The organism is Acinetobacter sp. MF4640 (assembly GCF_002018895.1).
In the GTDB taxonomy this organism is placed as follows: domain Bacteria; phylum Pseudomonadota; class Gammaproteobacteria; order Pseudomonadales; family Moraxellaceae; genus Acinetobacter; species Acinetobacter johnsonii.
The window spans coordinates 1-57,671 of the sequence record NZ_MVOM01000019.1 but is presented as its reverse complement, the minus strand read 5'-3'; the positions used below and the strand labels follow the sequence as shown (position 1 = coordinate 57,671).

General features: G+C 42.8%; 52 protein-coding genes (1 of these 52 running past the window's edge). 20 read left to right on the top strand and 32 right to left on the bottom strand.

What is annotated here, in order from left to right:
• Positions 1-1,805, top strand: the 3' portion of a protein-coding gene (uca, locus tag MF4640_RS08405; RefSeq protein WP_078389269.1) for an urea carboxylase. 1,798 nt of this gene lie to the left of the window's left edge; the window shows 1,805 of its 3,603 coding nt (coding positions 1,799-3,603); the start codon falls outside the window, past its left edge; its stop codon occupies positions 1,803-1,805.
• Between the two features lie 3 nt (positions 1,806-1,808).
• Entirely contained in the window at positions 1,809-2,513 is a 705-nt protein-coding gene (locus tag MF4640_RS08400) for a GntR family transcriptional regulator (protein ID WP_078389268.1), read from the top strand.
• A 66-nt stretch (positions 2,514-2,579) separates the two neighbouring features.
• On the opposite strand, the gene lysM is transcribed toward MF4640_RS08400, so the two are convergent.
• The 6 genes from lysM to MF4640_RS08370 form a co-directional block, all read right to left on the bottom strand.
• Positions 2,580-3,059: a peptidoglycan-binding protein LysM gene (lysM, locus tag MF4640_RS08395; protein WP_078389267.1), complete on the bottom strand. Its 480-nt coding sequence runs from the start codon at positions 3,057-3,059 to the stop codon at positions 2,580-2,582.
• Positions 3,060-3,305: 246 nt separating this feature from the next.
• Positions 3,306-3,542: an acyl carrier protein gene (acpP, locus tag MF4640_RS08390; RefSeq protein WP_004695351.1), complete on the bottom strand. Its 237-nt coding sequence runs from the start codon at positions 3,540-3,542 to the stop codon at positions 3,306-3,308.
• A gap of 86 nt (positions 3,543-3,628) precedes the next feature.
• Positions 3,629-4,363: a 3-oxoacyl-ACP reductase FabG gene (fabG, locus tag MF4640_RS08385; protein WP_004695350.1), complete on the bottom strand. Its 735-nt coding sequence runs from the start codon at positions 4,361-4,363 to the stop codon at positions 3,629-3,631.
• Positions 4,360-5,346, bottom strand: a complete 987-nt coding sequence (fabD, locus tag MF4640_RS08380) for an ACP S-malonyltransferase (protein WP_062034056.1) — start codon at positions 5,344-5,346, stop codon at positions 4,360-4,362. The genes fabG and fabD overlap by 4 nt, the downstream gene beginning before the upstream one ends.
• Positions 5,347-5,522: 176 nt before the next feature.
• The gene (rpmF, locus tag MF4640_RS08375; protein ID WP_004695348.1) at positions 5,523-5,705 is read right to left on the bottom strand and encodes a 50S ribosomal protein L32; all 183 of its coding nucleotides are present in this window, start codon (positions 5,703-5,705) and stop codon (positions 5,523-5,525) included.
• 76 nt (positions 5,706-5,781) lie between these two features.
• A complete protein-coding gene (locus MF4640_RS08370; RefSeq protein WP_004982945.1) occupies positions 5,782-6,339 on the bottom strand; it encodes a YceD family protein in 558 nt (185 codons plus the stop codon).
• Between the two features lie 97 nt (positions 6,340-6,436).
• Here MF4640_RS08370 and MF4640_RS08365 point away from each other — a divergent pair, with 97 nt between their 5' ends.
• The 6 genes from MF4640_RS08365 to rluB all read left to right on the top strand — a co-directional run bounded on the left by MF4640_RS08365 (position 6,437) and on the right by rluB (position 11,102).
• Positions 6,437-7,099 (top strand): elongation factor P hydroxylase, encoded by a 663-nt coding sequence (locus tag MF4640_RS08365; protein ID WP_078389266.1) that lies wholly within the window; start codon positions 6,437-6,439, stop codon positions 7,097-7,099.
• 85 nt (positions 7,100-7,184) lie between these two features.
• Complete coding sequence (locus MF4640_RS08360) at positions 7,185-7,802, top strand: L-threonylcarbamoyladenylate synthase (protein ID WP_004695345.1); 618 nt, start codon at positions 7,185-7,187, stop codon at positions 7,800-7,802.
• A gap of 54 nt (positions 7,803-7,856) precedes the next feature.
• Positions 7,857-8,123 carry a hypothetical protein gene (locus MF4640_RS08355; protein WP_078389265.1) on the top strand — a complete coding sequence of 89 codons (267 nt, stop codon included), beginning with the start codon at positions 7,857-7,859 and terminating at the stop codon, positions 8,121-8,123.
• Between the two features lie 449 nt (positions 8,124-8,572).
• Entirely contained in the window at positions 8,573-9,367 is a 795-nt protein-coding gene (locus MF4640_RS08350; protein ID WP_005400316.1) for a segregation and condensation protein A, read from the top strand.
• Complete coding sequence (gene scpB, locus MF4640_RS08345) at positions 9,367-9,954, top strand: SMC-Scp complex subunit ScpB (RefSeq protein WP_078389264.1); 588 nt, start codon at positions 9,367-9,369, stop codon at positions 9,952-9,954. Before MF4640_RS08350 ends, scpB begins: the two co-directional genes overlap by 1 nt.
• Before the next feature lie 41 nt (positions 9,955-9,995).
• Positions 9,996-11,102 carry a 23S rRNA pseudouridine(2605) synthase RluB gene (gene rluB, locus MF4640_RS08340; protein ID WP_004982962.1) on the top strand — a complete coding sequence of 369 codons (1,107 nt, stop codon included), beginning with the start codon at positions 9,996-9,998 and terminating at the stop codon, positions 11,100-11,102.
• Positions 11,103-11,266: 164 nt separating this feature from the next.
• Here the strand turns inward: rluB and MF4640_RS08330 are convergent, their stop codons facing one another.
• The 6 genes from MF4640_RS08330 to MF4640_RS08305 are packed head-to-tail and all read right to left on the bottom strand — an operon-like array spanning position 11,267 to position 20,767.
• Entirely contained in the window at positions 11,267-12,997 is a 1,731-nt protein-coding gene (locus tag MF4640_RS08330; protein ID WP_078389262.1) for an ABC transporter ATP-binding protein, read from the bottom strand.
• A 10-nt stretch (positions 12,998-13,007) separates the two neighbouring features.
• Positions 13,008-14,153 carry an ABC transporter permease gene (locus MF4640_RS08325; RefSeq protein WP_078389261.1) on the bottom strand — a complete coding sequence of 382 codons (1,146 nt, stop codon included), beginning with the start codon at positions 14,151-14,153 and terminating at the stop codon, positions 13,008-13,010.
• A gap of 7 nt (positions 14,154-14,160) precedes the next feature.
• Positions 14,161-15,099 (bottom strand): ABC transporter permease, encoded by a 939-nt coding sequence (locus MF4640_RS08320; protein ID WP_078389260.1) that lies wholly within the window; start codon positions 15,097-15,099, stop codon positions 14,161-14,163.
• Positions 15,100-15,110: 11 nt separating this feature from the next.
• Positions 15,111-17,126 carry a M3 family metallopeptidase gene (locus MF4640_RS08315; protein ID WP_078389259.1) on the bottom strand — a complete coding sequence of 672 codons (2,016 nt, stop codon included), beginning with the start codon at positions 17,124-17,126 and terminating at the stop codon, positions 15,111-15,113.
• A gap of 24 nt (positions 17,127-17,150) precedes the next feature.
• Entirely contained in the window at positions 17,151-18,959 is a 1,809-nt protein-coding gene (locus MF4640_RS08310; protein ID WP_078389258.1) for an ABC transporter substrate-binding protein, read from the bottom strand.
• Positions 18,960-18,976: 17 nt separating this feature from the next.
• Positions 18,977-20,767, bottom strand: a complete 1,791-nt coding sequence (locus MF4640_RS08305; RefSeq protein ID WP_171263870.1) for an ABC transporter substrate-binding protein — start codon at positions 20,765-20,767, stop codon at positions 18,977-18,979.
• Between the two features lie 755 nt (positions 20,768-21,522).
• Here MF4640_RS08305 and MF4640_RS08300 point away from each other — a divergent pair.
• The 5 genes from MF4640_RS08300 to MF4640_RS08280 all read left to right on the top strand — a co-directional run bounded on the left by MF4640_RS08300 (position 21,523) and on the right by MF4640_RS08280 (position 26,839).
• Positions 21,523-24,204, top strand: a complete 2,682-nt coding sequence (locus MF4640_RS08300; RefSeq protein WP_078389256.1) for a TonB-dependent receptor — start codon at positions 21,523-21,525, stop codon at positions 24,202-24,204.
• A 141-nt stretch (positions 24,205-24,345) separates the two neighbouring features.
• Positions 24,346-25,044, top strand: coding sequence for an energy transducer TonB (locus MF4640_RS08295; protein WP_078389255.1), 699 nt, complete (start codon positions 24,346-24,348; stop codon positions 25,042-25,044).
• Between the two features lie 34 nt (positions 25,045-25,078).
• Positions 25,079-25,960, top strand: a complete 882-nt coding sequence (locus MF4640_RS08290; protein ID WP_078389254.1) for a MotA/TolQ/ExbB proton channel family protein — start codon at positions 25,079-25,081, stop codon at positions 25,958-25,960.
• A gap of 18 nt (positions 25,961-25,978) precedes the next feature.
• Positions 25,979-26,404 carry an ExbD/TolR family protein gene (locus MF4640_RS08285; protein ID WP_078389253.1) on the top strand — a complete coding sequence of 142 codons (426 nt, stop codon included), beginning with the start codon at positions 25,979-25,981 and terminating at the stop codon, positions 26,402-26,404.
• Between the two features lie 18 nt (positions 26,405-26,422).
• Entirely contained in the window at positions 26,423-26,839 is a 417-nt protein-coding gene (locus MF4640_RS08280; RefSeq protein ID WP_078389252.1) for an ExbD/TolR family protein, read from the top strand.
• Between the two features lie 71 nt (positions 26,840-26,910).
• Here MF4640_RS08280 and bioD read toward each other — a convergent pair whose 3' ends face one another.
• The 6 genes from bioD to MF4640_RS08250 form a co-directional block, all read right to left on the bottom strand.
• The gene (bioD, locus tag MF4640_RS08275; RefSeq protein ID WP_078389251.1) at positions 26,911-27,555 is read right to left on the bottom strand and encodes a dethiobiotin synthase; all 645 of its coding nucleotides are present in this window, start codon (positions 27,553-27,555) and stop codon (positions 26,911-26,913) included.
• Positions 27,552-28,331: a malonyl-ACP O-methyltransferase BioC gene (gene bioC / locus MF4640_RS08270; protein WP_078389250.1), complete on the bottom strand. Its 780-nt coding sequence runs from the start codon at positions 28,329-28,331 to the stop codon at positions 27,552-27,554. The genes bioD and bioC overlap by 4 nt, the downstream gene beginning before the upstream one ends.
• A gap of 7 nt (positions 28,332-28,338) precedes the next feature.
• On the bottom strand, positions 28,339-29,496 hold the full coding sequence (locus MF4640_RS08265; protein ID WP_078389249.1) for an 8-amino-7-oxononanoate synthase: 1,158 nt from the start codon (positions 29,494-29,496) through the stop codon (positions 28,339-28,341).
• The gene (gene bioA / locus MF4640_RS08260) at positions 29,493-30,812 is read right to left on the bottom strand and encodes an adenosylmethionine--8-amino-7-oxononanoate transaminase (RefSeq protein WP_078389248.1); all 1,320 of its coding nucleotides are present in this window, start codon (positions 30,810-30,812) and stop codon (positions 29,493-29,495) included. The genes MF4640_RS08265 and bioA overlap by 4 nt, the downstream gene beginning before the upstream one ends.
• 105 nt (positions 30,813-30,917) lie before the next feature.
• Positions 30,918-31,664: a hydrolase gene (locus tag MF4640_RS08255; protein WP_078389247.1), complete on the bottom strand. Its 747-nt coding sequence runs from the start codon at positions 31,662-31,664 to the stop codon at positions 30,918-30,920.
• Positions 31,665-31,775: 111 nt separating this feature from the next.
• A complete protein-coding gene (locus MF4640_RS08250; RefSeq protein WP_078389246.1) occupies positions 31,776-32,102 on the bottom strand; it encodes a DUF6176 family protein in 327 nt (108 codons plus the stop codon).
• 136 nt (positions 32,103-32,238) lie between these two features.
• Here MF4640_RS08250 and MF4640_RS08245 point away from each other — a divergent pair, with 136 nt between their 5' ends.
• A complete protein-coding gene (locus tag MF4640_RS08245; RefSeq protein WP_078389245.1) occupies positions 32,239-32,811 on the top strand; it encodes a peroxiredoxin in 573 nt (190 codons plus the stop codon).
• A 99-nt stretch (positions 32,812-32,910) separates the two neighbouring features.
• Here the strand turns inward: MF4640_RS08245 and ftn are convergent, their stop codons facing one another.
• The 5 genes from ftn to MF4640_RS08225 form a co-directional block, all read right to left on the bottom strand.
• Positions 32,911-33,375, bottom strand: a complete 465-nt coding sequence (gene ftn / locus MF4640_RS08240; RefSeq protein ID WP_004695301.1) for a heteropolymeric bacterioferritin subunit Ftn — start codon at positions 33,373-33,375, stop codon at positions 32,911-32,913.
• Between the two features lie 269 nt (positions 33,376-33,644).
• Positions 33,645-35,276: a PepSY-associated TM helix domain-containing protein gene (locus MF4640_RS08235; protein ID WP_078389244.1), complete on the bottom strand. Its 1,632-nt coding sequence runs from the start codon at positions 35,274-35,276 to the stop codon at positions 33,645-33,647.
• A 3-nt stretch (positions 35,277-35,279) separates the two neighbouring features.
• Entirely contained in the window at positions 35,280-35,573 is a 294-nt protein-coding gene (locus MF4640_RS08230; RefSeq protein WP_078389243.1) for a hypothetical protein, read from the bottom strand.
• Entirely contained in the window at positions 35,539-35,829 is a 291-nt protein-coding gene (locus MF4640_RS19285) for a hypothetical protein (protein WP_155115824.1), read from the bottom strand. The genes MF4640_RS08230 and MF4640_RS19285 overlap by 35 nt, the downstream gene beginning before the upstream one ends.
• Before the next feature lie 73 nt (positions 35,830-35,902).
• Positions 35,903-38,044, bottom strand: coding sequence for a TonB-dependent receptor (locus tag MF4640_RS08225; RefSeq protein WP_078389242.1), 2,142 nt, complete (start codon positions 38,042-38,044; stop codon positions 35,903-35,905).
• A 274-nt stretch (positions 38,045-38,318) separates the two neighbouring features.
• Between MF4640_RS08225 and MF4640_RS08220 the strand changes: the two genes are divergently transcribed.
• Positions 38,319-39,386, top strand: coding sequence for an SDR family oxidoreductase (locus tag MF4640_RS08220; RefSeq protein ID WP_004983016.1), 1,068 nt, complete (start codon positions 38,319-38,321; stop codon positions 39,384-39,386).
• A gap of 278 nt (positions 39,387-39,664) precedes the next feature.
• Here the strand turns inward: MF4640_RS08220 and ligA are convergent, their stop codons facing one another.
• From ligA to MF4640_RS08195, 5 genes are all read right to left on the bottom strand, one after another.
• A complete protein-coding gene (gene ligA / locus MF4640_RS08215; protein ID WP_078389241.1) occupies positions 39,665-41,704 on the bottom strand; it encodes an NAD-dependent DNA ligase LigA in 2,040 nt (679 codons plus the stop codon).
• A 94-nt stretch (positions 41,705-41,798) separates the two neighbouring features.
• Complete coding sequence (locus MF4640_RS08210; protein ID WP_078389240.1) at positions 41,799-42,794, bottom strand: cell division protein ZipA C-terminal FtsZ-binding domain-containing protein; 996 nt, start codon at positions 42,792-42,794, stop codon at positions 41,799-41,801.
• Between the two features lie 4 nt (positions 42,795-42,798).
• Positions 42,799-46,251: a chromosome segregation protein SMC gene (gene smc / locus MF4640_RS08205; RefSeq protein WP_078389239.1), complete on the bottom strand. Its 3,453-nt coding sequence runs from the start codon at positions 46,249-46,251 to the stop codon at positions 42,799-42,801.
• 10 nt (positions 46,252-46,261) lie between these two features.
• Positions 46,262-46,957: a GntR family transcriptional regulator gene (locus MF4640_RS08200; protein ID WP_004983028.1), complete on the bottom strand. Its 696-nt coding sequence runs from the start codon at positions 46,955-46,957 to the stop codon at positions 46,262-46,264.
• 159 nt (positions 46,958-47,116) lie between these two features.
• Complete coding sequence (locus MF4640_RS08195) at positions 47,117-47,920, bottom strand: sulfite exporter TauE/SafE family protein (RefSeq protein ID WP_078389238.1); 804 nt, start codon at positions 47,918-47,920, stop codon at positions 47,117-47,119.
• Between the two features lie 28 nt (positions 47,921-47,948).
• Between MF4640_RS08195 and MF4640_RS08190 the strand changes: the two genes are divergently transcribed.
• On the top strand, positions 47,949-48,704 hold the full coding sequence (locus MF4640_RS08190) for a biotin--[acetyl-CoA-carboxylase] ligase (RefSeq protein ID WP_078389271.1): 756 nt from the start codon (positions 47,949-47,951) through the stop codon (positions 48,702-48,704).
• Between the two features lie 16 nt (positions 48,705-48,720).
• Positions 48,721-49,452, top strand: a complete 732-nt coding sequence (locus MF4640_RS08185; RefSeq protein ID WP_078389237.1) for a type III pantothenate kinase — start codon at positions 48,721-48,723, stop codon at positions 49,450-49,452.
• Here the strand turns inward: MF4640_RS08185 and MF4640_RS08180 are convergent.
• Entirely contained in the window at positions 49,443-50,042 is a 600-nt protein-coding gene (locus tag MF4640_RS08180) for an RBBP9/YdeN family alpha/beta hydrolase (protein ID WP_078389236.1), read from the bottom strand. The genes MF4640_RS08185 and MF4640_RS08180 overlap by 10 nt on opposite strands.
• A 181-nt stretch (positions 50,043-50,223) precedes the next feature.
• Positions 50,224-51,630, bottom strand: coding sequence for a signal recognition particle protein (gene ffh / locus MF4640_RS08175; protein ID WP_010327404.1), 1,407 nt, complete (start codon positions 51,628-51,630; stop codon positions 50,224-50,226).
• A gap of 138 nt (positions 51,631-51,768) precedes the next feature.
• On the opposite strand from ffh, the gene MF4640_RS08170 reads away from it, so the two are divergent.
• The gene (locus tag MF4640_RS08170; protein WP_004695246.1) at positions 51,769-52,578 is read left to right on the top strand and encodes an inner membrane protein YpjD; all 810 of its coding nucleotides are present in this window, start codon (positions 51,769-51,771) and stop codon (positions 52,576-52,578) included.
• Positions 52,579-52,953: 375 nt separating this feature from the next.
• Here the strand turns inward: MF4640_RS08170 and MF4640_RS08165 are convergent, their stop codons facing one another.
• Positions 52,954-53,334, bottom strand: a complete 381-nt coding sequence (locus MF4640_RS08165) for a hypothetical protein (RefSeq protein ID WP_004695240.1) — start codon at positions 53,332-53,334, stop codon at positions 52,954-52,956.
• A gap of 541 nt (positions 53,335-53,875) precedes the next feature.
• Between MF4640_RS08165 and MF4640_RS08160 the strand changes: the two genes are divergently transcribed.
• Complete coding sequence (locus MF4640_RS08160) at positions 53,876-55,462, top strand: ATP-binding cassette domain-containing protein (protein WP_078389235.1); 1,587 nt, start codon at positions 53,876-53,878, stop codon at positions 55,460-55,462.
• Positions 55,463-55,524: 62 nt separating this feature from the next.
• Positions 55,525-56,460, top strand: a complete 936-nt coding sequence (locus MF4640_RS08155) for a tRNA dihydrouridine synthase (protein ID WP_017396945.1) — start codon at positions 55,525-55,527, stop codon at positions 56,458-56,460.
• On the opposite strand, the gene MF4640_RS08150 is transcribed toward MF4640_RS08155, so the two are convergent.
• Positions 56,457-57,512 carry a DUF1176 domain-containing protein gene (locus MF4640_RS08150; RefSeq protein WP_078389234.1) on the bottom strand — a complete coding sequence of 352 codons (1,056 nt, stop codon included), beginning with the start codon at positions 57,510-57,512 and terminating at the stop codon, positions 56,457-56,459. The two genes, MF4640_RS08155 and MF4640_RS08150, sit on opposite strands and share 4 nt — an antisense overlap.
• Between the last annotated feature and the right edge of the window lie 159 nt (positions 57,513-57,671).

Here is a 57,671-nt window from a genome sequence, read left to right as displayed (position 1 = left end):
AACTCGTCAACACAACCCATCCAAATAGCGATACACCTTTAGCCACGCAAGAACCACAAGCTCTATCTCCTGCACTGATTCCAAGCTATGGCAAAGAGTGGAAAATTGGGGTGCTGTATGGACCACATGGTGCACCTGACTTCTTTAAACCCGAATATATTGAAGAGTTTTTTGCATCTGAATGGACCGTACACTTTAACTCCAACCGTCTAGGCATCCGACTGTCAGGGCCAACACCAAGCTGGGCACGTGAAAATGGCGGTGAGGCAGGACTTCACCCATCGAATGTCCATGACTGTGAATATGCCATTGGTGCAATTAACTTCACAGGCGACTTTCCTGTCATTCTCGCCAAAGATGGGCCAAGCCTGGGGGGCTTCGTTTGCCCTGTAACTATTGCCAAAGCTGAACTTTGGAAAGTGGGTCAGCTTAAAGCCGATGATAAAATCAGCTTTTATCCTTTAACTGTTGAACAAGCCAATGCCTTAGAACAACAACAAATTGAACGGATCGAAAACTTTGCCCACGCAGCACTTAATTCTGAGCCCCCAAGCGGTGATATTCCAACATCCGCAATTCTTGCCAGCTTAGAGGCAACTGATGTATCTCCACGCACGGTATACCGCCAAGCGGGTGACAGCTATATCTTACTGGAGTACGGTGACAATGTTTTAGACTTGGCGCTACGCTTACGCGTTCACCAACTGATGCAGCTGATCCGCGCGGCTAATATTAAAGGCATATTGGAACTGTCCCCCGGCGTCCGCTCGCTGCAAATCAAATACGATGGACTCACGCTTCCACAGCATCAATTGATCGCATTTCTACTCAAGCTTGAACAGCAAATGGGGGATTTAAGCCAAATCAAGATTCCGTCACGGATCATTCATCTACCCATGGCATTTGAAGACAGTGCAACTTTAGGTGCTGTTGAACGCTATCAAGAAAGTGTCTGTGCCAAAGCACCGTGGCTACCGAACAATGTCGATTTTATTCAACGCATCAATGGCTTAGACAGTCGTGAGCAAGTCAAAGAGATTATTTTCAATGCTAACTACCTCATTTTAGGCCTTGGTGATGTTTATCTCACCGCCCCATGTGCAGTACCGATTGACCCACGCCACCGCCTATTAAGTTCAAAATACAACCCTGCACGTACTTTTACCGCTGAAGGTACCGTAGGCATTGGCGGCATGTATATGTGTATCTACGGTATGGACTCTCCAGGCGGCTACCAACTGGTCGGACGCACTCTACCCATTTGGAATAAGTTTAAAAAGAACAAACAGTTTGGCGACAAACAATGGTTTCTAAACTTCTTTGATCAAATCAAATACTTCCCCGTATCTGAGTCAGAGTTAGAGCAATGGCGTGCCGACTTTGAAAATGGTCAAGCACAAATTCAAATTGAAGACACTGAATTTGACTATGCCGCGTATTTACAACTGCTTGAAAATGAAAAAGACAGCATTGCCGAGTTTAGAGCACAGCAACAACACGCTTTTAGTGCTGAAGTGGGCTTATGGAAAGAAAGCGCTGATCATCAAGAGCATCTGATTGCAGAAGTACCTGATGAGACTGACTACAGCGCCTATGCAGCACTACATGCTTCGATGACCGGTAATATTTGGAAAATATTAGTGGAACAAGGTCAGATTGTGAAAAAAGGTGAAACCATTGCTATTATTGAAGCCATGAAAATGGAATTACCGGTGTACGCTGCGGATGATGGTACTGTCAAAGCCATTATTTGTCGGGCTGGACAAACCGTTCATAGCGGTGAGCCTTTGGTTTATATGGAATAACGCATGCCGAATATGACACGTGCAGGTTCAAGTTCAGACAATTTGTCTGAACTGGTTTACCAGCAAATAAAAAACGATATTTTTGATTTCAAATTGATGCCGGGTGAACGTTTTACCGAATCCGAAATCGCCTTGAACTATCAGGTCAGTCGTACGCCTACACGACAAGCGCTATATCGTCTGCAACAAGAAGGCTATGTAGAGGTAGCATTTCGTAGTGGCTGGACTGTCCGTCCATTGAACTTGCAATACTACGATGAGCTGTATGAGCTACGCATCATGATTGAGCAGTATGCAATTCGAAAGTTATGCAGCAGTGCATCTCAGCCGTCGAAGGAAATCAAACACCTACACAAAATTTGGATGGTTGCACCTGAGCAGTATCTGTCAAGCTTAAAAGCCATGGCGAAAATTGATGAAGATTTTCACTGTGCATTGGTTCGGGCCATTGGCAACCAAGAAATGATCAAAATTCATCAAGAGGTCAGTGAAAAAATTCGCATTATTCGGCGCCTCGATTTTTCAAAAATGGATCGAATTGAAGCCACCTATGCGGAACATCAAGCCATTTTGAATTATATAGCACAGCAACAGATGGAGCTTGCCGTTGAAAAGATCAGTGCTCACATTCAACAAAGTCGAGATGAGGTAAAAAAAATTACCTTAGGTATGCTTAATCAGCATGCTGTTGTGAAAGCAAGTCGCTAAGCACTCAATCAACATTCCACTCTCAAATAAAAAAGGCGCTTCATGCGCCTTTTTTAGCCTTTTAATTTAAGCAGGAATACGCAGCACTTGGCCTGGGAAAATATCATCTGCATCTTTCAACAACGGACGATTGGCCTCAAAAATTTTATTATACTGGTTGGCATCGCCATAAAATGCTTTGGAAATTTTCGATAAGTTATCCCCCGATTTAACTGTGTAGAACTTACTTTCAGGTTCAGGGCTAGCCACAGTGAGTTGATCATCGACTTGTGCCACATGGTCAATATTACCGACGGCTAAAACAATCTTTTCTTTATCGGCTTGAGTCTGAACTTGCCCTTTCACGGTCGCCAAATCCGTGGTGGAGTTATAGCTGACTGAAAGTCCCGTCACAGGTAAGCCCAATGCTTTGATATGACCCAATAACTTGTTGGCAATTTCTTGAGCCGATGGCTCTGCTGGTGTGCTTGGTGCGGCTTGAGGCTCGGCTGCGGCTGCGGCTGTGTTTTTCTTACCAATGCCTTTAACAAAATCAAAAAGACCCATGTGTATGCTCCATCTTGTTATATCAGTGTTGTTATATTGAATGCTCAAAAATGAGACACCCTTTTTTATACCCAAAAAAGACAACAGATTTGGTAGCGAATAGTCCTCTTAAAGTAAAACTTTGTAAGTTACCCGAGTAAATAAAAGATTTTAAAGGTGGGTTAGGCGCTTTGCGTTTTTTGAAAGGCATAAAAAAGCCACCCAAGTGGGTGGCTTTTTCATTCAGCAAAGCTGAAACAATATGTATTAACCTAGTTTCTTAGAAACATAGTCAATCGCAGATTGTACAGTTGTGATTTCGTTAGAATCTTCATCTGGGATTGTGATGTCAAAGTCGTTTTCGAAAGACATAACAAGCTCAACAAGGTCTAAAGAGTCAGCACCTAAGTCATCCATGAAAGATGCTTCGTTTTTGATTTCTTCAGCCTTAAGACCAAGTTGTTCTGCAACTGCTTGCTTGATGCGTTGTTCGATATCGCTCACAGGAATTCTCCTCATTGCTTGTGGCGTTTTTAATGCCGTTAGTTTAATTGAATCTTTAAAATTTTGAAAGTTTATCCATCAGCCAATTAGCTCATGTATAGACCACCATTTACATGCATTACCGTACCAGTAATGTAATTTGCTTTGTCTGATGCCAAGAAGCTCACCGCATTTGCAATATCTTGTGGATCACCTAAACGGTTCAAGGCCACTTGATCGCTCATTTTTTTACGGATGTCTTCGCTTAATTGCTCAGTCATTTCTGTTGCAATAAAACCAGGCGCCACTGAGTTTACAGTGATTTGGCGGCTGCCCATTTCTTTTGCAAGGCTACGGCTAAATGCTTCAATACCAGCTTTCGCTGCTGAATAGTTGGCCTGACCTGGGTTGGCAAAATGCGCAACCACAGAACTAATATTAATAATTCGTCCAAAACGCGCTTTGGTCATACCTTTTAAAACGCGTTTCGACAAACGGTAAACTGCTTTTAAATGGATATTTAAAATGTCATCCCAGTCATCTTCTGACATACGAAGTAACAAATTATCTTTGGTAATCCCAGCATTGTTCACCAAAACCAACACAGGGCCATAGTTTTGTTCAATGTCAGTTACAAGCGCATCAATGGCAGCACCATCACGAACATCGAGCACTTTACCTGCACCGTGTTCACCGAAGCTTGCAGCAAGTTTTTCTGCACCTGACTCAGATGTCGCAGTACCCACAACAAAATAACCGTCTTGAATAAGTTGCTGAGCGATGGCAGCACCAATCCCTCGACTTGCACCTGTCACGAGTGCAATTTTGCGTTCCTGTGTCATGCAATTTTTCCTTCAGCCACTAAAATGGCATTTAGTGCATCTTCCAAGCGTGATTTACTATCGAGTGGAAATGCTTTTTCAATATTAGGTAGACGTTTTGCCAAGTTTGCCAAAACATTGCCTGGACCACACTCTGCAACATATTGGATTCCTTGATCCTGAATAAACTGCATGGTTTTGGTCCACTGTACAGACTCATATAACTGAGCTGTAAGTGCTTGGCGGACTTGTGCTACATCTGTAGCAATTTCCGCGCCCACATTTTGTATTACAGGTATGCTAGGCAGCTCAATGGCAGTTTGTTCCAAAGCTTCTGCGAACTGTTCTGCAGCAGGCTTCATCAATGAACAATGCGATGGAACAGAAACTGGGAGTGCAATCGCTTTGCCGCTGTTTTCTTTGGCTAAAGCCATGACTGCTTCAACCGCTGCTTTTTCACCCGCAATGACCACTTGACCTTGAGCATTGTAGTTAGCCGCTTCAACCGAACCCTCAGCCTGACTCGAAACCTGTTGGCATAAAGCAACAACTTGCGCATCGTCCAAACCTAAGATGGCCGCCATTGCGCCCTTTCCTTGCGGTACAGCACTTTGCATTAACTTGCCACGCAAGTTTACCAGCTTGACTGCATCGCCTAAGCTTAGGCTTCCTGCTGCAACCAACGCACTGTATTCACCAAGTGAGTGTCCCGCCAAATACTTTGGTGCAACACCACCAAGTTCTAACCATACACGCCACAAAGCAATGCTGGCAGTTAACAATACCGGTTGGGTAAATTCAGTTTGGTCTAAACCTTCACCAGATTGTGCAATGTGCCACAAATCGAATCCAACCGCTTTAGAGGCTTCTGCAAATGTTGCTTCAACACTGGCAAATTGTTCTGCCAATTCAGCCAACATGCCAACCTTTTGTGAACCCTGACCGGGAAATACAAAAGCTGTTTTTGTTGCCTGAGCGACTTGATCAAGTTGTTTCGCAGACATAAAAAAGTCCTTTCTTGTCTTTGCTCTCGTTTATGGAGCGAAAATTTAACACTTAATTTAGGTCGATGTAATTGCCAAATACAACAAAAACAGCAGCGATAAAAATTCGACAACAAAAAAAGGGAGCTTTACGCTCCCCTTTTTTCGACTAAGCTTTAAGCTTAATGCTTCGACAATTATTCAGCAGATGCTTTAGCGAATAATTGACGACCACGGTAGATACCATCTTTAGATACATGGTGACGACGGTGAATCTCGCCAGTAGCTTGGTCTACAGTTAATGCATTCTCGGTTAAAGCGTCATGTGAACGGCGCATGTCACGGCGAGAGCGACTTTTACGGTTTTGCTGAACGGCCATGATGGCTCCTTACAAATCGAAAAATATGGATCAGAACAAATTCAGTTGTCTTATACGGAAGAGTATAACACAAAAATTAGTTAAGTTTACCCTTCAAACTTGCCAAAACATCAAACGGATTATCCCGCTTTTCTTCAACAAGTTCTTCAACGGCAGGTTGGTGCTTATGTTCACAAGCATCATGCTTAGCGGACAAAGGCATCAACAATAACAATTCATCTTCTATCAGAGACAGTAAATCAGCCGTCGCAGGCGCATCATAGCTACCTTTCGTCGTTGCTTCACTTTCACCTAAGACGATGAAATCAGCATCCTCATCCAAGCGCTCTATCAGTGACTCATCATCCACTAGAGCTAGATGAAAATCTGAAACGAGTTCAATGTTTACCGTGCCTAAACAGCGCTGGCATTCCATTGGAACGTTCGTTTCAACGTGACCATCTAGCCATACAATACGATGATACGCATCCATTGATAGCTTACAGTCTATGTTAATCAATTGATCATCAATTGATCCAACAGCTTCACGGGCTATACGAGCAAAGCGAGACAATGGCAGTGTTCCTGACCATGTAAAGCCTTGTTCGGCCCATTTAAACGGCTCAATCTGTGCCGGAAAGGTATTTGCTGACATAATTAAGGCGGCAATTCTACAAATTCATCAGTACTCTGTCAAAGATTAAGATACAATTTTGTACTTATTTAGACAGACCATTTGGGTAACTTAAGTCATGCATCTGTTGCAGCCGCAAACAGAAGTGAGTATTTCATCACTTGTGAGCACAATTTCAACTGTCGATTCTGACATTTCAAACCGCCAAGTGCAACTCTCGACGTGGGAGAATTTGTGTACAGAAGCAGAACAAGTTGATTGGCTCATCTTACACTTTAATCGTTGGTTTTCCCACCTGAATGTCAACTTGGTTAAAGGTGACTTTGAACCTGAATATTTTCCCGCTACAGACAGCACCCCTGCGCGTATCCAATTTGCCCATGGTTTTTTTAATAGTGCCTTACATGAAATCAGCCATTGGAGCATTGCCGGTGAACAACGTCGCCTACTCCCCGACTTAGGCTATTGGTACGCTCCTGATGGTCGAACAGCGGAACAACAAGCTTTATTTGAACAGGTTGAAATTAAACCGCAAGCCATTGAATGGTTATTTGCTACAGCTTTTGGTCGAAAGTTCCGTGTTTCCTTGGACAATCTGACTGGTGACGGGAGTGACGGCAACCGCTTCAAAGACCATGTTTTCGCTCAAGTTCAGGCTTATTTTTCAGGCCAAGCCCAATTACCGCGCGATGCGAAACACTTCATTGACTGTATTTGCCTATGTACTCGTGCTGGCAAAACATTACAGAGCAATGAATTTCAAAGAGAAATGCTCGACTAAATTTAGCACGATTCACATTTTGGTCATTGAACATCACCGAGATAAAGCGCGATAATGTTGAAAAAACCATCAGGAGATAAAAACGATGCTTCATTTAAGAGTCCATCCTGATAACCCTCAAGCACGCTCAATCAGCCAAGCAGTAGAACGGATTCGTGCAGGCGATGTGGTGGTATACCCGACCGATGCCGCTTATGCCATTGGCTGCCAGATTGGGAATAAAAATGCCATGGAGCGGATTGCTCAAATTCGCGGCCTTGGGGCCAAACATCAATATGCCATCATTTGTGCAGATTTGTCCGATATTGCCACTTATGCCAAAGTGGACAATGCTATGTATCGTTTACTGAAAAACAATACACCAGCCGTGACCACGTTCATTTTGCCTGCAACCAGTGAAGTGCCTAAACGCTTGATGCATCCGAAGAAAAAAACTATTGGTTTACGTATTCCAAGTAACCCAGTGTGCCAAATGTTACTCAAAGAGTTAGGCGAGCCGCTACTAACCAGTACATTAATCCTGCCGAATCAAGAAGAACCGCTGGATGATCCCTATGACATTGAAATGCAACTGTCAAAACGAATTGATGTGTTTATCGACAGCGGGCTGGGCACATTAAGCACCACCAGTATTGTCGATTTATCAGGTGATCACCCTGAAGTGATTCGCCGTGGGCTTGGCGATGTCAGCGCATTTGAGTGATGCGCTGCATCTATTCGCTAGGGAAACTGAATCTCACATTCTCAATAGATCAACATGACCCTGTTTACGGTTTTGCTCAATCTGAATCAATTTCCCGAGCAACATAATTTATATGTGCAGCGTCCTTGGACGCTTGAGTCCGAGACTTTGGTGCAAAGCCCGAGTTCAATCAACTGCATTATGCGGGAAGAGAATCTGTACAGCTATTTCCTCCCGATCTCGACCATCCAACAATATTTCAAATTCCTCGAACCCAAAAATCTCTGCCTACAAGACAGCTGTCAGCGCATCATTGAATTTGCGCTACAAGCACCTGAGTAAATCTTTTCTTTGGCGTCAACTGACATTAACTTGAGCTTCAGCTACTCTCTTCACTCATTCAAACCATCTATCAAATAAAAGCGTTGCCCTCACTATTCTAATCTCAATAAATCTGTATCGCCCATCTACCTATCTGCAGCAAATCGATTATTTTTCAAACCACAGGACTAAGCCCTAAGTACATCATGTTCTCTTAAACCCAACCCATTTCTGCAGATTTAGCCACGACATCAGCGCATAAAAAGCATCACACAAATAAATACTCTCTATTTATTTACAGCTTTTTTTGTTATTTGGTCGGTGAAATCATGTATTCACGCCGCAATTTGTTTTACACTAAGCCCTATTAAAATTATGTATTTTTTAAATCGCCTCTACTTTTTCTCCTTAAGTACTGATTCGAAAAAACATAATCATGCCTTTGAAAATTCGCGTGGCCAATAACTGTAATGAATCAATCCGTCCATAATGCCATGGAAGATCTTCCACAAATCCGTGTTATGGATGAGTGGCATGACTCCATCCCCGAGGATTTATATATTCCTCCAGCTGCATTTGAAATTCTTTTAGAGCATTTTGAAGGACCACTCGACTTTCTGATTTACCTGATTCAAAAAAATGGCTTCGACTTATTACAGTTAGATATTGCTCCGATTGCAGCGCAATACCTGTCTTATATGGATGCCATGAAGTCGCTTAACATTGAGCTGACAGCAGACTATATGGTGATGGCCGCGCTCTTGGCTGATTTAAAGTCACGTTTGCTGTTGCCAAAAGCACCGAATGCAATCCAAATTGAAAAAGACCCAAAACAAGAGCTGATTGACCGTTTAGAAACTTATCTCCGTATTAAACAAGCGGCTGAACGCTTGGGGCAGATGCCTATATTAGAGCGAGACACCTTCTCAACCAATGTCAGCTTAGGCCAAACTCTGGATAATAATGATGGTCATGATGTACAACAGCTGCGTGATGCACTGTTCTGCGTGTTTAACCGACCTGAGCCGATCACCCATCAAATTGCACAAGAACCAGTTTTACTTGAAGAGCGTATGGCTTTTATTGAAAGCAAAGTCGCTTCAGGTGAAGTTTTAGTTTTTGAATCTTTGCTGCGTCCCATTCAAGGACGTATGGGCATGGTCGTGACGTTTATGGCCATTTTAGAGTTAACCCGCCAGCAACGTATTCAAATTGTGAGTTCAGGTGTTGAAGCACCGCTTTCGATACAAGGAGTCAAAAAATAATGTTAGAACAAACCGCTCCTGTAACGAATGAAGACAACTTACATGAAGTACTGATGCAGTTAGAAGCGATTATTTTTGCCAGTGATGCACCTGTTTCACTTGCGCGATTGAAAGAATCGTTCCAAAATCAATATAGCAAACAAGATTTACGCCAGTTTTTACAACAACTTGCCATGCTACAGCATGGTCGTTCGATCGAACTGATTGAAACTGCTCAAGGTTTTCGTTTTCAGGTTCGAGCAAAATACCGTCAAATCGTTGCGCAAACGTGGCCAGAGCGACCAACTCCCCTCTCGCCATCGCTACTCGAAATGTTGGCCGTGGTTGCTTATCATCAACCCGTCACACGAGCAGATATAGAACAAATTCGAGGAGTCTCAAATAACAGTCAACTGTTACGCACGTTATTTGATTGGAACTGGATTAAAGAATCTGGTTTTCGTGAACTCCCAGGAAGACCTGCGTTGTTAGTTACGACGCCCCAATTTTTAAATGCATTTGGCCTAAATTCTTTAGGTCAGTTGCCTCCCCTGCAGGATGCCAAGGAAGCTTTTATGGCGCTCGATGCGAATGCACCGAAGTCGTAAATAGGTGAACTGTTGATGATAATTTCTAAGGTTATGCTGTCATGAGTGAAAAGTTGCAAAAGGTACTCGCACGAGTTGGTTTGGGTTCTCGCCGTTATATGGAAGAAGTCATTGCCGCTGGTCGTGTGAGTGTCAACGGCCAAGTTGCCCAAGTAGGCGAACGTATTGAACCAGGTGATGAGCTTCGCATCGATGGTCGTAAAGTATCGTTCCAAATTGAAGATGAAATTCGTCGTCGTGTTCTGATTTACTATAAACCAGAAGGCGAAATTTGTTCACGTAGTGATCCTGAGTCACGTCCAACTGTATTTGAGCAATTGCCTGCAATCGCGAATGATCGTTGGGTAATGGTCGGTCGTCTGGATATTAACTCAACAGGTTTACTACTATTTACAAACGATGGTGAGTTGGCGAATCGCCTGATGCACCCATCGAATGAAATCGAACGTGAATATGCTGTGCGTGTTATGGGTGAAGTAACCCCACAAATTAAAAACAACATGCTCAAAGGCGTGGTGTTGGATGATGGCCCTGCTAAGTTCGAATCATTCTCTGAAATTGGCGGTGAAGGGATTAACCGTTGGTTCCAAGTGGTGGTAAAAGAAGGTCGTAACCGCGAAGTACGTCGTATTTTTGAATCGCAAGGTTTAAAAGTCAGCCGTCTACTCCGTACACGTTATGGCACAGTTATTTTACCGCGAGAACTACGTACGGGCCGTTGGATGGAGCTGGACAAAAACGACATCGACAACTTAACCAAAGCGGTTGAGTTAAAACCACGTCAAGGCACAGGTTTGTACGGCATGGCAAAACGTCGTACTGAACGTATGCAAGAAAAACCAATGGCTGCACGTCGTGGTGGTTTCTTACGTCAACAGCGCCGTGACAATGAAGATGAAGGCCAACAACAAGCGAAGCCAGCTTTCAACCGTGAACGTCGTGAAAATCCAAATGGTCATAGCCAACGTCGTCAGGACAATGCACAAACAGGTTATGGTCAACGTGAACCACGCCAAAACTCAGGCTATGCACAACGTGACAGCCGTCCAGAGAACTTTGGCAACAAAGGCACCTATGGTCAACGCGACGCGCGTGATGAAAATGCGCCACGTAAACCTTTTGGAAATAAAGGCTTTAAGAAGTTTTAATTTTTAAAGTCAAAATTTGAGCCACTTTCGAGTGGCTCTTTTTATATGCGTTTACACTGCACAATAAGCCCTCTTTCTGTTCTAGATCAGAAAAAACTGCAAGCTCCTCATAAAAAACGCCCAACTTATTGAGCGTTTTTATTCCCCCGCCAACAGCAGCCCATTCATGCCACACTTTGCGGAATAGCACTGAGTAAACGTTTGGTATATTCGTGCTGTGGCGACTGGTACAAATCATCTGAATTGGCTATTTCCACCAAATCACCATGATTCATCACCATAATTTGATCTGAAATATATTTCACCACTGATAAATCATGTGAAATAAAGATATAACTCAGTCCAAATTCATCCTGTAAGTCTTGCAGCAAATTCAGTACTTGGGCTTGTACCGAAACATCCAATGCTGATACCGACTCATCACAAATCAAAACCTCAGGTTTTAAGGTTAGGCAGCGCGCAATCGCAATACGTTGACGTTGCCCACCAGAAAACTCATGCGGATAACGATAAAAAGCCTGTGCAGGTAAGCTCACGCGCTCCAACAGATCCAACGCCATTTGTTTGCGTTCAATATCATTCGCGCCGATACGATGCACTTGCATCGGCTCCATTAAAATCTGCCCGACGGTAAAACGTGGATTCAGTGATGCATAGGGATTTTGGAAAATGATTTGAATCTTACGTTGATACCGAGCAAACTCTTTTTCTGACATGGCTAAAATATCTTGACCTTCAAACAGCGCTTTTCCTCCTGTCGCTTCCTGTAAGCGCATCAGCAATAATCCGATGGTCGTTTTCCCCGAACCAGACTCACCCACCAAGCCCAAAGTCTTGCCTTTTGCCAGTTGGAAACTCACGCCTTTGACCGCTTGAAACTCCTCTTTGCCGAATAATCCTTTACGACTATAAAATGACTTTTTAAGATCACGCACATCTAAAATAACCGCTTCTTGGCCAGTTAAGCCGCGAGATCTTTGTTGAAGTGACTCGACATCGATGGTATGCGTTTCAATATAGTCATCGCCCTTTTGCTGCATGAAATCACTGATCATGGGCAAACGCAGGGGACGTTTGGACAGTTGCGGACGGCAGTGCAACAACGCTTTGGTATAGACATCTTGAGGGCGTTCAAGCATATCTTTAACCCAGCCTTGTTCACGAATTTGACCATCTCGCATCACGATTACCTGATCAGCAATTTCCCCGACCAAAGCCAAATCATGGGTAATAAACAACATCGACATTTGATGCTTCTTCCGCAAAGACTCCAGCAAATCTAAAATTTGCTTTTGAATAGTGACATCCAGCGCCGTCGTCGGTTCATCGGCAATCAATAGTTTGGGTTTACACGCAATTGCCATAGCAATCATGACGCGCTGCTGCTGCCCACCCGACAATTGCCCCGGATAAGCATCAATCTTGGTTTCAGGAGATGGAATCCCAACTTCTATCAAGAGTTCCAAAGCACGTGCACGCGCCTGCTTACGACTCATGCCCAAATGTAACTGCAAAATTTCTGCAATTTGTGAACCTACCGTAAACACAGGATTTAAGGATGACATCGGTTCCTGAAAAATCATGGCAATATCTTTACCACACTTTTTCCGCATTTCACGGCGTGGTAAATCGAGTAGGTTTTGCCCCTCAAACAAAATTTTACTGTCCGAAGCAATTTGACTGCTTTCAGGAGATAGTAGTCCCATAGTCGCTAGCGATGTGACCGACTTCCCACTGCCTGACTCCCCAACCAAGGCCACTGTGGTATTCACTGGAATACTAAAACTGATGCCTTTGACCGTTTCAATGTACTGCTTTTCTTCATTTTTAAAGCTGACACGCAAGTTTTCCACCTGAAGTAAGGCTGGCGCTGTCATATGATTAAGTTCAGACATTCTCATGCTCCTATTTCAGTTTCGGGTCTAATGCATCTCGCAGTGCATCGGTAAACATTGAAAATGCAGTGACCAGAACCGCCATTGCTACCGAAGCGACCGCTAACTGCCACCACTTGCCTAAAATCAGTTCACTTTGCGCTTCATTCAACATACTGCCCCATGACACCACACCGACAGGGACACCAAAACCAAGGAAGCTCAAAATCACTTCTGACTTAATAAAGGCCACCACCAATATTGACATTTGAACCAGTGCGATATGACTAACATTGGGAAATATATGCACAAAGATACGTCGGCCATGACTCACTCCAATCGCTTTTGCCGCCAGCACATATTCCCGCGAAGTATGCTTCATATATTCGGCACGAATTAAACGATATACCCCCGTCCACCCCGTTAAACCCAAAATCAAAACAATCGATAAAATGCCTTTTTGTTGTAGTACTGCGGCAATCGCTAAAACCAAGAGCAAATAAGGAATCGAAGTGAAAATGTTATAAAACCAGTTCAAGACATCATCGATCCAGCCACCAAAGTAGCCCGAAATTGCACCTAGAACGGTACCAATCACCACAGCAAGAAAAGCTGCGACTAAGCCAACAATAATTGATGTTTCTGCACCTTTAATGGTTTTCAGTAAAACACTTTGTCCCCATTTGTCGGCACCTAAAATCAGGCTTTGCTTGAGTTCCGCTTGTTGATCTAGTAAATGACCATCCAGCGCTTGGTCAATCGCTTTCATATCTTCGGCTAAAGGATCAACAACCCCATAGTAATCAATTGCCCCCCCCACACCCTGTTCAGCAGCAATTTCTGCATTGAGCTCACGAATGACATCTTTTAAAGGATCAACAGGGTTTTCAGGCACAGCCGCTTCGACTTTTTGTGTTTCACTTTGCGTAGCAGGTATCGCTGCTGCACCGATAGACGTAGGCGGTGCATAACTCACCGCGACTTCTTTATTCCAGTCTTTTGCAATCAATCCTGTAGATGACAAAATTAACAGCACCAAATAAAACAGTACGATTAGGAGAGAAAACATCGCGATTCGATCGCGTTTTAAACGGCGCATGGCGAGTTGCCATAGCCCTGTAGATGCTGTTGTAGGTTCAGCAGTATCTGGTTTTCTTTTAGTGAGAACACTGAGCATAATTCACCTACTTCAACTGTACACGTGGATCGACCCATTTATAAATCAAATCGGCAATCAAGTTGAAAAACATCGTTGCGAAAGCAACGTACACAGTAATGGCTTTAATCACAGGAAAATCACTACGCTCTACTGCAATAATCACTTCACGACCAATGCCCGGAATACCAAAGAAACGCTCAATCAAAAATGCACCAATCAGCAAAGCAGGTAAACTTGCCATCACGTCTGTAATAATTGGAATCGAGGCATTACGTAGCACATGCACACCTAAAATGCGCCGTTCGCCAATCCCTTTGGCACGTGCAGTACGAACATAGTCTTGATTGACTTCATCCAAAACAAAACTACGATACAACCTTAAAGTCGGGGCAATACTGACCACCAACATGATCAGAATAGGCAATAAAGCATACTTAAGCAGGTTCTCACTAAAGCTATCGCTCCAGCCTTGTACTGGAAACCAGCTCAGCTGATAGGCAAAGACATACTGAAAAACAATGATATACACCAAGATACTGATCGACATGCCAATCGTACACAGCATCATCACCATACGATCTGTTAAACTGCCACGCACCGCTGCCACCGCCAAAGCCAAAATAATAGAAATAATGGTTTGTAAGATCGTCAGTGGAATGAGCAAAGTCAGTGAAGGCCCAAGTCGTGTCATGATGATTTGCGATACTGACTCCCCTGTACTCCAACTCAGCCCATAATCAAAAGTCAAAATCTGCTTAATGAAAATCCACAATTGCACATAATAGGGCTGATCGACCCCAAGCTGCTGTCGGATATTTTCAATCTGTTCAGGGTTCGACATTTTCCCTGCTAAAATATAGGCAGGGTCGCCACCGACCCAGTTAAACAAGAAAAAAATCAGCAACACCACCCCAAGCATGGTCGGGATCATTTGCCAAATTCGACGAATAATATATGCCAGCATAAAAATGCCCCTTATTTCACCCGTTGACCGGTAATTTCATCGAAAAAGGCTTTGTTATCAGGCTCACGACCCAAAAAGTCTTTGACCAATGCTTTGGCAGGTTTTTGACCACCTTGGGACAAAATCGTTTGACGATAGTGCTGTCCCACTTCAGGGTTATTTAAGTTATCACCAAAGGCTGAAAGCATGTCCAACGCCATCACTTCTGACCACATATAACCGTAATACCCTACTTGATAACCGCCCATGATGTGACCAAACTGCCCCGGAAACTCGGTGGTTGGAACATAACCCAAGGCCGTTTCGCCTTCCATTTTTTCCCAAACCTTTAAGGGCTGAACCTCTCGTGCATCACTGCCATGTAGCGCCATGTCATACTGCGCATACAACGTCTGACGAGCATAATGCAAACCACGCCCATAACTATGCACGGCATTGAGTTTGGCAATCAGCGCATCATCCACGCGTGGGCAGTCAGGTTTGCAGTAGTCTGCCACCTTGGACAAAGTCTCTTTACGTCGCGCCCATTCTTCATACATTTGTGACGGCGCTTCGACAAAGTCCCGTTCAACCGAAGTTCCTGACTGAGATGAAAAGCGTGTGTTGGATAAAATGCCATGCAACGCATGACCAAACTCATGTACAAAAGTTTCTAACTCATCACTATTTAAACCATTGCGGTTAAAGTTAGTCACCAGTGCTGAAATCGGTTTGCGCCCAGTTAAGTTACTCCCGCCATAAACACCCCACACAGCAGCATGTCCATATTTACCTTTACGTGGAAATTTATCCATATATAAGCCGCCGAGCAGTTGCCCAGTTTTGGCATCGGTCACATCGTAATATTCCACTTCATCTTGCCAAACCTCGACTTTGGCAGGCTTAAACTTGATGCCATACAGGTTTTCAGAAATGGCAAATAGCCAGTCTTGAGAGGCTTGCGTTGGGAAGTATTGACGTAGCTGTTCTTGATCGACCTGATACTTGGCTTTGCGTAACTTTTCACTCCAATATGCTTCGCTCCAGCGCTCAATACTGGCTTGCTCAACAGGAATATTTAAACTTTGCGCTTTAAACTCACGTAGAGTTTGAACTTCCTTTTTCTCTAGGGGCGCCACGGTAGCATGTACCTCTGCCAAGAATTTATTCACGGTTTCAGGGGTTTTCGCCATCCGACTTTGTAGTACCCACTCCGCATAACTGGACTTGCCAAACAGTTGTGCTAACTCATAACGTAAGTCCATGGCTTGCTTCAACAGCGCCAGATTTTTCTCGCCACCACGTCGGGTAAATGCAATTTGATAACGCTTACGTGCATCATCGTTATCTGCCAACTCCATAAAAGGACGATAATCTGGATACTCAAAGCCGAGTAGATAATTACCTTTGTCATTTTTCTTTAAGCCGTCGATATAACTTTGTGACAGGCCTTTTAGCTCATCAGGGCTAAATTCAAGTTTTTCAGGATTATCACGGACATTACGCGCATACTCTTGTTCAATTTTTGCCAGTTCATCAAAAATCGCTTTTAAGCGTGCTTGTTTATCCGCTGAAAGCTGTATCCCTGTTTTTTCAAAACCCTCCAAAATATCTTCACGGAACTTGGCTTCAATCGGATCAGCAATTTTTATTTTCTTAATTTGTTGATATAGCTTTGGATTCTGATACACATCGGTTTGGAATTGGCTAATTTTAATTTCACAGTCTTCAGCCGCTTTACGCAGTGCTTCATCAGGGTCAACATTGCTATACAGACCAATCGGGCCGTAAAAATCTTCAAATGATGCAAAAATACGATCCCATTCAGCCAATACAGGCGCTGCTGCCGTTTCGTTTTTAAGGGGCTTATTTTCAAACGTTTTAAGTTGCTTTTTCACATTCGCAATTTTGGCATTACACATTGCAGGGATGTCTTTGGCTTGAAAGCTCGGCAAGGTTTGGCGCTGTGCTGTTTCCGCCAAAGCCATCTGACTCATCCCTAGGCCCAACATGCACAATGCAGTGAATTTAAAATGTTGCTTTTTCATCATGACTCCAGTTTTGTTTAATTTCTATTTCTTCAAATCAATATCGATATACATCCACTCTGCGGGCAGTATGGGATGCTTTTTAAAACCAATTACACGCGGTTGTGCCAAGATATTACGGTAACGCGCGCCAATCACCTGTACAGGCATATACACTTCCAGCAGACGTGACATTTTGGCGTAGATTGCATCGCGCTCTGGGCTTGGTGTCATCTTTTGGGCTTGTTCATATAGGCGGTCATATTCAGGAATTTTGACGCAGCCATTGTTGGTGATCTTGATGTTTTTGCCATAAAACAGCTGCATAAAGTTATCTGCATCTGGGTAGTCTGCAATCCATGCTGATGCTTTAAACATGGTTTTACATTGTTTTTCTAATTTCAAAGCCTCAGCAAAAGGCATCGACTTGGTGGTCATTCTGATTTTGATACTGTCTAAAGTTTTCTTCCAAAACTCGGCCTGTTGTTGACTGCGTAAATTATTGCCCGAAAGCGTCATCTCAATCACCAAAGGTTTCCCATTCGGCTGAGTACGCCAACCATCCGCAGCGACTTTATAGTGATAACGATCTAACAATAAATTTGCCGCTTTGACTGAGTAAGGAATACTGCTTCGATAATTGGGATCATAGCCCACCACACCACTTGGAATCGGTGCTTGCAGTTTTTGCGAATCGCCTTTTTGTAAAATATTGATGTAGTTATCGGCTGAAAATGCCATCGCCATGGCACGGCGCAGGGCAATTTTATCTTTACTTAAGCCGCCGACTATTGGGTTTTGCATATTCCAATAATGATAGTCAATCGAAGGATCGGTGATCCGTGACAGCTGTACGCCTTTCTTGACCAATTCCGGTTTTAGTTTTCCATCTTGCAAGGCTTGAACCGTTAGCTCACCATCTAAGGCAAACAAATCCACTTCATCTTTAATAAAGGACAACCATCGCGACTGGCCTTCTTCCATCACCTGAATATCAATCTCGCCAATTTGCGGCATTTTTTTGCCTTGCATGGCTTTGACGATCTTTTGGTCCTCAGGCGTACTGGCCTTAAAGTTCCAAACAAAACTTCGGAAATCAGGATTGGCCTTTAAAATGATCCGCGAACCCGGCGTCCAACGACTGAGCATATACGGCCCCGTTCCTATTGGATGCCCCATCACAAAACCCGCTTTGTCACGATATTTTTCGATGACTTCCCGTGTAACTGCACCTGCAGGCTGATGCGCAAGCAACATTGGAAAGTTCTGATCTGGGCTGGTCAGGCGAATGACCAAGGTATAACGGTCTGGTGTTTGCAAACCAGCGACAGATTGGTCGTAATTAAATTTTCCCGTTTTCTGCGCCTGTTTCAACAAAGCCTCCATCCCCAAGATTCGCCCATCAAGTAACCAACTGTTGGGTGAACGCAAACTCGGATCCAGTAAACGCTTAAAGGTATACACATAATCAGTCGAGGTCAGCTCACGCTTTTTACCTTTAAACACTGGGTCAGCAGCAAAATAAATCCCCTTTTGCAAACGAATGGTGTAGGTCAATCCATCCGCACTCACCTCGGGTAAAGCCGCAGCTGTTCGTGGCACCAATTTCGCAGGTGAGGCCAAATAATCATAGGTAAACAAAGTTTCAAAAATCGAACCATTGACATGGGCTGAGTACAAGTCATGCACGCCCGCAGGATCAAAGCCTGTTTCAGCCACAGGAAAAACATAACGTAAAACTTTTTTCGGGTCGGCAGGACTTTGCGCAAAACTGGAAACTGAACTACTCAGCAGAATACTGCCTGCCCAAATCCCCAAACTCCATCGTTTCAATGTCTGATTTAGATCTCTCATTATGTTCTACATCTCAATTATTTTTTTATGGGCTGAATATCCAAATATTGCCAGTTGGTATTCATCATCGGATGTGCTTTAAAACCCTGAACTTGTGGATGTAACAACCAATTTCGAATACGACTGTTATGAATAATCCATGGGTTATCGGCCTCAATTTGACGACTGAGTTTTTCATAAAATGGCAAACGCTGAGGCGGTGGGAGTGCCATTGCTTGTGTATAAAGTGCATCATAGGCTTTGGACTGATAGCAACTGAGATTGCCCTGCGCCGAATTAGGCCCATACAGCAGCTGAGCAAAGTTTTCCCCTTCAGGATAGTCCGCAATCCAAGCCCCGCCCCAAATCATATATTTACATTGCATCGCTGCTTTTAAATTGTCAGCAAAGTTACTCACCACAAAGTCGGCACGCAGACCAATCGCATCTAAATTTTTCTTCCATAGTTCAGACTGAATCACGGAACTGGAACTATTTTCAGTCATAAACTTGAGCGTTAAAGGCTGACCATTCGGTAGCCGACGGTAACCATCTGCTCCCTTCTTATAACCGAAACGATCCAGTAATTTATTCGCCAAAAGCGGGTTATAAGCCACACTACTCCGGTAGTTGGGATTAAAGCCTTGTACCCCTTCAGGCACCAACATCTCCGACTTCACCGCCTGCCCTTTATACAGTTGTTTAATGGCTTCTGCTTGGTTATAAGCCAGACTAATCGCACGTCTTAATGCAACTTTTTCAAGCCCAAAACCACCCACTGTAGGGTCTTGCATATTAAACATGGTATAGGTGATTTCAGCGTCTTTATTGGGAAAATGTTGAATGCCTTGCTTGACCAGTTCAGGTTTGAGTTGTTTGCCATTTAAAGCCTGTGGTACCGCATTAGAAGTCAGTTTGTCAAAGTCGAGTTGCCCCGATTTGAACGCGAGCCAGCGAGACTGTTCTTCTTCAATAATACTGACGCTGACTTTGCCGATTTGCGGCATTTTTTTGCCTTGCATCTCCTTGACCAGACGATTATCCCAACTCGAACCTGTAGATTTAAAATTCCAAGTAAAACCACGATATTTCGGGTTGGCCACCAGTTCAATACGACTCCGCGGTACATATTTACTCAGTTGATAAGGCCCTGTTCCCACGGGATGTTGCGCGATTCGGTCCCCATAAAACTCCACCACTTCCCGCGCTGTTCCGCTAAATGTGGCATAAGCCAAGATATACGGGAAATTATAGTCAGGACGGGTTAATGTGATTTGTAGTGTGTATTTATCGAGGGCTTTTAAACCAGAAATCGCGGCATCATAATTAAACTGTCCTGTTTTCTTGGCTTGAGCAACAGCAGCATCGCCACCGACAATTTTGCCTTCAATAAATGAATAAGTCGGTGAGCGGTTTTTCGGATCCATAATCCGCATCATGGAATAAATATAATCCTGCGCCACCAACTCTCGCGGCTTGCCTTTGAAGGCCGCGTCATCGCTAAAATAAATCTTGGGCTGAATTTTAAAGATATAGACTTTGCCCTCTTGTTCTATTTTTGGCATCGACACTGCTGTGTTTGGAACCAATTGAGCGGGACGCGCCAAATAATCGTATTTTAAAAGTGGTTCAAAAATGGCTTGGGCAATACTACCACTATAAAAATTATAGGTTTTAACCGTATCAAAACCATCATCAGGCGCTTCATAAGCGATATTTAATACTTTGTTTGGATCTGCAGGCGACTTTGCATAGGCAGAAAAGCCAAAACCCATCGCAAGGGATAAAGCAGCAAGCTTCAGTTTTTTTGAATTCAAGTTCATACCTATACACATCTTTTTTTTAAGCAAGGTGATCTCATGCCATCCATGTTCAATGTCAGTGTTTTATTTTTCAGACAACACTAACAAAAACTTAAAACATAAACCCATGTTTTATAAATTAAATTTTAATTATCAAAATTTAAAAAACGGTCATGGGCAAATATTCACCTCAGCAACAAAGCGAATATCATGCCACGCCTATTTTTTTATCATTCTAATTTAACATTTTGTAAGAAAAATATATGGATATTAATTAGTTATAAATCAGAGGCTCAACTCACATCGGAACATTTTGCCAATTAGTAGCTATTTTTGAACATTCAGTTTAAATAAACTATTGCACAGATTTAATACACCAATGATTCAAATTCGAACATCACAAGAAATACGAAAAACCGAATAAAACATCACAACAATTTGTTTATTAAAGATAAATACTGATAATTCAGTATAATTACAAATAAGGTTTTGTATTAAAAAAGTCAAAAAATCACGACTCATTTTTGATCACTTATTATATGAATAATCATTTTATGATTATTTTTTAATCGATTTATAAGTAATTTTTTGCCATTTTAAATTTTTAAATTCTAGAAAAATGAAGACGAGTTACATAAATCCATACAAATAATAAAATAAAACAATATTTTCCAATAACTTAATTCACAGTCTTTTGTCTATCCCTGAAAGTTGGCATTTGCCTTGCACTCCCTCAGCACAGCAATACCGCTAAATATAGAAAAAGAAGGGTTGAATTTACGATGCAAAAAAACAAACTTGTTCGATCTATGGGGACCCCAACCATCAGCAAATCACTACTTAAACTAAGTACCCTGACTTTAAGTATGATGTGTTTGTCTTTAGCTCATGCAGAAGAAACCGAAAGCTCAGTCTCAGCAGAACCAACTAAAAAAGTTGCTAAAGTGACTGTCACAGGCTCCTCTATCAAAGGAGTTGCAGCTCAAAGTTCTTCACCCATTACCGTCATTAAAGTCGAAGAGCTTGCGCAACAAGGCGTCACAACTGCCGAAGAAGCTTTAACCAAAATCAGTGCCAACCAAGCGGGTTACACAACCGCGCAAAACGTGGGGGCAAGTAATACCTCTGGTTCAACAGCCAACTTACGTGGCCTAGGTCCAGACAAAACCTTAGTATTATTAAATGGTCGCCGTTTGGCTTATAGCCCTTTTAGTACCTCTGAAACCAACCTCAATACAATTCCTCTAGCAATGGTTGAACGCATTGAAGTCCTCCGAGATGGTGCATCCGCGGTATATGGCGCAGATGCCATTGCTGGGGTGATCAACTTCATCACAAAAAAACAATATGAAGGTTTCGGTATCAGCAGCGGTGTACTCAAACCCGAAGAAAAAGGGGGGGACGAATACGATGTCTCTATCTTTGGTGGCTATGGCGACTTAGACGAACAAGGTTTTAACGTATATGGCGCAATCAGCTACCAAAAGTCTAAAGAAATTATGGCCAAAGACCGTAAAGTTAGCCGTCGTGGTGGGCTTTTACCTGAATTAGGGATCAATGCTGGCTCTACGAATGGTTTTCCTGCTAACTTCTATGACCCAACCAGTGGTGTATTAGCCAATCCTTACGGTAATGCCAACTGTAATAACACTCCTAATGTCGTTGCGGAAGATGGTCTGTGTATTTTAAACACTCAAGCCTTGATTGGTATTCAACCCGAAACAGAAGACTTATCTGCCCTAGGGCGTGCAACGTTCAAACTCAGTGACCAATTCAACGCCATTGCTGAATATGTATATGCAAAAAATGAAGTCACTACCTCAATCGCACCCGATGTCTATAGCCGATCTGTGACACTTCCCAAAGGAAGCCAATACTATCCAGGTGAAGGTATCACTCCTGCTGTTCCCGGTTTAAGTGGTGATCCTTTACAACTCTATCTCCGCTCACAAGCGGGTAACCGTGTTTCTAAGACAACCAATGAATCACATCGTATTTTTGCAGGGATTGAAGGTGAAGCATATGGCTGGAACATCGACAGCGGCGTGACCTATGCAAAAGGTAAAGCAAAGGACAGTTTCGTTAGTGGCTATTTAAATCGTAGTCAACTGCAAGAAGGGCTAGATAACGGTACCATTAACCCCTTTGGTCCTTCAGCGGATTCAAGTGTTTGGAATTCATTAGAAGTCAGCGGTACGACCAATGATGCGACCTTAGACTCCACCACCTTTGACTTTACGATCAGCCGTCCAATTTTCACCCTTCCTGCGGGTGACGTGGGTTTTGCCTTCGGCGGTAGCTTTACCACGCAAGACTGGGAAGCAAGGGTAAACTCAGACCTTGTTCGACTTGTCCCAGGTAGTGGCATTGACCCTGACAAACCTATCAGTAAGGGTGACCGTGACATTACAGCCGTTTTCTCAGAGCTACAAATTCCGATTACTTCCACTTTAGAAGCGCAACTTGCAGCACGTTATGATGACTACAGTGACTTTGGCGACACCTTCAACCCGAAAGTGGGTTTACGCTGGGAGCCTTTAAAACAATTAATGTTCCGAAGTACTTACAGTACAGGTTTCCGTGCACCAAGCTTATATGAAATTAATGCGCCGCAAAGCCAAACTTACACGGGGGCAAAATACGATGACCCTGTGCTCTGTCCAGGTCGCGTAGCAACTTCACCGCAATATCAAACAGAATGTAATACCCAGTTTAAGCGTATGCAAGGTGGTAACTCTGAGCTTCAACCCGAAGAATCAACCACATTTACAGCAGGCTTTGTTTTTGAGCCCCTTAAGAACCTAGTCTTAGCAGTCGATTACTACAATATCGAAATCGAAAATCTTATTGGCTTAACGGGTGAAACTTCCATTTTCGAAGATCCAACCAAATATGCAGATCGCTTTGTGCGAGATGCAGACGGCCGTATCCAATACATCAATACCACTTTAATGAATACAGGTGGCATCAAAACCGAAGGGATCGACATTAGCTTAGACTACCTGACTCCTATGACATCAACAGGTCGGTTTGGCTTCGGAATTAATGGAACCTATGTCATCAAAAATGACTACCAAGAAGAAAAAGATGGAGACTGGGAGGGCTTAGTGGGCGTTTATGATGACCCTGCTGTACTGCGCTGGAAACATACCGCAAACATCAACTGGAGCTATGAAGACTGGAAATTGGTCTTTGAACAGCAATTTTTCCGAGGCTATCACGACCAAAATGCAACAGGTGAAGAAGGCTTTGATAACCACAAAGTTCCAGACTATACCCTCTACAACATTGCAGGTACCTATAAAGGTTTCAAAAACTTAACCCTAACGGGTGGTATCAAAAACCTATTTGATGAAGAACCTGCAGCATCGAATGTTCTAGATAACTTCCAATACGGCTATGACCCACGTTACAGCGACCCAACAGGACGTACTTTCTATGTAAGAGGTACATATACGTTCTAAGCGGATCTGAGCCACAGATTGAAATATTCAATCTGTGGTGATGTTTATACATGCTCAACTTTAACCAGATATATATGGATTTTCCCAAGTGCAATCCAATGCTTTTAAAAAGTAGATTTGGCTTAAATTTTAGGAGTAATTATGGGCACTACATTTGAAGATTTAGAAAAAAACTCCGCCAAAAAACTCACAGGTATTGGCATTGTGATTTTCTTACATGTTCTTGTTGGCCTGGTGCTAATGGCGGGCTTGGCAAAAGATATTGTCAAACCCTCAACCGAACCTGTGGAATTGATCATTCTGCAAGATATCAAGCCACCTGAGCCTGAACCACCTAAAGAAGTTCCACCAGAGCCACCAAAAATGGTGGAAAAAGTAGCGCAGCAACCTGACCCGAAACCTATAGAAAAAGCAATCCCAGTGCAAAAAACAGTTGCTACACCCGTTACTAAACCGACGATAAGCACGCCGACGCCAGTTGCATCATCGCCTTCTCCAAGCCCATCTCCAACCCCCACACCGACTGCCGCTGCTCCATCACCTGCACCCAAACCCACAGGTGTTACACGTGGAGTATCGGAAGGTGAAGCTGGATGTAAAGCACCAAGCTATCCACGCGAAGCAGAGATGAGTGGCATTTCTGGCACTGTACTGATTTCGGTCTTTGTCGATACCAATGGTAAAGCCCAAGAAGTCAAAGTAAAGCGTTCTACAGGTGACCGTACTTTAGACCGTGCTGCAACGAAAGCGTATAGCTTGTGCACATTTAAACCTGCAATGAAAGATGGCGTAGCTCAAAGCGCTTGGTTCGACATCCCATACGAATTTGTTCTCGAATAATTGAAAAAGATCAGCCGACATTAGGAGTTACACAATGCAAAAATTAAAAAACTTTACCGCAGCAAGCCTACTTGGAATGAGCACATTACTTCCTCTACAAGCTGTTTTTGCAGAGGAAACCGCTGCGCCCACTACAGCACTAACTACACCAGCCGCCACGACTGAAAAAACAGCAACACCTGTTCCCCCACCCTTAGCTGAAAAAGCACCTACTGTTTCAGAAAAAGTACATAACCCTTATGGCTTAGAAGCAATGTGGAAAGAAGGTGATCTGGTGTCTAAAGTGACACTGTTTATTTTGGTGATTATGTCGATTGGGACATGGTACATCATCATCACCAAGTGCTTACAGCAAGGCAAAATTCGCAAACAAGGCCAACATGCCGATAAAAACTTTTGGGAAGCAACCTCTCTCGATAGTGCAACTGAAGGTTTAGATGATGCCAGTGTGTACCGCTTTATTGCTGAAAAAGGCATTAAATCCACAAAAAATCATGGTGGAACATTATTAGAGCGTATCGACTTTAATACTTGGGTCACTATCTCGATTCAACGTGCTATCGACAAAATTCACAGTCATTTAAGTGGTGGGCTGGCTTTTCTAGCAACTGTAGGTTCAACCGCACCTTTCGTGGGTTTATTCGGTACCGTTTGGGGCATTTACCATGCGTTAACCGCGATTGGGGTATCGGGTCAAGCATCTATTGATAAAGTCGCAGGCCCTGTGGGTGAAGCCTTAATTATGACTGCAATTGGTTTAGCCGTGGCTGTTCCAGCAGTGCTTGGTTACAACTGGTTAACTCGTCGGAATAAAGCCGTGATGGAAGAAGTTCGTACCTTCGGTTCAGACCTGCATGCGGTGTTGCTAAGTGGTGAAATCAGCACCAACAATCCTGTTAACCGTGACATGAAATAAGAACATGAGGAATCAGCCATGGGAATGACGGTAAATTCAAATGACAGCGATGATGATGTAATCGGAACCATTAATACCACACCATTGGTTGATATTATGTTGGTTTTGCTAATTATTTTTCTCATTACAGTGCCTGTTGCAGTTCATACCGTACCAGTCAATTTGCCTGAAGAAAAGAATGTGCCTTATGAAACAAAACCTGAAAATATTCAACTCGCAGTCAATAAAAATGGCGATATTTTCTGGAATGAAAGTTACATTGCCGACAAAGCCACTTTACTGGCACGACTACAAACAGAGGCACAAAAGAGACCTCAACCCGATGTCCACATTCGTGGTGACCAACTTACGCCATACGATGCGATTGACCAAGTCATTACCACCACGCAGCAAGCGGGCATTGGCAAAATTGCCTTTGTCACCACACCGCCCTCTTCCCCTTAATCAAAGAAGGATTCAGCTATGGGTATGAATGTTGGTTCCAACCAAGATGATGAAGATGTGATGCTTGATGTCAACATGACGCCTTTGATTGATGTCATGTTGGTATTGCTGATTATGTTCATTATCACGATTCCGTTGCCAAACAACGCCATTAATATTAACCTCCCGAATGGCACACCACCACCAGTTCAGGAAAAACCACCTGAAATCGTGGAACTACGCTTAGATGCTCAAGGCAAAATATTTTGGAATGAACAAGCTGTGGAGTCCAAACAAGCGCTCGAAGCCTTGTTTCAAACCGTTGCTCAAAAAGCAGATCAAGACCAAATTAAACTCAAAGCTGACCGCGCAACGGAATATAAATACATTGCGATGGTCATGGCCGCAGCCCAACGCCTTGATGTGAAAAAAATTGGAGTCGTGAGTAATCAGTAAATAAAACCGTCAAAAAAACCGCTGACAACTTTTTCTGTTAGCGGTTTTTTCTTTTTTAATGACTCTACGAATTACTTCAATACGGGGATGTCGATCCACAATGCTTGCGGAAAATGTGTCGCCAAATAAGCTTTTAAATAGCTCGCAGTATCTTTAGAAATGAGTTCATCTTGTGACTCATCATTTAAGTTATAGGCTAAAGCGTAAAGCTCTAAACCACGGTTTTTCAGTGCTTCTAAACTTAAAATGGTATGGTTAATACTGCCCAAACGCCCCGAACTCACCAAAATTACAGGCAGTTGCTTGGCTGCAATATAGTCAATACTGAGCAAATCTATGGTTAAAGGCACCATCAAACCACCCGCACCTTCTAACAATACCACCTCATATTTTTCAGCCAGCTGCTGAGTAGCACGCTCGATTTTTGCAAAATCAATCTCACGACCATCAATTTTAGTCGCCAAATGTGGCGATGCAGGATAACTAAAAATTTCAGGCATGGTCAGCTTACTATCATCTTCTGGAAACCAGCCCATACCCATAATTTTACGATGCTGTTCAATGTCTTCAGAAACATCAACATTGCCCGTTTGCACTAACTTTTGGGTAATGGTTTTTTGGCCTTGTTCATTCCAAAGCTTGGCTAAGTAGCCCGTGGTATAGGTTTTCCCAATGCCTGTATCGATTCCACTGATAAAGTAAACTGATCCAGTCATGGCATTCTCCGTGCTATACAATAAATAGGGTGATAACTCAGGCGATAATGAATCTGCCCAGAGGTATCGATTTGTGAAAACTGTTGATAATCTTGATAAAAGCGTTCGAGTGAGTGCTTGGTCCAACGAAAGCTCGATGCAGTTGCCGTGACACCTGTGGCTTTTAAATGTTGCAGTACCTGTTTCGGTGTCGCAAAGTCTAAGTACTCAATCTGTTCAGACAAATGCAGAACTTCAAAGCCTTGGTTTTGCAATTTTTCCCGTAGTTGATCGAGGTTGACATAATCTAAACCTTGCCCCGTTAAAGTCTTAATCTCTTGTAAGTTCCGCTCGCCAAAGGTGGAAAAACAAAATAGACCTTGTGGAAGCAGACTGTCATTCGCTTTCTGAAAAACAGCAGCAAGATCTGTCATCCACTGCAGTGCAGAGGTCGATACAATCAGTTCTAAATGAGCTGGAAAAACAAGCTGTTCAATATCGCCTAATAACCAGTCTATATTTGAATAACTCTGAAAGTGCTGCTGCACCTCAGCATATAAGTCATTCAGTAGATAGTGCTGAATTTGGAAATCCTTCAGCAAAAGATGGCTTAAATTGCCTGAACCACAACCAATTTCAAACACCCGCTCAAATTGCGATTTAACAGCATAACGTTGGATTAAATTAAAAAGCTGGCGTGCAATTTGCTTTTGCACAACCGCATGCTCACTGTAGCTTTGCCCTGCCTGAGCAAAGCGCAATGCGACTTGTGCTTTATCAATCTCTAAATTCTTCACGACTCACTCACAACAACTGAATCAACTGATCTAAATCAGTATGGCGAACTTGAGCGGTCAAGGAAATACGTAGTCTAGAACTATGCTGCGGCACAGTCGGTGGTCGTACAGGCATAATATAAAAACCTGCTTGTTGCAAAGCTTTCGCCTTCTCCACCGTTTTGCTCGAATCACCGATGATCACAGGGATAATTTGAGACGTTGATGGACAATCAAAACCTTTGGCCTGAACCGCTTGCTGCAAGGTCTGACTGATACTGTGTAAATGCTGTCTTGAGGTCTTTAACTGCAAGACTTTTTGCAAGATAAAATTGCTCCACGCCATGCAGATCGGCGGTTGTGCCGTACTAAAAATCAATGGGCGCATAGTATTGATCAGATAGTCTCGAATCACAGGATGACAAATCAGATAGCCGCCGATTGAAGCCATAGCCTTACCCAAAGCACCAACCAAAAAGTCGATCTCATCAATCAATTGGTATTGCTCGGCACAGCCCAAGCCTTGCTCACCACGCACACCAATACCATGTGCGTCGTCAACATAGAGCATGACTTTTTCAAACTGTTTTTTGATGCGGACCAATTCAGCCAAATCGGTTTCATCACCATCCATACTAAAAATGGACTCGGTCACCACAATGATTCGCTCAAAAGCATCATCGGTATGATACTTGTGTAAAAGTTGGGTTAAATGTGCCAAGTCATTATGGCGATAACGTACCAACTTCGCTGTCGATAAACGAATGCCATCAATCATGCTAGCATGGATTAATTTATCAGCCAGAATTAGAGTTTTGCTGTCCGCTAACGCAGGTAAAATACCAATATTCATGTGATAGCCGCTGTTGAATACCAAAGCAGCGCGACCATGAAAAGCCTGACTTAGACTGGCCTCAAACTGTTCATATTCAGGAAAATTACCCGTCAATAAGCGTGAAGAAGCTGAACTCATCCAGCGCTGCGCATTCGGCGTTTCATCGAAAAACTGCTCACGCAATTCAATATTTGCAGCCAATCCTAGATAGTCATTCGATGCCAAATTCAACATCTCATGATCATGGATGCGAATCATCCGCCCTTGCTGCACATTGGGCGTGAACTGGCGAAAATTGCCTTGCTGTTTAAGGATATCCAACTGCGCTGCAAAATGCTCTACATGCTTCATACAACAGGCTCCTGCATCTGCACCACCACTTCAACCAATTGCTCAAGCAAGGTCTTGAGTTCCTGTGAGGTAATCACATAAGGGGGCATCACATAAACCAGTTTTCCAAATGGTCGCACCCAAATACCACGGCGGACAAACTCCTGTTGCAAGGTCTTCATATCCACATTAAACGTCAGCTCAACCACACCAATGGCCCCCAATACACGAACTTCATGGACATATTCAAGTGACTGCAACGGGGCCAAGGCGGTACGAAGTTGTGTTTCAATGCGTTGAATATTGCTTTGCCAATCTTGTGAAATGAGGAGTTCTGTACTTTTCGCCGCTACTGCACACGCCAAGGGATTGGCCATAAACGTTGGGCCGTGCATAAATACGCCCGCTTCGCCTCGACTGATGGTTTCAGCAATATGCTTTGTGGTTAAGGTTGCTGACAAAGTCATATAGCCGCCTGTCAAACCTTTACCAATACACATAATGTCAGGTTCGACCTGTGCATGCTCCCAAGCAAAGAGTTTCCCCGTACGCCCAAAACCCGTCGCAATTTCATCAAAAATCAGTAAAACACCATATTTTTCACAGAGCAATTTGGCCTGTCGTAAGTACTCAGGATGATAAAAACGCATCCCTCCTGCACCCTGAACAATCGGCTCAATAATCAGCGCGGCGATACTTTCATGCTGTGCAGCTAAGGTGTTTTCAAGCTCACGAATGTCCTTCTGATCCCAGGCTGCATCAAAGGCAACTTGCGGTGCAGGAACAAAAATACGATTGGGTAAGCTTGAGCCAAAAATTTGATGCATCCCTGTGACAGGGTCACAGACCGACATCGCATTCCATGTATCACCATGGTAGCCCGAACGCGGGGTGACAAAATTGGTTTTGTCTTGTTTCCCAAGCGAAGTCCAATACTGAACTGCCATCTTTAACGCCACTTCAACTGCAACAGAACCTGAGTCTGCATAGAAAATTTTATCTAAACTTGGCGGGGTGATTTGCAACAGTAATTTGCCCAGTTGAATGGCGGGATCATGGCTAAAACCACCAAACATAATATGCGACATATTTTGTAGTTGGTCTGTCACAGCCTGATTCAGTTCAGGGTGGTTATAACCGTGTATGGTGCACCACCACGAAGACATCCCATCAATCAGCTGACGACCATCATCTAACTCAATGGTTGAACCAAAGGCTTTTTTAACTTTAAAGGTGGGGAGCGGATTGGTCATCGAGGTATAAGGATGCCAAATATGTTCCCGATCAAATGCTAAGTCATCCAACTCACCATCCAATTTGGCATTGATCTCAGTCATCCTTAACTCCATATCGACTACAGTTACAGCAAAATTTCAGTTTGACTGATCTTAAACCTGCGCGCATCAAAAAGAAATTGCGATATTCGCCACTCAGCGAATTGTTTAATCCATTTTTTGTAAATATTGGCAGATTTTGTCAGTTACTTCATCGGCATGAAAAACTGGAAGCCCATGTGAACCACTTAAAAGCATCGCATCTAAAAAATTTGCACCTAAAGCTTTTAAATTATCCAAGACTTTGTAGCTAACTAAAAAATCTTGTTTAGCCAGCAGGTGGAGTTGATGCCCCGTATATTTTTGTAAGATCTCAACCGTATTTAAATACTCTAAACAATTGAGTCCCTGTTTTAATAGATCTAAAGACTGAGGCTGAATCAAACTTTGCAATTGCAAAAAATCTTGCTTGGTGGTTGCCGTCCCTTGGCACACCATAAATCCAAATTTCTTTAATGTTGCAATCGCGTCTGCTTCGAAGGATTGTTTAAAACTTTGAAATGTCGCTGGACTCATTGCAGTTTGCCAATTTTCATACGCCACAAAGCACGGATTTGAAGCCAGAGTAATTAATACTTTTTGCTGTTGATACTGCTTTTCCACAGCCTCGACCAATAAAGTCGCCAGTTGCCCCCCCAAAGACCAACCGATCATGACATCAAAGTCTTTGGCTTGTTCAGCATGTTGCTGCAACACCTGTGCGTCCAATCCATTAAAAATATTGATCAGCTCAACCGTATGCCCTTGGTGTTGCAAAGCATGAGCCAAAGGTTGTAGTAACTTGGTCCCACCACCCCAGCCTGTGATGAGTAAAATTTTTTGATTCAATGTAATACTCTTATCAAGATAAAACATCAATATTATGAAATAATTTCAAAGCCGTTCCTATGATCAATATGCTTGATCGAGCTCAATTAGATGCTCTGTTGCAGGTTCAGTTAATAAAACTGCTTTAATAGCATTCATCTATTTATCCATATTTTCCAAATCTACCAATAATGCAGCTGGATAAACTTTTGCCCAATTGGTTTTAAACTGCTTATGCATAGCATCAATTGGAAAGTTGCTTTCTCTGCCAATTTGCTGTGCACGCGCAATATCTTCTGCACGCATATAAGCAATTAAATAATCCTGACCTGCAAGATCCACATGAAACCACGATTCCACAAATACACCTTCTGCCTTTAAGGTTTCAATGGCTTCATCTTTACGTTCATTCAGTTCTTGCTTCCACGCTTCTACATTTTCTTTTGTCTTAGGTTTTAATTGAATCAATACCGCGCCTACATCCATAACATCTCCAACAAAATAATTTTTATTCTTAACTTAGTGACTATTCAACAGATCAGAAACAATTGCAAACACTCGCTGCTCAGGAAGAACTCAAAATCTGCTAGGATCAGTACAAGCTTCCATAAAAAAATGCCCCATGAAAATGACCAGCCTTATGCAAATTAGTTTACTCAGCATTGCCGCATCCATTGCTTTCAGCATTCCGGCGTATGCCAATAATAGCTTATTCAATTCCGCAAGCAGTGATCAAAAACAATGGGTAGGCAAGCCCGCACCGAGTTTTAAGTTACAAGATCAAAATGCCAAATGGCATGAGCTCAAACAATATCAAGGCAAATGGGTAGTGTTATATTTTTATCCGAAAGATGACTCGCCGGGCTGCACCCAAGAAGCCAATCAGTTCAAAGCACTCTACCCACAATTTAGTAAAAATAATGCGGTGGTCTTAGGCGTGAGTTTGGACGATGTACAGTCACATCAAAAATTTTCTAAAAAGTTGGGACTGAATTTCCCTATTTTGGCTGATCACAATCATCAACTGGCAAATCAACTCGGCATCGTGCGCAACTTAGGCATCGCAAAAATTGCGAAACGTGAAACCTTTTTGATCGACCCACAAGGCACGGTGGTCTATCACTACAGCAGTGTGAATACTCAAACTCATGCAGGGCAAGTACTTACAGATATTCAAAAATTCTCTAAAAAATAGCCCATACAAAAAAGCCTTCGGACATTGATTCGAAGGCTTTTTTGATTACTCAGTATGTAAATACACATGCCACTTTTTACATCAAGTGGCTGGCATCTCTTACATTTGAGACTGAATGTAGTTTTGCAGACCAATCAACTCGATTAAACGTAATTGTTTTTCTAACCAATAGGTGTGGTCTTCTTCGGTATCTGACATTTGCTGACGTAACATGTCACGGGTAATGTAATCACCCTTTTCTTCACACAATTTTACGCCTTGGGCTAATTTTTCACGTACATGGTACTCAAGCTTTAAATCGGCTTTTAAGCATGAAACGACATCTTCACCAATTTCAACGTCATCACGTTGCATATTCGGTGTGCCTTCCAAAAATAAAACACGGCGAATAATCGCATCTGCATGTTGTGCTTCTTCTTGCATTTCATGATCGATACGTTCAAAGATTTTGCTCAAACCCCAATCTTCATACATACGTGAATGAATGAGATATTGATCGCGTGCAGCCAATTCTCCACCGATCAACATATTTAAGTAGTCTACGACTTCAGGATTGCCACGCATTTCAAAATCTCCATTCTCTAATGCAACCATTATGGACACATTTAATTCACTTTGCAAAAGATAAATTATGTAAGTTTATGATTTTTATAAAATTAAAATGAGAAACATACGCATTTGCAGTATGAATCATCAAAATAATAGTTATAAAAGAAGCCTTTGCAAAACTTCATCTCTTTTACAAAGGCTTTTTAGGCTTGAACAGCCCTGTGCTTCATTTTGTAACCATTAAAAATGCTTCTTATTTCAGCCTTGGAACGGTATTCATTCTTTCACTTGTTCTGAGCAACGGACCAAAGAGAACCCACTTCTGCGGACTGGACTCGGGCCTGAGCTTGGCGATAAAAACGGAAAAATAACCCTGCAAAAAGAATAGCAAAGACGTCAATCCACCATAAAGAGGAAGAAGATGACCATAGTCCAATCTTAGGTAAGAGCAATGCTATAGCAGAAGTCAAAGGCATGAGCAGTAAAACAATCACAATCGACAGCAATAACGTTGGTAATGCTCGCGCCGCGCCCAGTACAAAGCTAAGCATTAAACTGAAGATAAAAATCGCATAATAGATATACATAAACCATGCATTAATACTGTGTAGCTCAGGACTGAGTACATAGGCCCAGCGTCCTACCAACATACTCATAACAATGCCAAAGACCATTCCCAAACATGCCCCTATGGTTAAGTTTGCAATGAATTGCACATCCTTACGCTGTGCAGGTGGTGCTAAATTTGGATTTTTTTGTCGCTTTACACGCGATTCAATCCATAGAATATTGCCTGAGTAAAATAAAAATGCTCCGCCCAGCCCCAAGGCCAAATACAACCAACGGGTAAAATCTCCGCCATAGTTACCAAAGTGCAAACTGAACATAGATCGAATCAGTTGATCTAGACCAGAACTTTGGGTATTTAAATTGGCTGTACTATAAGGTGCAGGCTGATAAGGATTGAAAAACATCACGTCGAAGTTATCACCACGTAACATCTGATCTGGACTATATAAACTGACGCGTGCCGATGCCTTGGTAGGTTGGTCTAGATTGTTAAAGCTTACAGACGAGACCTCATAGCCCTGTGCTTGTTGCTGTACTTGTAAGAGTATTTTTTCAACATCCAGTTGAGGAACCGGATCTGCAATCTGCACCGCAGCTGGACGTTCAAACAATGGTTTGCCTTTGGACACCAACTGCCCCAAGCCATCATAAAAGAGATCATGAAATGCAAAAACAATCACCGTCACACTAATCAAAATATGAAACGGTAAACTGGTAATGCCAATCACATTATGCGCATCGAGCCAAAAGCGTTTTTTGTTCTTACCTTGCCGTATCGCAAAATAGTCTTTGACCAACGTCGGCAAGAGGATGATTAAACCTGTCATCAACGTCAAAAAATATAAGACCGATACCACACCCATCACATAAACACCGAGTGTATGGTGTCCAAGCATCCCCGGAATGCCTGCCGTTTCATGCAGCTGTTCAATCAACCAACCTAGTTTGGATAGGTTTTCTTGTTCAACCTGTAAAGTGCTATCAGATTTCAGTGTCGCTAACATCGAGCTTTGATCTGTATCAAAGGCATGATCATCATGTGCTTGACTCTCCGCAGGTTGCCACTGAATCGGGGCATAATGAAATTCTTTGGAGTTTAAATTGATCTGAAAGCTTTTTTGCGCTTCAGGATACTGCTGCTGTACCTGCGACACCAAATCGTTGTACTGATAGAATTCAACCGTATTTAACCTTTGTTGCGGTGGCGTTGCCCACTTACTCAAATCATGCTGAAACATACTCAGCCCACCTGCAAAAAAGCAAATGAACAAAAGAATGCTCGCGCAAATTCCTACCCATGTATGTAACTCTTTGGCCAGTCGGAGAATATCTGTACGTACCTTCACGCCTTATTCCCCTCTGAGCCAAAACACAAGTGTGTAAGCCACGATATTGAAAAACAGATAAATCACAATGGACTGCCATCCACGTGGAATAAAATAGGCCACGAAAAAGAGTGGTAACCAAATCCACGGAATCGACCACATCCCTAACTGTGGAGCAAGACTACGATGCTCAGATTGAAGTCCCCACATCGTGATTAATGCAGCTAAAGCGAAAGCTAGGCTGAGTCCAAGAACTGCGCCCGCAAAGCTTTTCGTCCACCAGTCAGGTTGTATCTTTTGATCGCGTAGCAACGTCATGCGTCAAAGCCCCATGTAATAAAGGAATAAATGGCAGTACTGACCACAACACCAATGGCATCAGCAACCACATCAACACGGCCACCAGTTTTGGTAATACCGCCAGTAAAAGAACCAATGCCAAAATAAAAGCAAACCACCCGACCCAACGATACTTTTTCGCCACAGCCTGTTTAAGAACCGTTTGATTAGGATGGGTCAAATACAGCAGTACACAACCACCGCAGCACAGGAATAAACCGAGAAATTTCATCATTGCGTTCAACTTAAATGAGACAGCATTCAGACATAAAAAAGCCCACTGCATCGCAATGGGCTGATCATAAAAATTAGAAATCGAAAGTGACGCCAAGTTTATAGGTACGTGCACCACCAACCGTTGCATAGTAAGAGTTGAACACACCTTCCCAATATTTTTTATTAGTCACGTTATCGACATTGGCTAGGAAAGTCGTGTTTACACCACCCAGTTTTGTTTTATAGCGCGCACCAACATCAAGAATAGTATAGTCAGGAAGTTTATAGGTATTCAAACTATCTAAATATTGTTCACTAACATAGTTAGCCCGAGCATTAACATTTAAACCATCTACCACAGGTACGGCATAATCCAAGCCTAATGAGGCAGTAAAGTCTGGCACACCATAAATCGTATTGCCTGAAATATCAGTGGTGCTTGTAGAACCTTTTGTATATTCAGCATCAATATAAGCCATGCTTCCCAGTAGATTTAAGTCCTCAGTCAAATTCCCTGAGAAGGACCATTCAATACCACGTGATCGACTTTCCCCACCGTCTTCAGTGATCTGTGTATTACCATTAACCGCTGTCGCCAAAGCTGTTGTGATCAGAGTCGGTTTTTCAATTTGATAAAGTGCCAAGCTATTTAACCAAGAACCAGCTTGATACTTTGTCCCCACTTCATATTGCTTCGTTTCGTAAGGCTTAAACAGTTTTCCTTCATTCACATCCGCGGTAGAAGTTACTGAGTCTGCTTTTGATAAACCTTCAACATAACTTGCATAAAAAGATAAATTTTCTCCAAACGGTTTGATTACGATGCCTAAACTTGGTGAAAGCTTATTTTCATCGTATTTCACATCTGTAGTGAGACTTTCCAACTGCATATCTTGATAACGAGCACCCAAAATCAACTGAAATTTGTCATCCAACATTGAAATTTGATCCGTCAAGGTATAACTCATGAATTTATCATCTTCATAAGGTACAACTGTTGGATAGGTCGTTGGCATTGTCCCGTTCGAGTTAGGATTATAAAGATTCGTTGTAAATGATGAACTGGTCGCACGAGAGTGTTGATCGTATTCACGATGCACATAATCTGCACGTAACCCAAGGGTATGTTTAATGGCACCTGTATTGAATTTAGTTTCAATACCCGTATTACCACTTAGGTTATTTTCTTTAGATGCGACTCGATAATACTGCGAAGTTGCATCACCTGCACTGTTCTGCAAGATCATACGCGTACCAAAAATATGCCCCGAATAACCTTTTTCAACATAACCCACACCTGCAAAAACCTTAGTATCAGGAGTGAATTTATATTCACCATTTAAGCCCGCATAACGGCTATAGGTTTCCCCATGAATTTGATCAAAGTAATTATTATCACCCTTTGGTGCAGCAACTACGCCTGTTTTTTGCATAGAGACCATTGCAGGTGAACCATTATCACGGTTTTCACGAATGGCATAAGCATCAAAGTTTAGTTTTAATTTATCGGTCGTATAGTCCGCTGCAATCGAACCAAGCGCTAAACGGTCATCCATACCTTCAATAAGATGCTCACCGTCTCCATATGTGCCGTTTACACGAACTCCGAATTGTTTTTGGTCACCAAAACGACGAGAAACATCCACATTGGTTTTATAATAACTCTCATCTTCTAATGATGTCGAAATACGTGTTAGATCTTGGTCGGCACGTTTAGAATTAGCAATCACTACTCCGCCAACGCTTCCTGCTGGTGCCATACCTGCAACCAAAGCATTCGGCCCTTTCAATACTGTCACCGATTCTAGTAAATCTGTTGGTATACGTCCCATAGGAGCTACAGCGTATAACCCGTTATAAGCCATATCATCATAGCCGACACTAAAACCACGAATTTGGAAGTTTTCGTTTAAATGACCTTGATTGGTCGTCGCACGAATACTGGCATCATTTTCTAAAACTTCCCCCACTGTAGATGCTTGTTGATCACGAATCAGTTGCTCTGTATAAGTAGAAACCGTAAATGGTGTATCAATCGCTGACTTATTCCCTAAAGCACCCAAGTTAGCCGCCTTCGCCAATTTACCATCGGCATAGCCTTGTTGTGATTGCGCTTCTGATTTTAAGGCAGGTAAAACTGAAACCTCCTCTGCAAAAGCAAGCTCTAAACAGCCTCCACCCATCATTAAAAGCCCAACAGAGCTTGCAAGAATTTTCTTAGAGAAGGATTTCATTTTAAACAACACTTATCTTCAATGAGAATCATTATTATATGAAAAATAATTATCATTATTTATTGTATTTTATCATTTGCCTTATCTATTTGATCTAAAATATAAATTTAAGTTTACTGCTAAAAAATACGTTTTACTCGCTCATTTTCAATACAGTGTGGTGCAATATTATAAAATGACGCATAAGTCAGACACCTGTTCACCCCATAAGCAAAGACTTTCATGGCATTCACGTTTACACTAAGCCAATACTTAAAACAACAATGGGTAATCTATGACAAACTTAGCAACACAAGCACCGGTACTGGTTACAGGTGCATCGGGTTATATTGCCAGTTGGGTGATTCAAAAATTATTAACCCAAGGGTATACCGTTCATGCCACTGTACGTGACTTGAACAAAACCCAAAGCTTCGCGCATTTATCTAAAATTGCAGACAGCAGTGCTGGAACACTGAAACTCTTTAAAGCCAATTTGCTCGAGCCCAACTCCTTTAAAGAAGCGATGCAAGGTTGTGAAATTGTCTTTCATATGGCCTCTCCTTTCGTCGTTACTAACTATAAAGATGCAGTAAAAGACATCATTGAACCTGCTGTTTTGGGTACAGAAAATGTCTTAAACACCGTCAATGAAACCGAGTCTGTTAAACGCGTTATTGTCACTTCGAGTATTGCGTCGACCTATGGCGATGCCATTGATATTTTAAAAACGGACCACAATACTTTTGATGAAAGTCACTGGAACACCAGCAGTTCTGAGACCCATCAGCCTTATCCATATTCTAAAGTAATGGCTGAGCGTAAAGCTTGGGAAATGGCTGAGGCACAAGATCGTTGGCAGTTGGTATGCATTAACCCTGCGTTGGTCTTTGGTCGTTCATTGACACCAAATACACAGTCAGGCTCAATTGAGGTCTTACAACAGTTTACCAATGGTTTGACTTTAGCTGGTGTCCCACCTATGTGGAATGGTGTGGTCGATGTTCAAGATGTTGCTGAAGCACACTTACAAGCAGCATTCAACCTAGAAGCAACGGGTCGTTACATCGTAAGTGGTGGAACTTTAAGTCTGCTTGAAATCGGTCAATTGCTTAAAGCACATTTTGGTTGGAAGTTTCCATTTCCACGAAATGAACTGCCCAAAGCAGCCTTTAAGGTGATTGGTCCATTCATTGGTTTTAGCCGCGAGTTTGTTGAGCTGAATATGGGTTATCCAATTTATTTTGATGCGAACAAGAGCCAAAAAGAATTGGGTTTAGAGTACCGAGATGTCAAAGAAAGCCTCGTTGAGCACTTCCAACAATTGCTCGATGACGGTGTCATTAAGCAATATATTCCCTGAAATAAACAACCTAAGTTTGACTTAAATATTCCTCCAGCTCATTGAAAAGCAATGATCTTAGCGGAGTCTTATCAAGTTCTCACCCCATTTCATCATTAGCCTGCAGCTGGCCCTACTTTTGTTTCGGCAAAAGTAGGCAAAACCATTGTCATCTGCAAAACCTGTTCTCTTTTTGATGTATCAGAAATATGTCGTAGAAACATTATCTTACTTACACCACGCAGGTTGCAGATGACGTGCCCAAGTATCATATTTCTGATTTAACCTGAGTCAACAATCTAAACGTCTAATTGACCATAATCTTTCATCAGTTGAATAAACTCAGCTTCGTTGATCACAGCAATCCCAAGCTTCTCCGCTTTATCCAGCTTTGAACCTGCTTTTTCACCTGCAACAACACACTTGGTTTTACTCGACACACTACCACTGACTCGTGCGCCCAGTGCTTGCAAGAGCTGTGTTGCTTCATCACGCCCCATCGTACTGAGTGTACCCGTCACGACCCAACTTTCTCCATTTAGAGGTTGGCGACTTGGTGCCACAGGTGCGTCCCAGTGAATACCTGCCGCCAATAATCGGTCTAAAACTTCAAGATTATGTGGTGCTTGGAAAAAGTCGACAATCCACTCCGCCGTGATATCCCCCACATCTGGAGTTTTCTTTAAAGCTTCAATGTCTGCAACACGTAGCGCATCTAAAGTTTGGAAAGTATTGGCCAACATACGTGCTGTGGTTTCACCCACTCCACGAATCCCCAGTGCATAAATAAATGCAGCCAAAGTGGTTTTCTTACTATTTTCAATCGAATCAATCAAGTTCTGAACGGACTTCTCACCCATTTTTTCAATGGTTAATAGCTTTTCTCGGTGCTCATGTAGGTGATAAATATCAGCCACATCTTTAAGCAGATCAAGATGTAACAGTGATTCGACCCAACGATCCCCCAAACCTTCAATATCAAGAGCTTTACGTGATACAAAGTGGCGAATCGCCTCAATACGCTGTGCGGCACAATACAAACCACCTGAGCAACGTGCTAAAGCTTCACCTTCGGGCATCACCACTGGCGATTCACACACGGGACATTGGCTCGGGAGTTCAACTTCAGTCGCATCGACAGGACGGAATTCAGGCCACACTTTTTCCACTTTGGGAATCACATCACCACTACGGTAAACACTGACAGTATCGCCAATTCGCACATCTAAACGGTGAATTTCCCCAATATTATGCAAGGTCACATTTGAAACGGTCACGCCGCCCACAGCAACAGGATTCAAACGCGCCACAGGGGTCAATGTACCTGTACGCCCCACTTGCCAGTCAATATTTTCAACCGTGGTGAGCGCAGCCACCGCAGGGAATTTATAAGCCGTTGCCCAACGCGGTTCACGACTTAAAAAACCGAGCTGTTGCTGTTGTTTGAGACTGTTGACCTTAATCACCATGCCGTCAATTTCCACACTCAATTGTGGTCGTTCCGCATTGATTTGCTCATAAACAGCTTGAACTTCTTGAATACTATCGCAGACAAAATGACGCTCACCAACTGCAAAACCAAACTGTTGCAACCACGCTAGACTTTCCGACATGGTGCTTTGACCATGATTTGGTTCACACTGCGCAATACCATAAGCATAAAATGCAAGTGGACGCGAAGCCGCAATATTCGGGTCTAACTGACGTAGACTTCCAGCTGCGGCATTACGTGGGTTGGCAAAAGTCTTCTCACCTTTGGCTTCGTTTTCTGCATTGAGCTTTTCAAAGCCTGCTTTAGGCATCAAAACTTCACCACGAACTTCCAGTAGCGTAGGTACTTCGCCCTGATCTGTACTCAACACCTTCGGCAAGTTACGAATGGTTTTGACGTTTTGGGTAATGTCTTCCCCTGTTTCACCATCACCACGCGTCACTCCACGCACCAGCACACCTTGTTCATACCACAGTGAAATGGCAAGACCATCAAACTTCAGTTCGACATCATATTGAATCGTTTGATTCGGCAACCGTTCTTCTGCACGGCGTGCAAAAGCAAACAGCTCTTCTTGATTAAACACATTGCCTAAAGACAGCATCGGTACCACATGGGTCACGCTCGTAAACTTCGCCAAAGGTTTACCACCAACTTTATTGATCGGGCTATCTGGCTGAATACACTCAGGGTATTGTTCTTCTAAAGCTTTCAGTTGATGAAAGAGCTGATCATATTCACTGTCTAAAATGGTCGGCTGATCCATCACATAATAAGCATGATTATGCTGTGCCAAAATTTGGATCAGTTGACGCATTTGCGCAACGACAGTCGAAGTTTGAGTCATAATTTCACCATAAAAAAGGGCGGTCTTTGTTCCGCCCTAAAAATTGTATTTCTACTGTCTATTATAGAAATCGTTACCGTTGCTTTCAATCAGATTAAGCGTCGATTGCTTGTCCAGCACGGTAATCAATCGCCAAGTGGCGCCAATGCTCTCGCAGTTGTGGCGTGAACTCTTGGTTGTTTTGATCATAAACTGTTCCATCGATTTCACGAGCAATTAAACGTGAAATACTGTCCATGGTGTCAAAGGCATTTTGGACATCGCGGTGTGGTAAGGCCAAGAAAAATGCCAAGCCTTTAATTGGATCGGTCGACAGATTTTCCAAGTCAAAACCATCCATGCCTGTATCGGTAATTTGCAACACAGAGAACAGTAACTTGGTTCCATTTTCGTTATAGCGATGGAAACAAGACATTTCGCCAAAACGTAAACCATACTTCATTAAAACTTTTAAAGTTTTCTCACCAGACAACGCACGGCGTTCAGGATAAACATTCAGGGCAATAAACGATTCTGCTGTGGCTAAAGCACTTTCATCATCGACAATTTTTTGCTCATACAAATGTGCATCTAAAATGCTGCTTTCATCGTCAAACTCTGAAATTTCGGCTTTTTCGACATTGGCATTTAAACTAAATTCAGCTTTATCCGCTTTTGCTTGGTCATCAACAAGCGAGGAGCTTGCGCTTTCAGTCGTTAATTCCGTTGCATCTGCTACAGCATTTTCAGGAGCGACTGAGTCTACTGCTTTATTTTCTACCTCAGCTGACGCATCCAAACTTGGTTCAGTACTGCTGCTTTCGAGCACACTGTCTGCATCCAAAGCTTTCGGTTCGGCTTTTTCAGACAGTGTCTCTTCTACAGAGTTTTCGTTTAAAGTCGGCTCTTTACGTTCAGCCTCTTCAACTGATGCCGTTTGCAGTTGATCACGTACGTGACGCGGGATAATCGGTTTTTGACTGTCAGCATCGATATGCAATGCGGACTCAAGTGAAGGCGCTGCATCTGCCGGCTTTCGAAAAATCATTCGAACCCCAAACAGCATAATGATCACTGCTATGACGATACCAATAATTGTTGTGTATTCCATCTTATTAGGCCTCCGCGACTAAACCGTATTCTTTTGCCTGTTCTAAATTTACAGTCACTAATTTTGATGTTCCCGGTTCAGGCATCGTAACACCTAACAAGTCGGTCGCCATCGTCATTGCGAGTTTATTATGGGTAATGTAAATGAATTGCACCTGTTCAGAAAGCTCTTTTACAAGATTACAAAATCTTCCCACGTTTGCATCATCCAGAGGTGCATCAACTTCATCCAAAACACAAAATGGCGATGGGTTGAGACGGAAAATCGCAAACACCAAGGCCAATGCGGTCAGGGCTTTTTCTCCCCCTGAAAGTAGCGCCAAAGAGCTATTGCGTTTGCCTGGTGGACGGGCCATGAGTTTAACTCCAGATTGCCAGTCATCTTCCAAAGTCAGACTCGCTTCACCGCCATTGAATACTTTCGGGAACAAATCTTGTAGTTCGGTATTGACCCGATCAAAAGTGCTCATGAACAGTTTACGGGTCTCTTGATCAATACTTTTCATTGCAGCACGCAACTGCTCAACAGTATTTTCCAGATCTTGAATTTGATGACTCAACTCTTCAAAGCGTTTTGATACGTCTTCATATTCTTCTGAAGCCGCCAAATTGACTGCGCCCAATTTCTCAAACTGCTGCTGTGCTTTTTCCAAAATCTGTTGATGGCTACTAATATCAATGCTTAAACCCACAACAGCTTCAACATTCATCTCTTTCAGCTGTTCAGAATAATGTTGTAAGTCTGACTTTGCCGCTTGCCACGCCAAACGTTTCTCTTCTAACTGGGTTCTTAGCCTTTCATCTTGTTGTTGCTGTTGATGACGGTGTTCGGTCAAACTTTGCTGGCGCTCTTGCACTGCATTCAGTTCAACTTGCCATTCAGACCATGTCTTTTGCAGCTTTTCAGTGATCTGTGCTTGTTCGCTAAACTGGCTTTCCAAGGCCGGCAGCTCAAGTTGTACAGGATCAATAAACTTTTTGGCCTGCTCCATCTGCGACAAAATTTGCTGATACTGCGCTTTTAAGAAAGTACTGTCTTTTTCTAACAGTTCAATCTGCTGTGTGGTTTGCACCGCCTGACGACGCACCATTTCAAGTGCTTGCCAAACCTGCTGTGCCTGCTGCTGGCTATCATCCAGTTGCTCAGTCAAAGACTCCACTTGGAACTGCATGGTTTTGTAGTTTGGCAAATTTTGCTCGAGCTTAATATTCAATGCATGCAGATCAATCTCTAGATCATCTTTTTGCATGGCATCTTCTTCAAGCTGACTGTCTAGCTGCGCCAGTTGATTGGCTAATTGTTGCTTTTGCACTTCAAAGGCTTGGTTGGTACTTTGCACTTTGGCAATATTCAAATCAATCTGCTGCGTCGCTTGAACTTCTTTTTTCAACAGTTGTTGATCCGCTTTTAACTGCTCATCCACCGCTTGGACTTGAGTACGAAGCTCTGTGGTTTTCGTTTCAAGCTGAGTCAGAAGTCCTATTTTTTCAGCAAGACTCTGCTCAATTTCATCTAAACGAATTCGATGACTTAGCGCACCCTGTCCAGCTTGGCTCGCTTCGTCATAATCCAAACCAATCACCCAGTCCACGCCGACATGGTAACCGTCTAAACTCAGAAGAGACTGACCATCTTTCAATTGCTTTTGCAGCGCTAAGGCTTGTTTTAAGTTGGTGGTCACCCCCACCTGCTGCCACAAAGAAGATTGCGGTGATTCAATCCAGCTGGCTAGACTATCGCAACCTGCAATTTCGATCAGTTCAACACGCGGCTGAGGCGTTAACTGACGTGCAACCGCATCGGTGAATGCATCGCTGTTGTCCAAACAATGCGCTGAAAGCCATTTGGCTAAGAATTTTTCGACCAGCGCAGCATGGGTTTTAGCCGCATCTTTAAGCTGCAGCACATGCATCAACTGCGGATGATCACTATTTTTTAAGGCACTCACTTTGACCAAAAGCTGCTTAAGATGCTTCTGTTCGGCACTTAAGACCTGTATATCTGCTTTGTGCTGATTCAACTCAGTTTGAGCAGCTTGGTGTTGGATACGCAAATCATCCAGCTGCAACTGCACCTCAATGATACTTTGCTCACGTTGTAACTGCTGTGCCTCGGCGTCTTGCTTGGCATGTAACAGTTGATCAATCGCATCCAACTGGCTTTGGTTTTGAATTTGTGCTGCTTGCTGCTCTAAAATCTGCTTTTGCTGTTCAAAACGTAAAATATTTTTGGCCAACTGTTCACTTTTCGCCAACATTTGCATTTTTTGTTGCTGCTGTTTTTCAACCAAACTTTTGACTTGTTCAAACTGTTGAAGCAACTGTTGCTGCTGTGCTTTTAAATCCGTTAAACCTTGGCTTTGCTGTTGGTTTTGACTTTCTTGCTGTTGTAACTGTTCGGTATGAAGCTCATTTTGTTCGTGCAAACTTTCCAGTTGCAGCTCGATCAGTTGCATCCGTTCTTTGGTTTGCGCCTTCTGCTGTTCAAGCTGTGCCAAAGTGGTCGTGTTTTGCTGGAACAGTGTCTGCTTTTGTTCCAAAGTCATTTTCAGCTCAGCCAGCTTTTTCTCTGCCTGTTGCCACTCACTCTGTAATGGCGTGGACTGCTGAATCAGGCGTTGAAATAGCTCACTGGTCGAAGTCAAATCATGCTCTAAAGTCGTTAACTCTGAACGCACCAGCTTGAACTGCTCACCCAAATCATTCATGTGCAGCGTATATTCTTGCTGTAAAAGGCTGCTTTGTTCACATTGAAAAGATAAAACTTCGACTTTAATGGTGCGAATTTGGCTTTCCAGTGTTTTGTACTGAATCGCGGTTTCAGCCTGACGTTTTAAAGTTTTTAACTGTGATCTTAATTCGGAGGCAATATCTTCTAAACGCGATAAATTTTGTGTGGTGTGATCCAAATGTAATAAAGTTTCACGACGACGTGCTTGATAACGAGAAACTCCTGCAGCTTCCTCAATAAACACCCGCATTTCTTCAGGTTTTGCATCGACCAAACGGTTGATCATGCCCTGTTCAATAATCGAATAAGAACGTGGCCCTAAACCTGTGCCCAAGAAAATATCGGTAATGTCCCGACGACGGCACTTAGTACCATTTAAAAAGTATTCAGACTTGCCATCTCGGTTAACCTGACGTTTGACCGCCAGTTCGGTATAGGCATTATAGCTACCGCCTAACTTGCCATAAGTGTTGTCAAAACGCAGTTCTACACTGGCAACACTGACGGGTTTACGCTTTGCCGTGCCTGTAAAAATAACATCCTGCATGCTGCCGCCACGCAGTTGGCGAGCACTGGATTCGCCCATGACCCAGCGAATAGCATCGATCACATTGGATTTGCCACAACCATTCGGCCCAACCACTGCTGTGCGGTTATCTTTAAAGTGTAATGTGGTACTGTCGGCAAAAGATTTGAAGCCGGAAAGTTTTAAACTGCTTAAACGCATAATGTCCTGACTAACGTCGTGAGCGTCTCGCCCACGCAAGTTCAATTTGTTTCATTCGGGTCAGAGATTCCAACACCAAGTTACGTAAGTGTCGACAAAAATCTTCCATAAATAAAGTAGCTTGTTGTGATTTTCTGATTAAAACCGCATCAGTCACCAGTTTAAATAAATCATAAGATTCTTGTAACTCTCTACGCGAAGTATTTAAGGTTAAAAAATAGCTCCGCCGTATCGAGGGTAACAGTTCTTGGTAAAACTTCATCAAATAAGCATTGCCCACCATTTCATGCTGGCGCGCCAATCCTTCAAAAATCAAATCATAAAATTTTTCGATACTGCCCTGTTTCAGCTGATTCCCCAACTCATCCAATAGCAGCTGTAAACGTTCCGCTTCATAGCTGCGCCATGTCTCCGCTATGCGTTGCACAATTTGCCCCAACAGCAGACTACTGGTGTCAAACAAGGCGCGCACTTGCTGAGCGGACATTTCAGAGACTATAGCGCCGCGACGCGGGTAGATTTCAATCAGATGTGTACGTTCAAGCAGTAACAAGGCCTCACGCACCGAGCCGCGACTCACATCCAGTTCAGCGGCAATACGTAATTCTTGTATGCGCTCACCTTCGACCAACTCACCGCGAATGATTTGTTCACTGATGTGCTTGGCAATTTGTTCGGACAAACTCTCTGTATCATGTGCTTGCATACTGTTCCTAACTTGTTTTTATAAGATGCAATCCATGGTCTTTAGTGACCTATTTTTAGGTTTTACCCGATCTTAAACGCTAAACACTATGTCATTGTCTAACAATTTTACCGTCTATAATGCCAATCAACAGCAACGCACACAATATTATCAAAGAAATTAAGAACTAAAACCTTGATAAATAAAATATAAACCAACTACCACCAACAAACCAGCAAAACACTTTTTCAACATCGCAGGCGATAAAAGATGCGCCACTTTCGCACCAAACTTTGCGGTGATAAAACTCATGACCGCAATCCCGAAAAATGCATAGACATGAATATAACCAATGGTATTCGGTACATTCACTTCAGCCTGATGCCCGAACCACATAAAACCTAAAGCTCCAGCCACTGCAATTGGTAAGCCACAAGCAGCTGACGTCGCCACCGCTTTTTGCATAGCCACACCATGACGGTTTAAGTACGGCACTGTCAAACTGCCCCCACCAATGCCAAAGATCGCAGAAGCCACACCAATGCCAGCACCGACAAATAACTGTTTGCCTGTAGAGGGCAACTGACGCGATGGATCGACCTCAACATGTGCGCCACTAAACATTTTGTACGCCACCCATACCGCAAAAAAACCGATCAGCAGTTGTAAGCCATGTCCTGACATATAGTCTGCAATGCCTGCGCCTAAAAAAGCGCCCATAACTAAACCTGGGGCCAAATTGCGAAACACAGACCACAACACTGCCCCGCGTTTATGATGTGCACTCACTGAACTCATTGACGTGACAATAATAGTCGCTAGTGATGTGCCAACCGCCATATGCATAATGACGCTCGGGTCATAGTTCAAATGAGTAAACACCACATATAAAATCGGGATGATAATGAGTCCACCACCGACCCCAAATAGCCCCGCAGCAAAACCAGCGATTGCGCCAATCAGTAAATATATGATTAACTCCATGATCATTTTTCACTTTTCTCAGATTCATATGGATTTAGAGACACGCCAATTACAACAGCTTCTCGCTGAAGCACAGCAACTTCCTGAAGTTTTATTGCTTAAGCCAGTTACCACATCCACCAATGATGATGTGCGTGAAATTGCGCAAAAAGGGATTCAGAGCGTTTTGGTCTGCAGTACACGACAAACTCAAGGTCGTGGACAGCGTCAACGACAATGGGTTTCTCCTGAAGGAAACATCTATTTAAGCACATTGCTACAGACCAAAACACCTATAGATGGGCGCTTGGCTTTAGAAATTGCGTTAAATATCTTGCAAATGCCGAGTTTGCAAGGCCTTGCTCTGCAAGTGAAATGGCCGAATGACCTTTACAGTGCTCAAGGTAAATGGGGCGGGATTTTAGTTGAACCACTGTCGAGCCACCAAGCTATTATTGGGGTGGGCATCAATATCAACCAAGTCGAAGATACTCAGCTTGATCAAGCCACCAGCTCACTTGAACAGCTGGGTTTAGCCCAAGCAGAGCGAATTCGCTTAATGGCAGAACTGTATCTGGCGATTCAACAGGCAGGCCTATGGTTCACCCATAATAGTGCGAATTTGGCTTCTCGTTTCAATCATTATGCAGCATTTATGCAGCAACAAGTTGAATTTGAACATATGAAAGGTCTGTCTCAAGGCATCTTCTTAGGCATTCAAGATGATGGTGCGGTACAAATTCAGACCGCCAATGGTGTTGAAAATTTTTATCAAGGCCGTTTACGCCCAATGATCCCTGTTTAAATGATTGAGCATCATCATGAAAAATTTATGGTTAGATATTGGTAATACTCGTCTGAAGTATTGGATTACGCAGGAAGATCAAATTTTGGAACAAGGAGCTGAGTTACATTTACAGTCCCCTGCCGATTTGCTTTTAGGTCTGATTCAGCATTTTAAAAACTTAAACATCCAACAAATTGGTGTTTCTTCGGTTCAGGACAAAAAAAATAATGACCGAATCCGTAAACTATTAAAAAGTTTAAATGTACCGATTACCTTTGCCCAAGTACAGGCCAACTATGCAGGCCTACAGTGTGGTTATGAACAGCCTGAACAACTCGGGATTGACCGTTGGTTGCAAGTGTTGGCCGTCGCACGTAATCCAGAGCAGAACTATTGTGTGATTAGCTGTGGCACGGCGCTGACCATCGACTTGGCGGATGGTTTGCAGCATTTGGGCGGCTATATTTTACCAAATCTCTACTTACAACGAGACTCGCTGATCCAAAACACCAAAGGCATTAAAATTCCAGATGCGGCTTTTGATGAACTCGGTCCCGGTCGTAATACCATCGACGCAGTGCATCATGGGATTTTGCTCGGCTTGGTCAGTACCATTGAAAAAGTCTTGCAACAATCTCCACGCCAACTGATTTTAACTGGCGGTGATGCGCCTGTATTTGCGCGCTATTTGGCAGAGTATGCACCATGCATTGAAAATGATTTATTACTTAAAGGGCTACAATATTATATTCAGCATCAACCCTGAGCCACCGCCTGCTGTTGTAAAAGGGGTTTTAAGGTATTGAGCAGTAGCTCAAATTCAGCATAACCATTTTCACGCATAAAATGCCCTGCACGTTTCACCTCCAGTACCTCTGCACTCAAGAAGTGCCCAAAGGTAAGGGCCAAAGGCGGTGGAACATAAGGGTCATTATTGGAAAACATCACCACACGTGAAGCGATGTGAGAGTGGAGTATACCGCTGTCCAACTTCGCTTGCGCAATAAAGCCACTTAAATCAGGTAAGCTTTTTAAAGCCGCTTTAAAGCCCGCAATACAGAAGATCGCTTTGATTCGACGTTCACGCAGTTTACTACTGAGATAATGTAAAGTCGCCAGACACCCCAAACTATGCGCAATGATGATGGTATTTTCATCCAAAGTGGTCATTTGCAGGGCCAAAGCCTGTTGCCATTCTTCGAAATGTGGTGCATCACTATGCGGGAGCACTAAACGTTTTACTTCAGCATGCAGATCCATCTGACTGAGTTTTTGACTTAGCCACGGAAACCAATGGTCATTGGGCGATGCTTGATAGCCATGCACAATATAGATATGTTGTTTTGATCCATTCATTTTCAACTTCTTATTATAATGTTTGAAAAGAATAAATTTTACGCAACTTTCAAGCCATAAACAGTGCGTTTTTGTTATTGATTGAGGGTATTGAAAATACACATAATATTTTCCATGACTCACAAAACAACAGAAAAAAAAGGCGCTCAACGCGCCTTTTTCTGAAATGGTAAGAAGCAGATTACTTCTTATCGTTGCCACCAAATAATGGTCCCATTCCGCCGCCACCACCAAACTGTTTTTGCATACCGCTTAATGATTTCATCATTTTTGCCATACCCGATGGATTGGCAAATTTCTTCATCATTTTAGCCATTTGCGCATGTTGTTTAATCAACTTATTGACTTCAACGACATCCATACCACAGCCTGCTGCAATGCGCTTTTTACGGCTTGGGTTCATCAGATCTGGATTGCGGCGCTCTTTGATGGTCATCGATTGGATAATCGCTTCCATCTTTTTCACTTGCTTTTCAGGGTTCGCTTGCGCCAATGCATCTTGAATCCCCGCATTGCTCATGCCAGGCAACTTATCCAAGAAACCCATCATGCCACCCATTTTATTCATTTGCTCAAACTGCATTAGCATATCTTCAAAGTTGAAGCTGCCACCTTTTTGCAGTTTTTTCGCCATTTTTTCGGCTTTTTCTTTGTCGACTTTACGTTCAAGCTCTTCGACCAAAGAAAGTACGTCACCCATACCCAAGATACGCTGTGCAACACGTTCAGGATGGAATGGCTCTAAGGCATCGAGCTTTTCGCCCATACCTAAGAATTTGATTGGCTTACCTGTGATTGCACGTACTGAAAGCGCCGCACCACCGCGCGCATCACCATCAGTTTTGGTCAGAATCACACCCGTTAATGGCAGTGCATCATTGAAGGCTTTGGCTGTATTTGCCGCATCCTGACCGGTCATTGCATCGACCACGAACAAAGTTTCAGTTGGCTTAATCGCCGCGTGAAGTTCTTTGATCTCGTCCATCATTTCATCGTCTACGTGTAGACGACCTGCAGTATCAACAATCAAGACATCCGCAAACTGAATTTTGGCTTGTTCAATTGCACGCGTTGCAATGGTAATTGGTTTTTCGTCTGCACTCGATTCAAAGAAAATCGCGCCAACTTCACCTGCAACGGTTTGTAGCTGTTTAATTGCTGCTGGACGGTATACGTCGGCAGATACCATCGCTACTTTTTTCTTTTGGCGTTCTTGTAAGAAGCGAGCAAGTTTTGCAGCCGTTGTTGTTTTACCTGCACCTTGTAAGCCCGCGAGTAGGACTACAACAGGAGGTTTTGCTGCAAGATCAAGGCTTTCATTTGCCTCGCCCATCATTTTTGTTAATTCGTCATGCACGATTTTAACAAATGCTTGGCCCGGCGATAATTGAGTCATGACTTCTTGACCCAACGCCTCTTCCTTAACTTTCGCGATAAATTCACGAGTTACAGGAAGTGCAACATCGGCTTCAAGAAGTGCCATACGTACTTCACGTAGGGTATCTTTAATATTGTCTTCGGTTAGCTGCCCAGAGCCAGTAACATTTCTTAAACTCTGCGTGAGTCGTTCCGTTAAGGTATCAAACATTGCAAAATCCGCTTAAAATTGCTAGTTGCAAAAAAATCTTTCTTAAAATAGAAAATTTATGCATAGAATGCTATAGGATACTGTAGTTCGCACCGAATTTATATAAATGAATATTCATCATCCTGAAAAAGGTTTGACATGATTAGCCTGCCCTTGGTTTACACCATCTTAGCATTAGTCGCTTATACCACCTCTTTTTGGTATTTGTTTCTCAAATTAATGGCTAAACGTGATCCAAACCATTGGTTTATTGGCATTATTTTAGGCTTAGGCTTATTGCTACATGCAACTGTTTTGTACCATGACATGCTCACGCCGATGGGGGTGAATTATGACGTTTTTGTCTTAATGTCATTTACATCAGGGCTCATGCTGTTACTTAGTCTACTCTATAGCACTTATCGTCCAATTCTAGCTTTGAACCTGATTGGCATTCCTGTGGCCGCTACAGGACTCATTTTAGGTTTTGCCTTTAGCCAGTCTACCCAATTTATTGAACAGCGCTCATTGGGTTTAGATATTCATATTATTTTATCGCTGTCGGCCTATGCGGTGCTACTCATGGCAACCATACAAGCCGTGATTTTATGGTTCCAAGATCGTGAGTTAAAGAACAAACAAAAGAAACGCTTTTGGGTCAACTTACTGCCCTCTTTTCAAGCCATGGAGTCTTTACTGTTTGACTTGATTAAAACGGGTTTTCTTTTACTGACCGTAGCGTTGGTGTTTGGTTTCTTTACCATCGATAATTTTTTTGCCCAACATCTGGCACATAAAACCGCTTTTAGTATTATTTCTTGGTTTGTGTATGGATCTTTACTCATCGGACATTACCGTTTTGGTTGGCGCGGTCAAAAAGCGATTCGTTTTACCTTAATTGGATTCTTCTTGTTGGCTGTCGGTTTTATCGGATCTAAGTTTGTATTGGAAATGATTTTAGGTCGATAAAGTCTTTTGTTTAGTTCGCTTTATTAAAGATACAGAGCTCTACTCACAAAGTAGATGTGCAACTTGATAACCCAATAGAAAAGCCCAGCTTGACCAAGCTGGGCTTTTTAGTAAACCTCAATATTTTGATTTAGAATAAATTATCGAGTGTATTTCGTATTATGTAAATTTTAGAAAAACTTAAATACTTTTTACTGTGTTGAATACATTGTATGCCACTTTTATCTAATTTATTTTCTATAATAAATCCTTATCACTTCCCTATGTAGCACTATAGAGGTTATGCAGATTATTCTTAATCTAATGCGTAATATCCATAATTTAAAACCCATCCATAAAAAAGAAGCTTGTCTTTTTATCCAGTTGAAATTCAAATCAATTCTCTGGTAATTCATTTTCTTTAATAGATTCTTCTCTTGAAGCTAAAGCATTCTTACTAGAAATAAATTGTGAAATTTGAAATGCCATACCCATCACTGCACAAAACACACCAAGCAGACTCAAGCCCAAAGCTCGTTTCACAACAAGATGATCAGTAGCCGCAGAGTCAAATGACATTCCAAAAAATATTACAAACATAAGTGGTGTTAAGAACAACATAAGCAGGCTAAATCGCGACCAGAAGGTTGCACGAACTACATCTCCACATAAATCAATCAATAAGTTTTTTAAAACAGTTGTAATCACAAAAGTAGTAGCGCTACTCACCAGTAATGCAATACTAATTTCAATAATAAAACGTGTTAAAACATCCATTGCAGTCCCCTCACTATCATTATTTAATTTTATTATCTACTCAAAAGAAAAAGAGCCTACACTCCGTGTCTCATTAAGAATACAAGCAGTGATTTAACATCAATCTCTTATACGAACTCTAAATATTCAAAGCTATATCACTCTACAGCCTTTCCAAAGGCAGCTCCACTAAAAACGTATAACGCCACTGTGAGCCTCAACTTTGCACTCCTAAAAGCCTAAATAACCCAATCGTGCGGGTTGTACTCACACCTACAGGAAGCTTCGACTCGTGTATGCTGAAGTTCCCTAACCAATAGCATTGATCGATAAACCTTAAGTACATAAGAAAGATAACAAAATGGATCATTTTTTATCCACCTGCTATACTTGTTAAAATTATTACACCTCCCTTGTTCTATTTTAGAGTAACGCCAATGAAGTAAGTCTTATTTTCCGTCAAATCTAATTTATTTGTTTTCTGACGTGCAAAATAAACTTATTTACTGCTCTATATCTCTATAAAAATTTATTTTGTATGTCCTGTATAAAGGAGTCTTCAATGACCCAACAGGCCTGTACTATAAAAAACCTCAGCGTTCAATTTGCTCATGAACCGCTTTTTCAGCATTTAAATTTTGAATTGCCCGCTACCCAATGTTCAGCTTTGATTGGACGTAATGGTCAAGGTAAATCAGTATTAATGTCCCTACTCACTCAAGCGCACAGACCCAATTATGCGAGTGGCGAAGTGATTTGGCAGATGCCATTTGCTTACTTAAGTCAGCTTGAACGTTTAAGTAACTGCACACTTGCCGAGGCGCTTGACGTTTCAGACCTCTATGCCAGTTTTCAGCGTATTGAGCAATCTACCGCGAGCTTTGAGGACTATGATCGTGTTGAACACGCATGGCATCAACCCACTGAATGGTTGAAATTGCTAGAAAGTGCAAACTTACCTACAGATCTATCTAGCTCGGTTTCTCAACTGAGTGAAGGTCAGAAAACCAAACTGGCACTGTGCCGCCTATTTTTCCAAACTGAGCATTATTTACTTCTTGATGAGCCCAGTAATCACTTAGACCATGTAAGTCGTGCATGGTTAAGTCAAAAAATCCTTCAACATCCTGCTGGCTGTTTAGTGATTAGCCATGACCGCACCTTGTTAAATCAAATCTCCAATACCTATGTTTTAAATGATTTTGGCTTGAAACACTTCCGTTGCAACTATGCCGAGTATCAGTCACACACAGAGCAACACCAGCAGGCACTACAACACAATATCTCGCAAGAGAAACGCGAACTAAAACAATTACAAGTCCAACAGCATGAGCAGCGCATGAAAGCTCAGAAAAGGCAAAAGTCTGGGCAGAAATTACGAAGTTCTGGTTCTCAAGCCAAAATCCTACTCGACTTTAAAAAAGAACGTGCGAGTCAAACCTTATCGGGAGTCGCGCAGCAACAACTTCGCCAAAAGGAACAAGCGCAAGATGAGCTCAAAAACAAACAGCAGCAACTAGAACAGATTAAGTCACAAAAGTTTGATTTCCATTTTCAACCTAAACAAACTGGTGAAATTCTTCGTTTAAAAGAAGTGGTTTTAGCAGCACTCTCTATCTCCCCTATTTCTTTTGCCTTACATAGCGGAGAAAAAATCCAACTGCGCGGCCAAAATGGTTCAGGTAAGTCGACCTTACTTCGTGCCATTCAAAATCATAGTCATGTTCAATCGGGATATATTTTCAAGCGAGGGGCATCGTTATATTTAGATCAAAACTTTAGCCTACTGAATCCAGAACTGAATGCTGTACACAATTTACAATTATTGAATCCGTCTTTGTCCGATGAGGAGTGTCGGAATCAATTGGGGCAACTTCGAATTCGTCGAGATAAAGCTCTGCTTCCCATCTCACTACTCAGTGGCGGTGAACAACTCAAAGTTGCTTTACTGTGCATCAGTCTCGCAGCAAAGCCTGTGGACTTACTGCTACTGGATGAACCCGAAAATCATCTCGACATCGACTCAAGACAACTGTTGGCACAGGCTATTCGCGACTTTACAGGGGCGGTTATTTTAGTTTCACATGATGACGCCTTTGTCGAGGAGACACAGATTCAAAACTATTTCGATTTAACCCAAACGCATTAGACTAGACAGCGTGATCGGATTTGCGTATAACACCGTTTTTCTATTTGACTGGTGACACCGCTGTGAAACTCATTCTTGCACCAATGGAAGGCTTAACCGACCCCATCATGCGTGATGTGCTCACGTCTGTAGGTAGCTTCGACTGGTGTGTGACCGAGTTTATCCGTGTGACCAATTCAGTGTTACCCGATCATATTTTTCATCAGTATTGCCCTGAATTACTGCATAACGGAAAAACGGCAGCGGGAACACCTGTGCATGTTCAATTTTTAGGTAATGACCCTGAAATGCTGGCTGCCAATGCCATCCGTGCTGTGAAACTCGGTGCACCCGCCATTGATATGAATTTTGGATGTCCAGCCAAAACCGTGAACCGTCACCGTGGTGGCTCGGTGCTTTTAGATGAGCCAGAAGTGGTACATGAACTGGTCAAAGCAGTACGTGATGCGGTTCCTGCACACATTCCTGTTTCTGCGAAAATGCGTTTAGGTTATATGGACCGACATTTTATGTTGGACAATGCTCATGCCATTGAAGACGCAGGTGCAGCATGGGTTACCGTGCATGCACGTACCAAAGTCGATGGTTATACCCCACCCGCTTTTTGGGATCAGCTCCGCCCGATTCGTGAAGCTTTAAAGATCAATGTGATTGCCAATGGTGAAATTTGGAACAATGCTGACGCGAAACAGTGTCGCTTAGAGTCTGGTTGTGAAGATTTGATGATTGGACGTGGTGCCGTGACAACCCCCGATTTGACCCAATGTATTCGTCAAAATATCGATACGCCTCTGCTGACATGGAATGAGCTACTGACCTTACAAATCCGTTTTTTAAACGGCGGCTATAAAAAAGAAATGAATATGGTCGGACGTTATAAGCAATGGTTGGGCATGATGTCTAAACACTATCCTGAAGCCAAAGCCCTCTGGGATGAAGTCAAACGTATCAAGCCGCTGGATGACATTATTCTTAAACTAAATGCAAGCGCGACTTAATCCGTTCGCGCAACGATCGCGACAAAAGTGGGTAAGTTCCACGCACCACCTGCAAAGCCTTTACATTGCTGCGATTGTGCCTGATAACTGAGGACAAAAGCCTTTCCATTCCAAGCCCACTCGGAACGAATACCACAGTCAGCAATACCCCGACCTTTTTGCTCTGAGAAAATTTGCGCCTCACTAAAACTTGAGCCTGATGTGGTGACTTGCTGCTGAATCTTTTGCAATGCTTTGTCCATGACCCAGTAGCCTAGACCTTCATTGTACGCTCCACGCCAACATGGCACTTGTACCACCACTTGCTCTGCATTCAGCGGATAGACTGAAACCCGATCTTCCTCAAAAAACCGTGCCTCATAGAGATTTGGACAGTCTTGTTCATCTGTTGTTGCTTTTAGCTTTTTAAAGAGTTGATTGGCATTTTTACTGTCCACGGCAAAGTGGCTGGCAACCGCAGGTCGGTATCCTGTAATGCCAATTTTAGAGATGGCTTTGGGTTGTAAAACATTTTGCTCAGACTGATTGCCTTTTTGATAGATGGCATTCGGTGTATTTACCCGCTTTTGTATATCATCCATTTTGAGCAAAACTGCATTTGCCCCAGCAGTTGAAATTTGCCATTGCTGTGCTTGGGTCGTGAGACGAATATCTTCTGCGCCTACCAAAGCCTTTAGCAACTGCGCACTTTGAGCACTGGACAGTTTCGCGGTACTTTTCTTGGCATCGATGGTTAGGTTCCCTAGAGATGTTCCTCCTACATTTAAACTGGCTTCAATATCCTGCGTAAACTCCTCAGCCACTTGAATTTGGCTGAGTACTGCACTACCTGCACCTGCGGGACGAGAAATCAGTAATGAAATAGGATGACCAAACTGTGCATCACTTTGATACCCTACCGCGCGGCACATACCCGTATTATCACAGGCAAGCTCCCTGTCTTTATGTATAAAATAGTTGCCCGTTTCAGCATGAGTCAACTGGCTCAAAACACTCATCAACAACACACCAATAATGGAACTATTTCGTTTTATGATCTTATTATTCAACATATGCGCTCACTCCACTTCAGAGGAATCTTAGGTGTTTAGTCCCAGATTTTAATGGTGCAATATTCTCAGATAAATGGAAGGAAGCACTATGGGACAAGTTCTACACAGCAGCGCCACAACGACACAGGCAGTGCGTCGAGCAATACAAAATAGTCAAGA

What these genes read in the sequence shown, in the direction of transcription:
- MF4640_RS08400 (WP_078389268.1), top strand. Translation starts at nt 1,809, where the DNA reads ATGCCGAATATGACACGTGCAGGTTCAAGTTCAGACAATTTGTCTGAA.
- lysM (WP_078389267.1), bottom strand. Translation starts at nt 3,059, where the DNA reads ATGGGTCTTTTTGATTTTGTTAAAGGCATTGGTAAGAAAAACACAGCC.
- fabG (WP_004695350.1), bottom strand. Translation starts at nt 4,363, where the DNA reads ATGACACAGGAACGCAAAATTGCACTCGTGACAGGTGCAAGTCGAGGG.
- fabD (WP_062034056.1), bottom strand. Translation starts at nt 5,346, where the DNA reads ATGTCTGCGAAACAACTTGATCAAGTCGCTCAGGCAACAAAAACAGCT.
- rpmF (WP_004695348.1), bottom strand. Translation starts at nt 5,705, where the DNA reads ATGGCCGTTCAGCAAAACCGTAAAAGTCGCTCTCGCCGTGACATGCGC.
- MF4640_RS08370 (WP_004982945.1), bottom strand. Translation starts at nt 6,339, where the DNA reads ATGTCAGCAAATACCTTTCCGGCACAGATTGAGCCGTTTAAATGGGCC.
- MF4640_RS08365 (WP_078389266.1), top strand. Translation starts at nt 6,437, where the DNA reads ATGCATCTGTTGCAGCCGCAAACAGAAGTGAGTATTTCATCACTTGTG.
- MF4640_RS08360 (WP_004695345.1), top strand. Translation starts at nt 7,185, where the DNA reads ATGCTTCATTTAAGAGTCCATCCTGATAACCCTCAAGCACGCTCAATC.
- MF4640_RS08355 (WP_078389265.1), top strand. Translation starts at nt 7,857, where the DNA reads ATGACCCTGTTTACGGTTTTGCTCAATCTGAATCAATTTCCCGAGCAA.
- MF4640_RS08350 (WP_005400316.1), top strand. Translation starts at nt 8,573, where the DNA reads ATGAATCAATCCGTCCATAATGCCATGGAAGATCTTCCACAAATCCGT.
- scpB (WP_078389264.1), top strand. Translation starts at nt 9,367, where the DNA reads ATGTTAGAACAAACCGCTCCTGTAACGAATGAAGACAACTTACATGAA.
- rluB (WP_004982962.1), top strand. Translation starts at nt 9,996, where the DNA reads ATGAGTGAAAAGTTGCAAAAGGTACTCGCACGAGTTGGTTTGGGTTCT.
- MF4640_RS08330 (WP_078389262.1), bottom strand. Translation starts at nt 12,997, where the DNA reads ATGTCTGAACTTAATCATATGACAGCGCCAGCCTTACTTCAGGTGGAA.
- MF4640_RS08325 (WP_078389261.1), bottom strand. Translation starts at nt 14,153, where the DNA reads ATGCTCAGTGTTCTCACTAAAAGAAAACCAGATACTGCTGAACCTACA.
- MF4640_RS08320 (WP_078389260.1), bottom strand. Translation starts at nt 15,099, where the DNA reads ATGCTGGCATATATTATTCGTCGAATTTGGCAAATGATCCCGACCATG.
- MF4640_RS08315 (WP_078389259.1), bottom strand. Translation starts at nt 17,126, where the DNA reads ATGAAAAAGCAACATTTTAAATTCACTGCATTGTGCATGTTGGGCCTA.
- MF4640_RS08310 (WP_078389258.1), bottom strand. Translation starts at nt 18,959, where the DNA reads ATGAGAGATCTAAATCAGACATTGAAACGATGGAGTTTGGGGATTTGG.
- MF4640_RS08300 (WP_078389256.1), top strand. Translation starts at nt 21,523, where the DNA reads ATGCAAAAAAACAAACTTGTTCGATCTATGGGGACCCCAACCATCAGC.
- MF4640_RS08295 (WP_078389255.1), top strand. Translation starts at nt 24,346, where the DNA reads ATGGGCACTACATTTGAAGATTTAGAAAAAAACTCCGCCAAAAAACTC.
- MF4640_RS08290 (WP_078389254.1), top strand. Translation starts at nt 25,079, where the DNA reads ATGCAAAAATTAAAAAACTTTACCGCAGCAAGCCTACTTGGAATGAGC.
- MF4640_RS08285 (WP_078389253.1), top strand. Translation starts at nt 25,979, where the DNA reads ATGGGAATGACGGTAAATTCAAATGACAGCGATGATGATGTAATCGGA.
- MF4640_RS08280 (WP_078389252.1), top strand. Translation starts at nt 26,423, where the DNA reads ATGGGTATGAATGTTGGTTCCAACCAAGATGATGAAGATGTGATGCTT.
- bioD (WP_078389251.1), bottom strand. Translation starts at nt 27,555, where the DNA reads ATGACTGGATCAGTTTACTTTATCAGTGGAATCGATACAGGCATTGGG.
- MF4640_RS08265 (WP_078389249.1), bottom strand. Translation starts at nt 29,496, where the DNA reads ATGAAGCATGTAGAGCATTTTGCAGCGCAGTTGGATATCCTTAAACAG.
- bioA (WP_078389248.1), bottom strand. Translation starts at nt 30,812, where the DNA reads ATGACTGAGATCAATGCCAAATTGGATGGTGAGTTGGATGACTTAGCA.
- MF4640_RS08255 (WP_078389247.1), bottom strand. Translation starts at nt 31,664, where the DNA reads ATGTTTTATCTTGATAAGAGTATTACATTGAATCAAAAAATTTTACTC.
- MF4640_RS08250 (WP_078389246.1), bottom strand. Translation starts at nt 32,102, where the DNA reads ATGGATGTAGGCGCGGTATTGATTCAATTAAAACCTAAGACAAAAGAA.
- MF4640_RS08245 (WP_078389245.1), top strand. Translation starts at nt 32,239, where the DNA reads ATGAAAATGACCAGCCTTATGCAAATTAGTTTACTCAGCATTGCCGCA.
- ftn (WP_004695301.1), bottom strand. Translation starts at nt 33,375, where the DNA reads ATGCGTGGCAATCCTGAAGTCGTAGACTACTTAAATATGTTGATCGGT.
- MF4640_RS08230 (WP_078389243.1), bottom strand. Translation starts at nt 35,573, where the DNA reads ATGACGTTGCTACGCGATCAAAAGATACAACCTGACTGGTGGACGAAA.
- MF4640_RS19285 (WP_155115824.1), bottom strand. Translation starts at nt 35,829, where the DNA reads ATGATGAAATTTCTCGGTTTATTCCTGTGCTGCGGTGGTTGTGTACTG.
- MF4640_RS08225 (WP_078389242.1), bottom strand. Translation starts at nt 38,044, where the DNA reads ATGAAATCCTTCTCTAAGAAAATTCTTGCAAGCTCTGTTGGGCTTTTA.
- MF4640_RS08220 (WP_004983016.1), top strand. Translation starts at nt 38,319, where the DNA reads ATGACAAACTTAGCAACACAAGCACCGGTACTGGTTACAGGTGCATCG.
- ligA (WP_078389241.1), bottom strand. Translation starts at nt 41,704, where the DNA reads ATGACTCAAACTTCGACTGTCGTTGCGCAAATGCGTCAACTGATCCAA.
- MF4640_RS08210 (WP_078389240.1), bottom strand. Translation starts at nt 42,794, where the DNA reads ATGGAATACACAACAATTATTGGTATCGTCATAGCAGTGATCATTATG.
- smc (WP_078389239.1), bottom strand. Translation starts at nt 46,251, where the DNA reads ATGCGTTTAAGCAGTTTAAAACTTTCCGGCTTCAAATCTTTTGCCGAC.
- MF4640_RS08200 (WP_004983028.1), bottom strand. Translation starts at nt 46,957, where the DNA reads ATGCAAGCACATGATACAGAGAGTTTGTCCGAACAAATTGCCAAGCAC.
- MF4640_RS08195 (WP_078389238.1), bottom strand. Translation starts at nt 47,920, where the DNA reads ATGGAGTTAATCATATATTTACTGATTGGCGCAATCGCTGGTTTTGCT.
- MF4640_RS08190 (WP_078389271.1), top strand. Translation starts at nt 47,949, where the DNA reads ATGGATTTAGAGACACGCCAATTACAACAGCTTCTCGCTGAAGCACAG.
- MF4640_RS08185 (WP_078389237.1), top strand. Translation starts at nt 48,721, where the DNA reads ATGAAAAATTTATGGTTAGATATTGGTAATACTCGTCTGAAGTATTGG.
- MF4640_RS08180 (WP_078389236.1), bottom strand. Translation starts at nt 50,042, where the DNA reads ATGAATGGATCAAAACAACATATCTATATTGTGCATGGCTATCAAGCA.
- ffh (WP_010327404.1), bottom strand. Translation starts at nt 51,630, where the DNA reads ATGTTTGATACCTTAACGGAACGACTCACGCAGAGTTTAAGAAATGTT.
- MF4640_RS08170 (WP_004695246.1), top strand. Translation starts at nt 51,769, where the DNA reads ATGATTAGCCTGCCCTTGGTTTACACCATCTTAGCATTAGTCGCTTAT.
- MF4640_RS08165 (WP_004695240.1), bottom strand. Translation starts at nt 53,334, where the DNA reads ATGGATGTTTTAACACGTTTTATTATTGAAATTAGTATTGCATTACTG.
- MF4640_RS08160 (WP_078389235.1), top strand. Translation starts at nt 53,876, where the DNA reads ATGACCCAACAGGCCTGTACTATAAAAAACCTCAGCGTTCAATTTGCT.
- MF4640_RS08150 (WP_078389234.1), bottom strand. Translation starts at nt 57,512, where the DNA reads ATGTTGAATAATAAGATCATAAAACGAAATAGTTCCATTATTGGTGTG.